The 57,671-nt window shown below is 43.6% G+C and carries 42 protein-coding genes and 1 riboswitch (1 of these 43 cut by a window edge); of the genes, 19 read left to right on the top strand and 23 right to left on the bottom strand.

Going from position 1 to position 57,671, the window contains the following annotated elements; all coding sequences use genetic code 11:
- Positions 1 to 9 precede the first annotated feature (9 nt).
- Positions 10 to 873, top strand: coding sequence for a sugar phosphate isomerase/epimerase family protein (locus tag NST94_RS10860; protein WP_339282141.1), 864 nt, complete (start codon positions 10 to 12; stop codon positions 871 to 873).
- A gap of 63 nt (positions 874 to 936) precedes the next feature.
- Here NST94_RS10860 and NST94_RS10855 read toward each other — a convergent pair whose 3' ends face one another.
- Entirely contained in the window at positions 937 to 1,173 is a 237-nt protein-coding gene (locus NST94_RS10855; RefSeq protein ID WP_339281958.1) for a hypothetical protein, read from the bottom strand.
- Positions 1,174 to 1,315: 142 nt separating this feature from the next.
- Between NST94_RS10855 and NST94_RS10850 the strand changes: the two genes are divergently transcribed.
- On the top strand, positions 1,316 to 2,344 hold the full coding sequence (locus NST94_RS10850; protein ID WP_339281957.1) for a glycosyltransferase family 4 protein: 1,029 nt from the start codon (positions 1,316 to 1,318) through the stop codon (positions 2,342 to 2,344).
- Between the two features lie 157 nt (positions 2,345 to 2,501).
- Positions 2,502 to 3,470 (top strand): family 43 glycosylhydrolase, encoded by a 969-nt coding sequence (locus tag NST94_RS10845; RefSeq protein ID WP_339281956.1) that lies wholly within the window; start codon positions 2,502 to 2,504, stop codon positions 3,468 to 3,470.
- Positions 3,471 to 3,543: 73 nt separating this feature from the next.
- Here the strand turns inward: NST94_RS10845 and NST94_RS10840 are convergent, their stop codons facing one another.
- Positions 3,544 to 4,338: an AraC family transcriptional regulator gene (locus tag NST94_RS10840; protein WP_076130362.1), complete on the bottom strand. Its 795-nt coding sequence runs from the start codon at positions 4,336 to 4,338 to the stop codon at positions 3,544 to 3,546.
- Positions 4,339 to 4,471: 133 nt separating this feature from the next.
- On the opposite strand from NST94_RS10840, the gene NST94_RS10835 reads away from it, so the two are divergent.
- A complete protein-coding gene (locus NST94_RS10835) occupies positions 4,472 to 5,815 on the top strand; it encodes a glycoside hydrolase family 30 protein (RefSeq protein ID WP_076130363.1) in 1,344 nt (447 codons plus the stop codon).
- An 89-nt stretch (positions 5,816 to 5,904) separates the two neighbouring features.
- Here NST94_RS10835 and NST94_RS10830 read toward each other — a convergent pair whose 3' ends face one another.
- The 5 genes from NST94_RS10830 to NST94_RS10810 form a co-directional block, all read right to left on the bottom strand.
- On the bottom strand, positions 5,905 to 8,322 hold the full coding sequence (locus NST94_RS10830) for a TIM-barrel domain-containing protein (protein ID WP_256717237.1): 2,418 nt from the start codon (positions 8,320 to 8,322) through the stop codon (positions 5,905 to 5,907).
- A 22-nt stretch (positions 8,323 to 8,344) separates the two neighbouring features.
- Positions 8,345 to 9,949 (bottom strand): extracellular solute-binding protein, encoded by a 1,605-nt coding sequence (locus NST94_RS10825; protein WP_076303044.1) that lies wholly within the window; start codon positions 9,947 to 9,949, stop codon positions 8,345 to 8,347.
- Between the two features lie 48 nt (positions 9,950 to 9,997).
- Complete coding sequence (locus tag NST94_RS10820) at positions 9,998 to 10,921, bottom strand: carbohydrate ABC transporter permease (RefSeq protein WP_076130365.1); 924 nt, start codon at positions 10,919 to 10,921, stop codon at positions 9,998 to 10,000.
- A 17-nt stretch (positions 10,922 to 10,938) separates the two neighbouring features.
- A complete protein-coding gene (locus NST94_RS10815; protein WP_076130366.1) occupies positions 10,939 to 11,862 on the bottom strand; it encodes an ABC transporter permease subunit in 924 nt (307 codons plus the stop codon).
- An 82-nt stretch (positions 11,863 to 11,944) separates the two neighbouring features.
- Positions 11,945 to 13,549 (bottom strand): extracellular solute-binding protein, encoded by a 1,605-nt coding sequence (locus NST94_RS10810; protein WP_076130367.1) that lies wholly within the window; start codon positions 13,547 to 13,549, stop codon positions 11,945 to 11,947.
- 256 nt (positions 13,550 to 13,805) lie between these two features.
- Between NST94_RS10810 and NST94_RS10805 the strand changes: the two genes are divergently transcribed.
- Entirely contained in the window at positions 13,806 to 15,530 is a 1,725-nt protein-coding gene (locus NST94_RS10805; protein WP_076303045.1) for a sensor histidine kinase, read from the top strand.
- 14 nt (positions 15,531 to 15,544) lie between these two features.
- Positions 15,545 to 17,155 (top strand): helix-turn-helix domain-containing protein, encoded by a 1,611-nt coding sequence (locus NST94_RS10800; protein ID WP_076193819.1) that lies wholly within the window; start codon positions 15,545 to 15,547, stop codon positions 17,153 to 17,155.
- A 1,932-nt stretch (positions 17,156 to 19,087) separates the two neighbouring features.
- Here NST94_RS10800 and NST94_RS10795 read toward each other — a convergent pair.
- On the bottom strand, positions 19,088 to 20,182 hold the full coding sequence (locus NST94_RS10795; protein ID WP_076303046.1) for a glycosyltransferase family 2 protein: 1,095 nt from the start codon (positions 20,180 to 20,182) through the stop codon (positions 19,088 to 19,090).
- A 181-nt stretch (positions 20,183 to 20,363) separates the two neighbouring features.
- Between NST94_RS10795 and NST94_RS10790 the strand changes: the two genes are divergently transcribed.
- Both NST94_RS10790 and thiD read left to right on the top strand, forming a co-directional pair.
- Positions 20,364 to 21,245 carry a DUF4850 domain-containing protein gene (locus NST94_RS10790; protein ID WP_076303047.1) on the top strand — a complete coding sequence of 294 codons (882 nt, stop codon included), beginning with the start codon at positions 20,364 to 20,366 and terminating at the stop codon, positions 21,243 to 21,245.
- 131 nt (positions 21,246 to 21,376) lie between these two features.
- Positions 21,377 to 22,189: a bifunctional hydroxymethylpyrimidine kinase/phosphomethylpyrimidine kinase gene (thiD, locus tag NST94_RS10785; RefSeq protein WP_038570000.1), complete on the top strand. Its 813-nt coding sequence runs from the start codon at positions 21,377 to 21,379 to the stop codon at positions 22,187 to 22,189.
- A 199-nt stretch (positions 22,190 to 22,388) separates the two neighbouring features.
- Here thiD and NST94_RS10780 read toward each other — a convergent pair whose 3' ends face one another.
- The 6 genes from NST94_RS10780 to NST94_RS10755 form a co-directional block, all read right to left on the bottom strand.
- On the bottom strand, positions 22,389 to 23,732 hold the full coding sequence (locus NST94_RS10780; RefSeq protein ID WP_076303048.1) for a glycoside hydrolase family 30 beta sandwich domain-containing protein: 1,344 nt from the start codon (positions 23,730 to 23,732) through the stop codon (positions 22,389 to 22,391).
- 63 nt (positions 23,733 to 23,795) lie between these two features.
- Positions 23,796 to 25,433 carry a sugar ABC transporter substrate-binding protein gene (locus tag NST94_RS10775; protein ID WP_076303049.1) on the bottom strand — a complete coding sequence of 546 codons (1,638 nt, stop codon included), beginning with the start codon at positions 25,431 to 25,433 and terminating at the stop codon, positions 23,796 to 23,798.
- Positions 25,434 to 25,488: 55 nt separating this feature from the next.
- The gene (locus tag NST94_RS10770) at positions 25,489 to 26,376 is read right to left on the bottom strand and encodes a carbohydrate ABC transporter permease (protein WP_036689738.1); all 888 of its coding nucleotides are present in this window, start codon (positions 26,374 to 26,376) and stop codon (positions 25,489 to 25,491) included.
- 14 nt (positions 26,377 to 26,390) lie between these two features.
- Complete coding sequence (locus NST94_RS10765; RefSeq protein ID WP_036689816.1) at positions 26,391 to 27,332, bottom strand: ABC transporter permease subunit; 942 nt, start codon at positions 27,330 to 27,332, stop codon at positions 26,391 to 26,393.
- Positions 27,333 to 27,511: 179 nt separating this feature from the next.
- The gene (locus NST94_RS10760; RefSeq protein WP_036689737.1) at positions 27,512 to 28,519 is read right to left on the bottom strand and encodes a LacI family DNA-binding transcriptional regulator; all 1,008 of its coding nucleotides are present in this window, start codon (positions 28,517 to 28,519) and stop codon (positions 27,512 to 27,514) included.
- 171 nt (positions 28,520 to 28,690) lie between these two features.
- Positions 28,691 to 29,593: an ArsR family transcriptional regulator gene (locus tag NST94_RS10755; protein ID WP_076130581.1), complete on the bottom strand. Its 903-nt coding sequence runs from the start codon at positions 29,591 to 29,593 to the stop codon at positions 28,691 to 28,693.
- A gap of 150 nt (positions 29,594 to 29,743) precedes the next feature.
- Here NST94_RS10755 and NST94_RS10750 point away from each other — a divergent pair, with 150 nt between their 5' ends.
- Positions 29,744 to 31,249: an alpha-N-arabinofuranosidase gene (locus tag NST94_RS10750; RefSeq protein ID WP_076187265.1), complete on the top strand. Its 1,506-nt coding sequence runs from the start codon at positions 29,744 to 29,746 to the stop codon at positions 31,247 to 31,249.
- Positions 31,250 to 31,321: 72 nt separating this feature from the next.
- Here NST94_RS10750 and NST94_RS10745 read toward each other — a convergent pair whose 3' ends face one another.
- Positions 31,322 to 33,703: an alpha-L-arabinofuranosidase C-terminal domain-containing protein gene (locus tag NST94_RS10745; RefSeq protein ID WP_076303050.1), complete on the bottom strand. Its 2,382-nt coding sequence runs from the start codon at positions 33,701 to 33,703 to the stop codon at positions 31,322 to 31,324.
- A 176-nt stretch (positions 33,704 to 33,879) separates the two neighbouring features.
- Positions 33,880 to 36,546, bottom strand: a complete 2,667-nt coding sequence (locus NST94_RS10740; RefSeq protein WP_339281955.1) for a family 78 glycoside hydrolase catalytic domain — start codon at positions 36,544 to 36,546, stop codon at positions 33,880 to 33,882.
- Between the two features lie 136 nt (positions 36,547 to 36,682).
- Here NST94_RS10740 and NST94_RS10735 point away from each other — a divergent pair, with 136 nt between their 5' ends.
- Positions 36,683 to 37,552, top strand: a complete 870-nt coding sequence (locus tag NST94_RS10735; RefSeq protein WP_076130584.1) for an AraC family transcriptional regulator — start codon at positions 36,683 to 36,685, stop codon at positions 37,550 to 37,552.
- A gap of 47 nt (positions 37,553 to 37,599) precedes the next feature.
- Here the strand turns inward: NST94_RS10735 and NST94_RS10730 are convergent, their stop codons facing one another.
- A complete protein-coding gene (locus tag NST94_RS10730) occupies positions 37,600 to 38,505 on the bottom strand; it encodes a hypothetical protein (protein ID WP_076130585.1) in 906 nt (301 codons plus the stop codon).
- Positions 38,506 to 38,672: 167 nt separating this feature from the next.
- Positions 38,673 to 39,497 carry an AraC family transcriptional regulator gene (locus NST94_RS10725; RefSeq protein ID WP_076143215.1) on the bottom strand — a complete coding sequence of 275 codons (825 nt, stop codon included), beginning with the start codon at positions 39,495 to 39,497 and terminating at the stop codon, positions 38,673 to 38,675.
- A 120-nt stretch (positions 39,498 to 39,617) separates the two neighbouring features.
- Here NST94_RS10725 and NST94_RS10720 point away from each other — a divergent pair, with 120 nt between their 5' ends.
- Positions 39,618 to 42,728 (top strand): glycoside hydrolase family 2 TIM barrel-domain containing protein, encoded by a 3,111-nt coding sequence (locus tag NST94_RS10720; protein ID WP_339281954.1) that lies wholly within the window; start codon positions 39,618 to 39,620, stop codon positions 42,726 to 42,728.
- A gap of 66 nt (positions 42,729 to 42,794) precedes the next feature.
- Here the strand turns inward: NST94_RS10720 and NST94_RS10715 are convergent, their stop codons facing one another.
- Positions 42,795 to 43,625: an AraC family transcriptional regulator gene (locus NST94_RS10715; RefSeq protein ID WP_076130588.1), complete on the bottom strand. Its 831-nt coding sequence runs from the start codon at positions 43,623 to 43,625 to the stop codon at positions 42,795 to 42,797.
- 120 nt (positions 43,626 to 43,745) lie between these two features.
- On the opposite strand from NST94_RS10715, the gene NST94_RS10710 reads away from it, so the two are divergent.
- Complete coding sequence (locus NST94_RS10710; RefSeq protein WP_076130589.1) at positions 43,746 to 45,206, top strand: alpha-L-fucosidase; 1,461 nt, start codon at positions 43,746 to 43,748, stop codon at positions 45,204 to 45,206.
- 93 nt (positions 45,207 to 45,299) lie between these two features.
- Here NST94_RS10710 and NST94_RS10705 read toward each other — a convergent pair whose 3' ends face one another.
- The gene (locus tag NST94_RS10705; RefSeq protein WP_339281953.1) at positions 45,300 to 46,505 is read right to left on the bottom strand and encodes a mannitol-1-phosphate 5-dehydrogenase; all 1,206 of its coding nucleotides are present in this window, start codon (positions 46,503 to 46,505) and stop codon (positions 45,300 to 45,302) included.
- Between the two features lie 42 nt (positions 46,506 to 46,547).
- The gene (locus tag NST94_RS10700; RefSeq protein WP_076130591.1) at positions 46,548 to 47,210 is read right to left on the bottom strand and encodes an HAD family hydrolase; all 663 of its coding nucleotides are present in this window, start codon (positions 47,208 to 47,210) and stop codon (positions 46,548 to 46,550) included.
- Positions 47,211 to 47,737: 527 nt separating this feature from the next.
- On the opposite strand from NST94_RS10700, the gene NST94_RS10695 reads away from it, so the two are divergent.
- The 6 genes from NST94_RS10695 to NST94_RS10670 all read left to right on the top strand — a co-directional run bounded on the left by NST94_RS10695 (position 47,738) and on the right by NST94_RS10670 (position 54,349).
- Positions 47,738 to 48,763, top strand: a complete 1,026-nt coding sequence (locus NST94_RS10695) for an ABC transporter substrate-binding protein (protein WP_339281952.1) — start codon at positions 47,738 to 47,740, stop codon at positions 48,761 to 48,763.
- Between the two features lie 139 nt (positions 48,764 to 48,902).
- Positions 48,903 to 50,570 (top strand): AraC family transcriptional regulator, encoded by a 1,668-nt coding sequence (locus tag NST94_RS10690; RefSeq protein ID WP_339281951.1) that lies wholly within the window; start codon positions 48,903 to 48,905, stop codon positions 50,568 to 50,570.
- A 48-nt stretch (positions 50,571 to 50,618) separates the two neighbouring features.
- A riboswitch (cyclic di-AMP (ydaO/yuaA leader) is annotated at positions 50,619 to 50,760 on the top strand.
- A gap of 140 nt (positions 50,761 to 50,900) precedes the next feature.
- Positions 50,901 to 52,070, top strand: a complete 1,170-nt coding sequence (locus NST94_RS10685; protein ID WP_339281950.1) for a KamA family radical SAM protein — start codon at positions 50,901 to 50,903, stop codon at positions 52,068 to 52,070.
- Positions 52,071 to 52,212: 142 nt separating this feature from the next.
- Positions 52,213 to 53,124 carry a YafY family protein gene (locus NST94_RS10680; RefSeq protein WP_076193790.1) on the top strand — a complete coding sequence of 304 codons (912 nt, stop codon included), beginning with the start codon at positions 52,213 to 52,215 and terminating at the stop codon, positions 53,122 to 53,124.
- 83 nt (positions 53,125 to 53,207) lie between these two features.
- The gene (locus tag NST94_RS10675) at positions 53,208 to 53,723 is read left to right on the top strand and encodes a DinB family protein (protein WP_339281949.1); all 516 of its coding nucleotides are present in this window, start codon (positions 53,208 to 53,210) and stop codon (positions 53,721 to 53,723) included.
- A gap of 56 nt (positions 53,724 to 53,779) precedes the next feature.
- A complete protein-coding gene (locus NST94_RS10670) occupies positions 53,780 to 54,349 on the top strand; it encodes a YdeI/OmpD-associated family protein (protein WP_339281948.1) in 570 nt (189 codons plus the stop codon).
- 504 nt (positions 54,350 to 54,853) lie between these two features.
- Here the strand turns inward: NST94_RS10670 and NST94_RS10665 are convergent.
- The gene (locus tag NST94_RS10665; RefSeq protein WP_339281947.1) at positions 54,854 to 55,039 is read right to left on the bottom strand and encodes a hypothetical protein; all 186 of its coding nucleotides are present in this window, start codon (positions 55,037 to 55,039) and stop codon (positions 54,854 to 54,856) included.
- 731 nt (positions 55,040 to 55,770) lie between these two features.
- On the opposite strand from NST94_RS10665, the gene NST94_RS10660 reads away from it, so the two are divergent.
- Positions 55,771 to 56,010: a hypothetical protein gene (locus tag NST94_RS10660; protein WP_339281946.1), complete on the top strand. Its 240-nt coding sequence runs from the start codon at positions 55,771 to 55,773 to the stop codon at positions 56,008 to 56,010.
- A gap of 508 nt (positions 56,011 to 56,518) precedes the next feature.
- Here NST94_RS10660 and uvrA read toward each other — a convergent pair.
- Positions 56,519 to 57,671, bottom strand: the 3' end of a protein-coding gene (gene uvrA, locus NST94_RS10655) for an excinuclease ABC subunit UvrA (RefSeq protein WP_339281945.1). The gene runs 1,352 nt beyond the window's last position; only the last 1,153 of its 2,505 coding nucleotides appear in the window; its start codon lies beyond the right edge, outside the window; the stop codon is at positions 56,519 to 56,521.

The following is a 57,671-nucleotide window of genomic DNA, read 5'->3' as shown; positions in this document are numbered from 1 at the left end:
TTATTACTCATTACTCTATTAAAGGAGAGGTTACTCATCAGATACGGAACTCTAGCCCACACATTTGGCTGCCTGCCGCTCAAGTCGTTAACTGCAACCCTTCAGAATTATGATATCGATTTTGTTCAGCTTGCATTATCCAAAGCCATTCAGGACATCGACACTTCTACCGGTAAACTAAGTCCAGGTCTTGCCAGCTATATTGGCGAACAATTTGACAAAGCAGGAATACGTATCGGTGTTTTGGGCTGTTACATCAACCCTGTTCATCCGGATCCTGTCATCCGGAGAGCTGAGATCAATCGTTTTAAAGAGCATCTTCGTTATGCCCGCCAATTCGGCGCACCTATGGTGGCAACAGAAACAGGTGCGCTGACTACTTTTCAAGCACAAGATCCGATCCATTACGAAGCTATCGGCTGGGATACGTTAAGGGCAACTGTAGAAGAACTTGCAGAGGAAGCCGAAAAATGGGGCGTTTTTCTAGGACTAGAAGGGGTCTGCACACATACACTTTCTACACCAGACAAGATGCGCCGCATCTTAGATGAAGTCCCATCAAGCTGTATAGGTGTTGTATTGGACCCTTGTAATTTTATTGGCACGGCTGCGCATTTGCAGGATCAAATTGTCGATGATTCCTTTAGATTATTCGGCGACCGTATCATTCTGGCGCATTTAAAAGATATCTATCAAGATGGTGAAAAAGCATACCACGGAAAAGCAGGCAGCGGAGTATTCCATACCGAGGCTTTCCTGCGCAAACTCCAAGAATATAAGCCAATGATCGATGTGTCATTAGAAGATATCAAGGATCTGGAGGTTAATGATACCGTTGCTTTACTGAAGAAGCTTGCACCTATAACACAATAAAAATCCATTTCTGAGGATAGGTGTTAGCAGCAGCTGCGCATCTATCCCCAGCTTTATCTATGCTCAAAAATAATGTTTCCAGTTATTGAGCAGATGATCATCCTCTTTCTGCAGCAATTTAGAGGCATATACGATTTGACCTGTATGATAGGAATAATGCTCTGCCGCTCCGATCATAATCTTTTGAATACTCCAAGTATAATTCTCCATTCCAGCCCCCTCAGGGAAACTAATGGTGACCTCCCGTTCTAGATCAGCCTTCGCCAAATTGCCCACCACCGAACGGCTTTCTTCCCTCATACTCCCCCCTCTTCCTTCTCCTTTTGTTTATAAGCTTGATAAATGGTACTTTTCTATAGGAACTGAATAAAATAAGAAATAGAACGATTGAATCATATTGTTTCACTATTATAGCTCTAACTTGGAAGGGACGGGATTATCAATGAGATTCACATTCCCTATTCTGACCTTATCTCATGGCGGAGCACAACGTATGCTAGTAGAGCTCACCAATGGGCTGACAGACTTGGGTCATCAGGTCAATCTCCTTTTGCCTGTGGATGGCGCTATTTCTTATGATGTGCGCGCAAACGTAATCCGCTCCTCACATATGAATATTCACGAGCATGACTTTCCTCCCGGAGACGTCATTGTTTCTAATTATTATACAACTGTCCCCATTGCCCAAGCTGCGAGCGAGCAAGGAAAGGGTATTCATGTACGTTTGTCTTTATGTTATGAGCCACCTTTTTTACCGGATAACGGACGCTCCTTCCCCTCCTATCACATCACTGAGCATCTTATCGTTTTATCACGTTGGCAGCAGGAGCTGATCCGTTTAAATCATGGCATCACCGGCAGTATCGTGCCCATTGGCATTAGCTCCTCTTTTAAAAATATGAATATCCGTCACAGTCTTCAAGAGCCTCTAAACATAACAGCTATATTAAGAAAAACAGAACGCGGTTTCTCCTGGCACCGCGAGCAAGATTACCTTATAGAACAGCTGGATTACGTAAAAAGCCAATATCCCGATGTAAATATTAACTTCATCAGTCCGCCTGACGAGTTCAACACCTCAGAAATTCTCCAAAGAATGAAAGCTACTGGCAAATATCGGTTCTTTACGCCAGCAAATGATGAGGAGCTCTGCTATCACTATAACGGTGCGGATATTTTTGTTAGCTCAAGTATTTTTGATACAGGCTCTTTACCGGGACTTGAGGCCATGCGTTGTGGAGCAGCGTTAGTCTGTGTATATTCGGGTGGGAATATGGAATACGCCCATCACAAAAAAAACTGTTTGCTCTCTTATCGATATGAGAACCAGCTCGGTGAAGATGTCATTCGCTTAATACGTGATCCCAACTTAAGAACTAAATTAGCGGAGCAGGGGGAAAGATATTCGCGCAAATGGACTTGGGAAAATAGTGTCAGATTATTTGAACAAGCGATCACAGATTTATTATAAAAATATAAAAAAGCAAGTCTCCGATGGCTGAGATTTGCTTTTTTATTGATCCAAAAGAATCATTGACTAGAGAAATAATACAAGATATTATGTAAGCGTTATCAATTGCAAAATAATGAAACACTTTAGGAAAATATAAACTAAAAGGAGAAGGAATATGGCGAAAAAAGGTAGGCAAGGTTATCGGTTGTTATTGTTGTCTTTTTTAATGCTTTTTACAACTGTTTTCTCAGCAGGATCGCAAGCTTATGCAGCAACCTGGAATCTGACTGGAGATACCAACGTACACGACCCTTCATATATCAAAGAAGGAAACACACATTGGGTATTCAGCACGGGATCAGGTCTCCAAGTGATGTTTTCAAACGATGGAACGAACTATATTCGCTCCCTTCCGATTTATAACTCGAAACCCTCCTGGTGGAGCTCTTATGTTCCCAATCAAGAAGGGCTAGATGTATGGGCTCCAGAAATTTTCTACTATAACGGTACCTATTACCTCTATTATTCTATCTCCACATTCGGCTCAAGAGTGTCTGCTATTGGTTTAGTAACTACTAAATCGATCTCCGGGGGAAAATGGACGGACCAAGGTGTCGTTATCTCATCAAATGACGCCTCCAATTATAACGCCATTGATCCTAACATTACGGCAGATGCTAACGGAAACCTATGGATGACCTTCGGTTCCTGGAGCAACGGGATTTACATTACCTCCATCAACAAAACAACCATGAAGCCAACGGGCAACTCGTATCGCATTGCCACTAAATCCGGGGGGATTGAAGGTTCCAGCATGGTTTACAATCCAAATACTGGATATTATTATCTATTCGTATCCATTGGCCAATGCTGCTCAGGCGTAAACAGCACCTATAAAATTGCAGTGGGACGCTCAACCAGCGTACTGGGGCCTTTCTATGCAAAGGACGGTACCGATATGAAAAATGGCGGGGCTACGGTCATCGATAGCGGCAACAGTTTTTGGGCGGGTCCTGGTGGACAAGATATATACGGAACCAGCGTTATCGTCCGCCATGCTTACAGTGTCGCTGAGAATGGCGCACCCAAATTGTTAATCAGTGATCTCGAATGGGATTCTGCTGGCTGGCCTTACTATAATTAACGTCTAATCGAGGAGTTGCCCCTAAGCCCTATTCTGTGATTTATGGGGCAGCTTCTTTTTACTGCTAAACCTTCTACTCTCTCTTTCGATAAATACCTGGCGAGACACCATAACGCTCCCGAAACACCCTGTGAAAATAGGTATAACTTCCAAACCCCGTCTCCTCTGCTATACGCTCTAAGGTGTAATTGGTATTGTCCATTAATCTCAGTGCCATCGCAAGCCGGATTTGCCCCGCATATTGCATAATAGAATAACCGAATTGGATTTTGAATACATGCACGGCCCTTGTCACACTAATTCCAGCATGAGCGGCTACGTCCTTTAGTCTGATCTCTGAAGTAGCATGCTCCTCCACATAACTCTTCATCTTAAGTCCGTGTAGAAGTGAAGCCGAAGATGATGCAGGTGCCTCTTCCATAGCCCGATCTAACAGCAAACATAAAGCTTTAAATAGCGCTTCTAGTATTTCAGGGCTACCCCCGTCTAGTCTTCTATTCTCCAGATCAAGCTGTTGCCATATACTTTGCAGCTTACCATCATCCGCAATTCTTACCTTTTTGGGTCGCTCACGCAGGTTCCACCAGTGGTCCACCCATTCCCCTGTACACATTACAAAATAGTCCACACTATGTCCCAGAGGACTTTTCTTTTCACCGATTCTCAGATCATATATATCATAGGGCTTAAATAATAGTAGATCCCCAGGTACTACGGTAGTCATTTCTCCATCAATGAGGACTTCACATTCCCCTTCGGCTTGCAGCCTGATGATATAGGTATCCAACCCACTGCGATATAGTTGCCGAAAAGGCTGAGTATGGCGGATAAATCCACACAAACTAATTTGAACGCTGTTTGTTTCCATAGCATTTGCTCCTCTTTCTATAGTAATCAATGACCAGATTGTTGAGGTTCTTAGCCATATTGTTTCTTCAAAGTGCAGTGAATCTCCTTCTATAATAAAGACAGAATTCATATGTAGGAGGTTATCAACCATTATGAGTAAAACTATTCGCGTCATTCAAACCGCTAAAGAAACCACGGATCGTTTAACAGAAAAGGACCCTCTGATTTTCCTTCCCGATACGTCAGGAGTCGAATCAGAGCTAATCAATATCTATGATGATCTGGAGTATCAAGAAATTGAAGGCTTTGGTGGAGCCCTTACGGAGTCCTCTGCCGTTACTATCGCTAAACTTAGTGAAGCTAAACAAAAAGAAATCATTGACGCTTATTTTCATCCTGAGCACGGCATCGGATACACCCTTTGCCGCTCACACATCCAAAGCTGCGACTTCTCACTGGGCAACTATGCTTATGTAGAGGAAGGCGATGCGGAGCTACGTTCATTCGATATTTCCAGAGATCACGAATCAATTATCCCCCTCATAAAAAATGCTGCCGCAGCAGTAGGTGAAGATTTTCGTCTGTTCTCTTCCCCATGGAGTCCTCCAGCGTTCATGAAGACAAACGGGCAAATGAACGGAGGCGGAGCTCTTAAGCCTGAATATCGTGAGGCTTGGGCTAACATGTTCGTTAAATATATTGAGGCGTACGCTGCAGAAGGGATTGATATCTGGGCTGTCAGTGTTCAGAATGAAGCCAAAGCTGTACAAAGATGGGATTCCTGCCTGTATACCGCTGAAGAAGAAAAGGATTTTGTGCGTGACTACTTGGGACCTGCTCTGGAACAAGCGGGCTTGGGCCATGTAAAAGTTATGATCTGGGATCATAACAAAGAACGGGTATATGACCGTGCTAAGGTTGCTTTTGAAGATCAAGCAGCGTCCAAATACATATGGGGAATCTGCTTCCATTGGTATTCCGGTGATCACTTCGAAGCCCTCTCTGCTGTACATGATCGTTTCCCAGATAAAAAGCTGTTCTTCAGCGAAGGCTGCCAAGAAGGTGGCGTTCATCTCGGCTCATGGAACACCGGTGAACGTTACGGACATGATATCATTGGCAATCTGAACAACTGGATGTCGAGCTGGACAGACTGGAACATTGTCTTGGATGAGCAAGGTGGACCTAATCATGTAGGAAATTACTGTGACGCTCCAATTATCGGAGATACCAAAAACGATGAAATTACTTTTGAGAGCTCTTTCTATTACATCGGGCACTTCAGTAAATATATTCGTCCGGGTGCTAAACGCATTGGTTTCTCCAAATATACAGATAAGCTTGAAACAACAGCTTTCCGCAACCCTGATGGCACTATTGCTGTTATCGTTATGAATCGCACAGAGCAAGAGCTTCCATTCACCCTGCGCTTCCATGACGAACTGGCTGAGAACATGATTCCGGCTCATGCCATTCAAACCCTGCTAATTAAGTAGCAGCGGTTCATTCCTAATAAAAAAAAGGTTCTCTTTATGCCAGCGCACAGAGAGAACCTCCTTTTTTATTAAATTCAATGAAATAGTGCTTAAAGTCTTGCCGACAGTATTTCGCATAACGCTCCATACAGTGTATGTTCAAGATCCAACGAGGCAAGAGAAGCCAGGGCTGCCATCGGCGTTACTGCTGCTTTGACTACATGGTAAATTTGTTCTTTCAATTGGAAAAGAATTTGCGCACGGTTCAGAAGGCTGAACACCTCATCATCTACCGAATTCACCGCAATCCGGGCATCTGTGAACGTTACCTCCAATGAATGCTCTACCGCTTGATCCGAAATCATGATCGTAAGCGTATGTGTAGCCTCATCATAGTCCATGTTTGCTTCGATTTCTGTGCCGCCAGCGAATACCTGTACCTTCGTATCAGCAAAACCAACAAAGGACAGCTTCCACGATCTCCGCTCAGGCACAACCTTTGTATTTCCCTTAGCAGAGAGGATCTTGAAGCTCGCTCTATCCCCCATTTCCAGGATCATTTCTGTATCACACCATTGATCGTCCTGATCCTCCGCAGTATCGCCCTCATCCTCCCAGAGATGAAAATGACCCCTTCCTCCCGCAAATACACGGACCTCCATATGCCTCGGATTATCCACTGAAGAGGTAAATTGCGTCAGATCTGCCATGGGCACAATAGCACCCGCTTTAGCTAATACAGGGATATTCTCAAGATTGCGATAAAGAGAAAGCTTTCTGCCACCGTCGTACACTCTTCCGTTAAAAAAATCTATCCAAATCCCTTCAGGTAACCAAGCCTTAAATTCGGCAACGCCTACCTTTGGGTTGACCGGCTGTGTAATCGGACAGGCAATAAGTTCCGTTCCGAAATAATATTCATTGGGCACTTCATAGGCTTCATTCGACAACGCATGATGATAATACATCGGTCGGATTAACGGAAGACTATCGCGGCTGGCGTAGCGATTCATAGTGTACAGATAGGGAAGTAAACTATGCCGCAAGCGCAGGCAATCCTTCATCACATCTTCCGCAATCTTATTGAATCGCCATGGCTCCTTGCTGTTAAAGGCACTAGCAGAACTATGTAACCGCAGAATAGGTGAAAACACACCGAATTGCACCCAGCGCATTGCCAACTCATCGTCTAAATAACCATTCATATGGCCCCCGATATCATGGCTCCACCAACCATATCCCACGTTGGCGGCGTTGGCTGTGAAGTATGGCTGGAAATCCAGCGACTCCCAAGTGACAATGGTATCTCCAGAGAAGCCCACAGGATAACGATGGCTGCCAAGACCTGCATAACGGGAAAAAGTAATCTGCCGGTTGCCGCGCCGGCCGCTATCCAGATAGTGATAATGGTTCAGCATCCAAAGCGGATCTAGTCCCGGTACTTTAGTCACTCCACCCTGCTGCCAATCAATCCACCAGAAGTCCACACCTTCATCCTCTAGCGGATGATGCAGAAACTTAAAGTATGCCCGCAAAAAATTCGGATCCGTGATATCAAATTCCACAGCATCCCCTTTTTCCGGGTCCATCCCCATCTCTGCAGCAATGGCCAGATAAGGATCTTCAAACGCCCGTACACCGTCTGCTGGATGTACGTTGAGCGTTACTCGAAGGCCTTTTTCATGCAGCCATGCCAAAAATCTTTGAGGCTCCGGAAACAGTTCCCGGTTCCAGGTATAACCCGTCCAGCCACTGCCGTACTGCGGATCAATATCGACGAGATGCCAATCCATATCTATAACAGCGACGGAGAACGGAATTCGCTCGAGCTCAAACCGCTCCATTAACGCTTTGTATTCTTCTTCTGAATATCGGTAATAACGGCTCCACCAGTTGCCAAGGGCATAACGTGGCAATAGGGGCGTACGACCGCAAAGGTGATAGAAATCCTTCAAGCAGTGCAAATAATCATGACCGTATCCAAAAAAATAAACATCGAGGCCAGCCAACGCCCGTAGCTCGACCCGTCCATCCTCTTCCAGTACTAGGGAGGTGCTATCATCAATTAACGTATACCCCGCACGTGAAAGTAGTCCGTGCTCCAGCGAAATGGCACCATCTGCATTATCCAGGGTACGTGCAGTCCCTCCCAAATCTTGGACTGTATCTCCATAATTCCAGACACTCATTAGGTGACCCGCTTCGTTTCTCACCCGAACATTGAGACCATGCCGGGAGAAAGGCTGCTTGTCATAAGTTAAATGCAGGCGCTCCGTAATCAACTCAAGTTTATTCCCCAGATCCATTACGCGGAACTCTGGAACCGGGAAATTGCGATTCACAACGGTCTGCGACGCCCGATCTTCGAAAAAACCTTCCTCACTATATTCCATCCGGATAAGCTCCGGAGTTAAGACAGTGAACCGATAGCACTCCCCCTGAATAATCGCGTCAGCATTACTGCCTGGTTCAGAATGCAGCTTTAATTGGGCCGCCAAAGGGGTTGGCTCTTTCATTATATTTCCCATCAAGTAAAAACCTCATTTCTTGTTATTCAACGCCCATATAACGGCTGAAAGCATCTGTCCGAATTTTCACCATCTTTTCGAGGCCCATCCCCCGTAGCTGCTTCACATAGTCATCCCACTGCTCGTCAATAACACCTGAGATTATAAATTGAGCACGCATTGTATTGACGTAACTATCAATATCGGTGGTCAAGGTCGGCAGCTCCTGAAACTCTTCTGCAGTGTACATTACGTTGGGGAAAGGTGGTGTTGTGTAGTCACTTCCCAGCTTATCGAGTTGTAGCTTCAGTCCATCTCCGGTTTTAGGATTTAGAAAGATGGTCTTTTCAAAAGCTGGGCTTACATATTTCGGCCCAAAATCCCGGAGTGACTGTTCCCAATACCAAGCATCCGCACTGGTGCCGGTTGGAGGGTCCATCAATGTATACGTACCGTTGTCATTTTTCTTAATCACCGTTCCAATGGCACCCCAGAAATTCTGAATGCTGGCTTCATTGGTATAGAACTGATCCGCCCAGCGTGCTGCAATTTCTGGATACTTGCAGGATGTGGTGATCAACAGCTCGTTGCGTTCCAGATTCATCCCATACGGGTTCCCAACGGTGTAGCGCTTCCCGTCTGGTCCAGCAATTGGCGGAATGGTCACATATTGATCACTCCATTTGCCAAACATAGCGTCTGGCGTCCACTGATAAGAGAAGCCTACGATTGGGGCATCCGGATTTAGAAACTTTGCCGATCTCATCGTTTCGTCTTGAGTGAATACTTCTTTATCAAGTAATCCGTCTTTAAACAATTTGCTCTCCCATTTGAGCCCTTCTTTGTATTCCTCTGAAATCGGGTAATAAACCGCATTTCCGTCCTTGACCACCATGAAGTTATTATTCAAATCTGCAATTCCGAAGGGACTGATTAGATCATTACTTAATTCGATAAAAGGAATCTCATCCTGTTTTCCGTTTCCATTCGGATCTTGTTCTTTGAATGCTTTTAGCACGTTATAAAGATCGTCTATCGTATCCGGTACCTTCAAACCCAATTTGTCCAGCCAGGTTTTATTAATCACAGGCTGACGTGAGCTTTTAGGACGTGAGGGTAATCTTGCAGGCAGCGAGTAGATTTTCCCGTCAGGAAAGGTGCTGATTTTTTTCATTTCCGGTGTTTCTTCCATAGCTGCTTTGAGATTAGGCATGTTTTGCTCAATATAATCATCTAACGGCCGAAATAAGCTTAAATTATTGACGATATCCGCATCTCCAAAGGTCTGACTCCCTAAAATGATATCTGGTAGTGTGCCGCTGGCCAGCATAATAGACTTCCGTTCACTCCAATCATTGGAGGACATCACCTGCCACTCGATTTTGACATTCGTGTTCTTCTCCAAATCCTTGAGCCATTGATTCTCGGTAAAAGAATCTCCCATGCTTACCCACCGGACAGTGAGTACTTTCAGCGTCACAGGCTTATCCACTATCGGCAATCCTTCTTTGTTAAATTCGCCCGTCTCAGGTTCAACAGAATTAACCCTATTGCTCCCTTTACAGGCAGTAAGGCTAGCAAGCAACGTTGTCACTAAAAGAATGACGGTGATTGTTCTATATATCCTGTTTTTTTGTTGCTTTTTCATAACGTTCTTGCTCCTTACGAATGAATGTTAGTAGAATAGCCGAATGTACTATTCCTTCACTGCGCCGATCATTACCCCTTGGTTAAAGTATTTTTGTACAAAGGGGTACACACACATGATCGGAACCGTTGCCACGATAATAACAGAATACCGCATCATATTGGCGAGTCGTAGTGCGATTTGCGCAGCTTCCCCGGTTCCCATCCCCGATTGCATCTGATTGGTGATCAGAATATTTCGCAGAATCAGCTGCAAAGGATACATATTAGGATTTTTCAAATAGATCAAGGCATTAAAATATGAATTCCAGTAACCAACGGCGATCCATAGACCCAGCACGGCAATAATCGCCTTCGATAGTGGCAAAACGATCTGTACAAAATATCGAAGATTTCCACAACCATCGATCTGTGCAGCTTCCCATAAATCTCCCGGAATACTCGACTGAAAAAAGGTGCGGGCAACGATAATGTTAAACACCCCAACGGAGAAAGGCAGTACCATCACCAGAAATGTGTCGTACAGATGGAAATCACGGATCGTTAGAAAAGTCGGAATTAACCCCCCATTAAAAAACATCGTAAAGATGAAAAACAGGGAAAGATATTTTCGCCCCACAAGATCCTTTCTGGACAACGCATAGGCCGCAGAAATATTTACAATTAAACCGATTGCGGTCCCTACCACCGTATACATGATGGTATTCCAGTAACCGATCCAAATATTTTCATGACGCAGCAGCTCTTTGTAACCATCGAAGGTGAACCCTTTAGGAAATAACCAAACCTGCCCCCCCGCCACCGCGGAAGGATCACTGAACGAAGCAATGACGATAAAATACAGCGGATAGATTAAGATAACTAGAAAAATTGCTGATATAACATACATCACTATTTCCATTATAGTATCCGAAGAACGATTCTTCTTTATTTTCCCCACATTCCCTTTAGTAACTGTCTCTAAACCTCCCATTTCAATTCTCCTCCCTTCTACCACAAGCTATTTTCGCTTAGTTTTTTAGAAATCTGATTGACCATGATCAATAAAATAAAATTAATAACGGTGTTAAACAGGTTGATCGCCGAGGAAAAGCTGTATTGACTGCTGAGCAAGCCAATTTTGTAGACATAAGTAGAAAGAATTTCGCTTGAAGTGATGTTCAAGTCATTTTGCATTAAGTACACTTTTTCAAACCCAACCCCAAGCAATCCACCGACCCGCAAAATAAGCAAGGTTATCGCTGTTGGCATCAGCATCGGAATATCGATATAACGAATTTTATGCATCCGGCTTGCTCCGTCTACGGTTGCCGCCTCGTACAAGCTAGGATCAACTGCGGAGAGCGCAGCGATAAAGATAATGCTGTCCCAGCCGACATGCTGCCACACATCCGACCAAACATATACACTGCTGAATAATCCAGCGGAGCCAATCAGATCAGGAGCCTCTTTTCCAAAAAGACTATATATATTGCCCAGCAGTCCGGTGCTAGGTGAGAACAAAATCATCATTAAACCCACCATTACTACTGTGGAGATAAAGTGCGGCATATAGGACACCGTCTGGAAAAAACGTCTGAACCGGTTAGGTCTCATCTGGTTAACCATCAGCGCCAGTATAATTGGAATCGGAAAGGTAATCAGACTGTACACACTGATGATCAATGTGTTTTTAATCGTTGATGAAAATTGATAGGAATGAAAAAATTTCTCGAAGTACTTGAATCCAGCCCAAGGGCTGCCTCCAATTCCCAACGCCGGGCTATAATCCTTGAAAGCAATCAGCACCCCGTACATTGGCTTGTACGCGAATAATAACGTCAGAACTACAGCAGGAAAAAGCAATAGATAGAGACCCCAATTTTGTTTGATTTGTCCGAATTTCCGCCCGAAATGAAGTGGACTAGATTTCATGACATCCCCTCCTTATTTAAAATAGAGAATGCTACCCCACAGCTATCCTGCAGGGCAGCACCTTTTTCGAAAGACGAATAGGTTATTTCACGTTCATATAACGGCTGTAAGCATCCGTGCGAATCTTAACTAACTTTTCAAGTCCCATTTTATTAAGCTTGCTCACATAAGCATCCCAGCCCTCGTCAATTCCGCCTTTGCTAATAAATTGCGCCCGCATAGTATTCACATAGCTGTCGATATCCGTAGTCAAGGTTGGCAGCTCCTCGAACTCCTCAGAAGTGTACATTACGTTAGGGAAAGGTGTGGTTACATATTCACTGCCCAGCTTATCCAGCTGCAGCTTCAGTCCATCTCCACTTTCAGGGTTCAGGACAATTTTCGATTCAAAGGATGGGCTCACATATTTCGGTCCAAAATCACGTAGCGATTGATCCCAATACCAAGCATCTGCGCTGGTTCCAGCTGGTGGATCCATCAATGTATAAGTGCTATCATCGTTTTTCTTAATAACCGTTCCAATCGCACCCCAGAAATTCTGAATGCTCGCTTCGTCAGTATAGAACTGATCTGCCCAACGTGCGGCAACCTCAGGATATTTGCAGGACGTGGTGATCAGCAGCTCATTACGGTTAAGATTCATCCCAATCGGATTCCCGATCGTATAACGTTTACCATCTGGTCCGGCAATCGGTGGAATCGTCACATATTGATCGCTCCATTTCCCAAACACGGCGTCTGGAGTCCATTGGTACGTAAAGCCTACGATTGGAGCATCCGGATTCTGGAACTTAGCCGATCTCATCGTATCGTCCTGAGTGAATACCTCTTTATCTAGCAAGCCTTCCGCATACAATTTATTTTCCCATTTGAGACCTTCTTTGAACTCCTCCGAAATAGGGAAATATATCGCTTTTCCGTCCTTGATGATCATATTATTGTTATTTAAATCGGCAATTCCGAAAGGACTAATCAAGTCATTACCAATTTCAATAAAAGGAATCTCATCTTGTTTTCCATTCCCATTCGGATCTTGTTCTTTAAAAGCTTTGAGCACGTTATAAAGCTCATCAATCGTTTCAGGCACCTTCAAGCCCAATTTGTCCAGCCAGGTCTTGTTAATCACAGGCTGACGTGAGCTTTTTGGACGTGCAGGAAGTCTTGTTGGCAGGGAGTAGATTTTCCCGTCAGGAAATGTGCTGATTTTTTTCATTTCTGGGGTTTCTTCCATAGCTGCTTTGAGATTAGGCATATTTTGCTCGATATAATCATCAAGCGGCCGGAAAAAGCTCAGATTATTTACGATATCGGCATCCCCAAAGGTTTGATCTCCCAAAACGATATCCGGAAGCGTGCCACTTGCCAGCATAATCGACTTCTGCTCACCCCAGTCATTGGAGGACATTACTTGCCAATCGATTTTGACATTCGTATTTTTCTCCAGATCCTTCAGCCATTGGTTTTGCGTAAAGGTGTCCCCCATACTCCCCCAACGGACAGTCAGCACTTTAAGTGTCACAGGCTCATTCACAATCGGCAGACCTTCTTTGTTATAGCTGCTCGTTTCATTTGTCGCTGCATTATTCCCGTTGTTACCGCCGCAGCCAGCAATTCCAAATACCATCGCAGCCGCCAGCAGACCCACAGTCCATTTCTTTGCAGTTTTTTTCTTACTGTGTTGACTCATCTCTTAATCCCCCATTTCAATTTATCAAAATGCATCTGAATAGCTTTATAATAACTTCTTATTTTTTCGTATTCCGGACACATTAAGACGGTTATCCAGACCTTTGAATTCGCTTACAAAAAATACAAAAGCTAAATGCTCTACTTGGGGAGATTTAATAACAGTATCCCGACTTCTGTATGTGCTATCCGGACTTTGAGGGAAATCACTAGCGAGTTCTTATGTTTTTTTCACGCAGAGGTTTTATAATGACTTTATGATCAAAAAAACAGCGAAACATAAAACCTACCCCATTCGCCATTATATAAAAGTCATGATGTTGGTTTCATTCACAGTCCTTATTCTGGATTTAGGAATCAGCATCGCTTCCATTTCCATCGTTAAGCAGCAGTCCACTCGGAATTTGCAGGATACTGCGGCGCTTTACATCAATCGTATTAATCATGATTTTGCCTACATTAATCACTATATGGGCTGGACGCTTGGGAACGATGAGAGCTTACTAACGATGAATACTTACGGGGTCAACAGTATCGAGTTCTTAAAGGCAAATGATAATCTGTTCAAACGCTTTACCGAGCTGCAAAAAAACTACGGGCATGAGTATAACTTCTTCTACTATTTGAAAAATGAGACCTATTTTTTGAATTGTGCACCGATCAGCGTAAGCTATACGGATTACAGGGAGCTGAAAAAGAAGATTATTTCTTATATTGATGATAAGGAGATGTATGAGAAGTTTTATTCCAAATGGACGCCTATTCTTGTGAACAACCATTATTATGTAATTAATATCGTGCCCTATTACAATCGTTATTTAATTGGACTGATCTCCGCAGATAATCTGATCCGGCCGCTACGCCAAATTAATCTTGGCGCCAATGGTTATGTTTCTCTAGTAGATGAGAATGAACAGCCTTTAACCAGTCCGATCTCCAATAGCGGAACGTTAATAACGGAAAATGGGGGATTCGCTAATCTTTTGCAATCGCGTACAACCATCAACAGCGCATTCTCAGACACCACCTTCAGCACCAAAATGGTCATTAAATATGGCATATTCGAAAAAATCATGATGGCCCAGCTGCTTATTATGTTATTGTTCTTCATTGTGACCTCCACGTTATGCATTGTTCTGCTCTTTTTCAAAAAAAGAGTGTTAGGTCCGATTCAAAGCTTCTCCGATAACCTTGCTTTCATTAATGAGTCTGGGCAACCCGCAGATTTCAAAAGCAGTGAGATTATAGAGCTGGAACAAGCAAACACTCAGTTTAAAGGCTTGGTTGAACAAATCAAAACCTTTAAAATCGCTATGTACGAGCAGGAACTGGAGAAACAGAGAATACAGCTGGACTATATGAAGCTACAGATTAAACCACACTTTTTCTTAAACTGTCTGACTAGCATCTATAGCATGGCGCAAATTCATATGTATAAAGAAATTGAAAATATGACGTTGTCTACCTCTAAGTATTTCCGTTACATTTTTCAGAATGGCGAGAATTTTGTCCGGTTAGAGGATGAAATCGAGCATGTCCGAACCTACTTGGAGATTCAAAAGCAACGTTATCAGGACGCATTTATTTATTACATCGAACAAGAGGATCAGGCAGGCAGTGTGGAAATTCCACCGTTAGTGCTGCAAACCTTTATCGAAAATTCAATTAAATATGCGATTTCACGCGAACATGAAGCCGAGATCAGACTTACAGTACAACGATTACAGATGGAGCAGGAAGAAGAAATGCTCGTTATCCAGCTCACCGATACCGGTCCCGGTTTTCCACCTCAGGTGTTAGAGAAACTTAATCTTGGAGAGCCCTTAGATCAAAGTAAAGGTACGCAAATCGGCATTATGAATACGCTTAAAAGACTAGAGTACCTATATTTAAAAAGAGCAACCGTCACCTTCTCCAATTTGGAGGGCGGCGGCGCTAGTGTAATCTTATATCTTCCGAAACTTCCTGATAAATCTAAATGAATGGAGAGCAAACTATGAATGTACTGCTTGTTGATGATGACTTTTATGTTATTGCCGCATTGCAAAAGAAAATAGATTGGGAATCACTCCACATTGATACCGTTTATACGGCTAATAATGTCGCTCAAGCACGTGAAATAATAGAAAAGCATTCTGTTCAAATTCTGATTTCAGATATTGAAATGCCGCAGGGCAGCGGACTGGAATTACTGGCATGGATTCGCGAGGGAAATTATAGTATTCAGACTATTCTTCTTACCAATTATGCAGATTTCAACTATGCGCAGAAAGCAATCGAATTGCAGAGCTTTGAATATTTCCTCAAACCCATTGAATTTGACAAGCTGATGTTGATCATCCAAAAGGCGGTCACCCAAGCAAAAGAGCAGCAAAAAAACGAAAAAGCCATTCAGGGCGGTTACTTTTGGCAAAAAAATCAGGCGAAGATTCTTGAGCATTTTTGGCGGAAGCTAGTCAGTGGCAGTACATCATTTCCGATTAAGTTGGCAGACATCACACATGCCATTGAAGAACAAAACCTCTCCTATCAAATGAGCGATACTCTACAGCCTTTGATATTTAACTTATTCCCTTACAATGGCAGCATGGGAAAAGAAGAAAAGGATCTGTTTGATTTTGCCCTGCTAAATGTATTGTACGAATTGTTTCAGCACCCTTGTTTTACCATCGAAAGCATTCTGGAATATAGAGATTATAACTGGATCGCCATTTTAAAATGGAACCAGGCACCAGACACGCAACGGCTTGAAGCATTATGTTCTTCTTTTATTCAAAAGGCGAATCCTTATTTAAAATGTGATGTCTGCTGCAATATTGGCTTATACGATAAACTGAGTAATGTAGGGAATGTTCTAAAACAATCCCTGACTATGGATGAAGAAATTACGAGATGCAGAAATCAGACCTTTTTGGTGGAGGCTTATCTGCAGCAAAATAAACCGGGCTATACACCACCGGATCTTGCCTATTTGGAAGAGCTGCTGAACCAGAATAAATTCACTGCTTTTCTTGAAGAAGTTACACAATATTTAAAGGTCATGCTTAACAATAGAACACTTGAGACCTCTGTCCTTAGCTTGTTCCGTTTAGATGTAGTTCAGCTAGTCTATTCATTTCTCAATCTGAAAGGGATACGATCGCACAAATTATACTCTGGCAAAACTAATGATAAATTATCTATGCACTCTTTGGATTCAATCGAGGATATGGAAGAATATCTTAAATACCTTGTCACTACAGCCATGAAATATCGTGACTTTGCTGCCCAGCCTAAGTCCGTCGCAGAAGAAATCAAACAATACATTCATTCACATTACGGCGATGATCTGACCCGAAATGATTTGGCTGAAATTGTTTATCTCAATCCTGATTACCTGGCGAGGATATTCAAACGAGAAACTGGGGTTTCATTAGGCAGTTACGTCATCCACGTCCGAATCGCTGCTGCGAAACATCTATTAGAAACCACAAATATGTCTGTATATACCGTCGCGAACAAAGTCGGCTATAGCAACTACTCCTATTTCTCCAAGCTTTTCAAACAAGAGGTAGGTCTCCCTCCAAACGATTATAAAAAGGAACAACAATACAATCCAGCTTACTAAAAGAGGGTAACCCAGCATCTAGTTCATGGATGCTGGGTTACCCTCTTTGGGATATCTTCTGAATATTAATTACTGTCTACCTTTACTCCTACGCTGCGGGCGTCATTTACGCCGAACATTACTCTTATATCCAGTAAGCACCCGCCCCACCCTCGCTCCTCTGATGCTTCCGGACCCAGATGACGCTATTTGCCCATTTATCGCCTTTTGAGCACAGTTTCGGACTCCAGTGCAGCTATTCCTGAGATATTGCTCCAAATCGAGTGTGTTTCAGGTCAATAGCGACTATGCAGTCCGTTAGAATTCCAAATGTGCCATATAGCAGCGTTTAAGGTCAGCTGGGTCCGATAGCTACTTCGTACGCGGAAATCTGGAGCCAATTAGCGAAGCTTGCCGGGGGATCAAGGGGACAGCACAACTCCGCCAGTAACTATCCGCTTCACTCTCTCCCCTCTGATGCTTTCGGACCCAGATGACGCTATTTGCCCATTTATCGCCTTTTGAGCACAGTTTCGGACTCCAGTGCAGCTATTCATGAGATATTGCTCCAAATCGAGTGTGTTTCAGGTCAATAGCGACTATGCGGTCCGTTAGAATTCCAAATGTGCCATAAAGCAACGTTTAAGGTCAGCTGGGTCCGATAGCTACTTCCTACGCGGAAATCTGGAGCTAATTAGCGTAGCTTGCCGGGGATCAAGGGGACAGCGCAACTCCGCCAGTAACTATCCGCTTCACTCTTGCACACAGTAATCATCCACCGCACCTTTACTCCTACGCTACCGGGAATCTTACACCTCTTACCTTACTCTTACACCCGGTAATCGTCCGCCACGCCTTTTCTCCTACACTACCGGAGTCATTTACGCCGAGCTTACTCTTACAACCAGTAACCACCCGCCCCACTCTCGCCTCAGGTGCTTCCGGACTCAGATGACGCTATTTGCCCATTTATCGCCTTTTGAGCACAGTTTCGGACTCCAGTGCAGCTATTCCTGAGATATTGCTCCAAATCGAGTGTGTTTATGGTCAATAGCGACTATGCGGTCCGTTAGAATTCCAAATGTGGCATAAAGCAACGTTTAAGGTCAGCTGGGTCCGATAGCTGCTTCCTACGCGGAAATCTGGAGCAAATCCGCGAAGCTTGCCGGGGATCACGGGAAAAGACCAAGACCCCACCAGTAACTATGCGCTTCACTCTTACACCCGGTAATCATCCGCCACGCCTTTTCTCCTACACTACCGGAGTCATTTACGCCGAGCTTACTCTTACAACCAGTAACCACCCGCCCCACTCTCGCCTCAGGTGCTTCCGGACCCAGATGACGCTATTTGCTCATTTATCGCCTTTTGAGCACAGTTTCGGACTCCAGTGCAACTATTCCTGAGATATTGCTCCAAATCGAGTGTGTTTCATGCCAATAGCGACTATGCGGTCCGTTAGAATTCCAAATGTGCCATATAGCAGCGTTTAAGGTCGGCTGAGTCCGATAGCTACTTCGTACGCGGAAATCTGGAGCCAATCAGCGAAGATTGCCGGAGATCAAGGGGACAGCGCAACTCCGCCAGTAACCACCCGCCCCACTCTCGCCTCAGGTGCTTCCGGACTCAGATGACGCTATTTGCCCATTTATCGCCTTTTGAGCACAGTTTCGGACTCCAGTGCAGCTATTCCTGAGATATTGCTCCAAATCGAGTGTGTTTCAGGTCAATAGCGACTATGGAGTCCGTTAGAATTCCAAATGTGGCATAAAGCAACGTTTAAGGTCAGCTGGGTCCGATAGCTGCTTCCTACGCGGAAATCTGGAGCAAATCCGCGAATCTTGCCGGGGATCACGGGAAGGTTCCCCACTGCCAGTAATCTTGCAAGCTCCAAAAACGCATTAATGCCCCAGCAGTCATAATCAGAACGGCTGGGGCATCTCTTTTACTAAATTAAACCTGGAGCGCTACATATTTATCGCCAAGCAGATTTTTGAAATAGGTGCGATTGTATAACATACTAGGATGGGATGGATAAAAACTCAACGCCATTTCATTGTGATGATTCGCCTTCTCGTGTTGGCCGAGACGATCATAACAAAGTGCCAATTGAAGATGCGGCAGCCAGGTATAAAAGATCCCATTCTTCATCCCCATCGAATCGTTATCCCGCGGTAGCTGAATCGCTAGCTCATACCAGTATGCGGCTGGATGCAACTGGCCTTTTTCCAGCAGAAGTGCCCCCAGTCGGCAACAGAACTCTGACCGTGGTTTATCATACTGCAAGGTTTTACATAACGCTTCAAATGCACCGTCTTTATCCCCCAACCGTTCCCGGCATTCGGCAAGCTTTAGGCAAGCCTGGAAATTATCTTCAATCCAGCCCTGCCCACCCGCTAAGAAAATCTCATAGTATTTGCAAGCCTCTTCATTTATAGCATGATCCCTTAATTCATTCGCATAATAATACTGGTCTCTCGGCGAAAATACTTCACCCTGTGCAACTCGTTTTTGATAAATCCGCAAATTACGATCTGTGTATTCCTTATCTTTCTCATGTGTGATGCAGACATCACTACTAAAAGAAGGACCACTTACCTCTAAATACTCATGAACAGGCCCAATCCATTGAAAGTTGCAGCTGCGCCGAACCAGCCTGTTGCGGCGTAAACTAGCTGTGACATTTCCCGCTTCGTCAAAAGCCAGATTATATTGCATGTTCACACTGTGAATATGTCCGGGCAGGATTTCTTTTAGTTTTTTAAAAAGAATCTGATCCTCTTCCTTTATATAATCATCCGCATCAAGCCACAAAATGTACTCCTGAGTAGCTTTGCTAAAGGCAAAATTACGTGCGGCACTAAAATTATCAATCCATTCAAAATCATAAATTACAGCTCCGAAGGACAACGCAATCTCTTTTGTTTTATCCGTCGAGCCTGTATCCACGATAACAATTTCATCTACGAGACTTGCAATGGTAGACAAACATCGGTGCAAGCTTTTTTCTTCATTTCGCACTATCATACATAAACTAATCGTAACCATACTCGCCCTCCTACACGCTTTGTTTGAAATTCTTTCTATATTGATATGCAGGGTTTAAGAAACGGACTCCCACTCTATCCCGCCCGATCATGAAGAACTTCAGAAATATAAAGGTTATTTAAGAAACTTTCCACTCCATTCTTAGGTCTATATAAGTAAGATCAAAGGAGGTACAACATATATGAAATCCAAACGAAGAGGAGTTAGAAACGGCTGGATCTTAACTTCAATATTGTGCGTCGTAATTGTACTAGTGCTGCTGATTGGATATAAAGGGCTCGACTGGGGTACACCTACCACACCACCCACATCCACCAACGCACAAACTAATAATGAAGCAGATAACAAACCCAGCTCCACTCAAGAAATGCTCGAATTTCCTAGCAGTGATCCCGATAATGGGCAGGTCATCATTCCACTGCACACTACGCTCGCGCAGCTAAATATTGATAGTGGTGACGAATATGTAAATACAGAAATCCCCCCCATACCTGAAATGACCTTTGCTTTATCTCAAGACATGAAAAACCAAGTAGAAGCAACGCTGGTCTACCGTCCTGATATCGGTGGAGGTTATCTTCTACTCGCTCCTGCCGGATGGCAGGCTACCGCGGTTGTCGGCGCTAACGGTTCTTATGGAGTTACCTTTCAGGATCCGAACCATCCGGAACAAAACATGAACTATTCAGATACGGCTTGGACTTGTATAGGCTGTGCCATTACTGCAATCGGAGCTTATTTCCCGGAAAAAGCCGAATGGGCTGACGCGCTGGGATTTACCATTAATAATCCGCTTAAGTTTAGCGAGCAGCATATTTTAGGTACTGCAGGAGCTGAAGCAAGAACGGTCAGATATACGCTTCAAGCAGACGCGAATGGCTATCAGGATGAGGGTGCTGCCTATTACGATAAGGGAGAATGGGGTTATTTATTCCGCAGTATCGGAATACATCAAGCTCAGACATCCCCACAGCAGGAAGTAGTGGAGACCCTCATGAAATTCTTTACAGATAATCATGGACCGCTCTTCATTGCTGACCCAAACGCAGAGAAGCTGGACTAAGGGTGGGAATTTTTAGAGGAAGGTATTTTCAACCTTGCTCTTGCTTTTAGAAAGACGTAGGTGCTATTTTTTGTTATAATCAATGCAATGCGTTGTTTATGAATTCAGACATATATAAAGGGGACGTAACCATGACTCAAATTATTAAAACTCTAACTATTGCAGGCAGCGACTCCAGTGGTGGCGCAGGCATCCAAGCGGATCTAAAAACATTTGAAGAGTATGGTACCTACGGCTTTAGTGCCTTGACCACTATCGTTACTATGGACCCGGACAACGGCTGGCACCATAATGTTTATCCAATTGATGCCTCCATTGTTGCTGAGCAGTTAAAAACTATTTTCGCTGGTGGCCCGGTTAATGCCATGAAGACAGGTATGCTTGGAAGTGTTGAAATTGTGCGCGTTGCAGAGCAAGCGATCAAAGAAAATCTTCAGACTAATGTAGTTATTGATCCAGTTATGGTGTGCAAGGGTGAAGATGAAGTCTTGAACCCTGACAGCGCTGAGGCTATTCGTGACTTATTGCTACCACTAGCAACTGTGGTCACCCCAAACTTGTTTGAAGCAGGTGTTCTTTCAGGTCTTGGCAAACTTACTACCCTTGAGGAAATGAAAGAAGCTGCCCGTCTGATTCATAAGCTCGGTGCACGTAATGTCGTGGTTAAAGGCGGCAAAGCACTCGGCGGCGATCAAGCGATTGATATCTTCTTCGACGGTTCTGAGTACACTGTATTCCAAACAGCCAAAATCGAACCCGCTCACAATCATGGAGCTGGATGTACTTTTGCCGCAGCAATTACAGGCGGTCTAGCTAATGGCTTAACGGTTCATGAAGCTGTTGCAAAAGCTAAAGATTTTGTCTCCGCAGCCATTCGTAATGGATTTGCGTTTAATGAATATGTGGGTCCTGTATTTCACGGTGGTTACCGTTTAGAACGTTAGAACTCGCAATCCAATTACACAAAAAATAAATGGCAGTCCAGACGCTGAACTTCAGCTCTGGACTGCCATTTTTATTTACTATTATTGAAAATCCGTAAATTCAAAACTTTGCTTACCGAACATTGATTTTTTATACGATTATTTTCATAAAAAAAGCACCCGAATCAAGATTCGAGTGCTTCTGAGCTACGTCCTCTAATTATTTTATCAAAATGGATAAAGCACTTTTTGACGCCAAACGGAAAGATAATTCATCCGCTCCCGGCAAGTTCAAAGCCACATTCTCAGCCTTTTCACTATCGTTGAACAGAACAACTGCAATAGAGTTATCTGTATTCTTAAAAGCTACGGAACGAATCACTTCTTGATTGGTGGAGGCGTCAATACGCACAGCCTTCGGACGAATAAATTTACTGAAATGGGCCAGCGCATAATAGTCGAGCGTATACGTAAGCTCCTTGGTCTCTTGGTTGACTGTCACAACACCACGACAAGTACTTTTGCCAAAACCCGGTACGGTTGGGCCGTTCTTTTCATCTAAGGCCATATTCCATAACACAAAGGATTTACTATGATTTCTAAGAATATCAATCCCTGTTCTCATTACATTGGAGAAGGCTTGTTCAAACGGAGGAATCCATTCTCCACCAGAACCTTCTGTAAAATGCACTTCTTTATCGGCAAAAGCTTTCAGAACCTCTGATTGCGCTGACGCATTGCCACCATACCAGTGCCAAGCTACACCATCCACTTCATCTTTTGCATAATCGAGCACGGTTAACGGATAATCTGGACGATCCCAGTTGTGGTCGTAGCAGAGAATTTTTGTAGCGATGTTATGCTTAACAAAGCTCGGCTTCAGGTAGTTTTTAATGAAATCTTTTTGCGCCTCAGGCAACATTAACATACTAGGGTAGTGTTTGGGTTCAAATAAAGGCTCGTTCTGTGGTGTTACAGCATAAGTTGGCAATCCGTGCCCTTCAAAAGCTTGAATATATCGAACAAAATAATCGGCATAAGCCTGATAATATTCTTGTTTAAGTTCTCCAGCAATCATCGATCCGCTAGTCTTCATCCAACCTGGTGCACTCCATGGAGAAGCCATCAGTTTGATCTCAGGGTTAATTGCCAGAGCTTGTTGCAACAAAGGGATAATGTCTGCTTCATCATGTGCGATAGAGAAGTGGGTTAATTCCGTATCCGTTTCCTGTGCAGGTCTATCGTCATAGCTATAAATATCTCTAGCATAATCCGATGCCCCCATTGGATTTCTTAATACGGACAAACCAATTCCATCTTGTGCGTCAAAAAGCTTGCTCATGACTTCCTTTTTCTGTTCGTTGTCCAGGACTTGATTAATCAAATAAGCGGATGAATCCGTAAAGGATGCTCCAAAGCCATCCATTTCCTGAAAGGTTTGATTCTCGTCAATAGTTACAGTAGTGGTCGCCTCTGCGTCAGCAATTGGAGTTAATTGTTGCAGACTTTGCTCTACAAACAATGTATTCTCCCCGGTGGATTGATAAATTTTAAGCTCTGGCATGTTGTTTCCCTCCATCTTTCTATGAAGAGGCCCCAGTGAAGGGGCCACATTCTATTATCTAACTTATTTAAGGCCTAATTTTTCTTTGTTGTTTTTCATTTTTTCAGAACGAACTTCTACAATCTTATCCCAGTTGTTATCATTCAAAAATGTTTTGTAAGCAGCCAAGGTGCTGTCGAATGTAGCATCGTCTTTAGCACGGATCATACTTACAAGCGTAGTGTTCCAAGTAGTATCAATTGCAGTAAGACTGCGAGCTTCAGGCGTTCCTTGAGCCGGGTTAATGTTTTCAAGAATAAAGTGTGGTTTTAGCTTTCCTTTGCCCCACTCTTGCATTTGTTTAATGGAATCTGCGAACGCGTCATTACTCAGCGCTTTATCACGGTCATGTCCAAAGAACATAAATTCGCCCATCCGGTAATCTTTTTTGAATTTATCGGCATTATTTAATTGCAGGTCTTTGATTTCAGGCAAGAATTCAATTTTACCGCTGTCGTTAACTTTATAGGTCTCTCCTTCAATACCGTAGTTCATGAGCTTTTGTCCTTCGTCGCTGAGTAAATAAGTGTAAATTTGAATCGCTTTTGCAGGATCCTTAGCCTTTTTAGTAACATAGCTAATCATCCAACCTGTAATTCCGGATTGATTCAACGTTGGTTCATGTCCAACAGTACTTTGTGGGCCATCAATAGCGATATATTCCTTGCCTGGATTTTCTGTCATGAAGATTTGCAGGTTACCACTTTGTTGAGGGGTTCCATCCAAAAGTATTGTTGCATATTTACCGGATTTCACTTTTTCTTCAAAGGCAGTACCGTCATCAGCAAAACTGTCATCACTGATATCACCATTTCTGTAGACTTCATTTAACGTTTTCAACCAAGTCAAGTAATCCTCATCCAGGTTACGGTTGTAGAATTCGCCATTTTCAGTTTCCATCGGCACTCCGATGAAGTCCTCCAATACATCTCCCAAAGAACCAGTGCCTGAACCAATGGAGTTAAAACCAAAAGGAATCATGTCCGGGAATTGTTTTTTGATTTGTTGCATAACGCTCTTGAATTCCTCAGGAGTTCCAAAGCTTGGTTTTCCAATGGCTTCGTAAACATCCTTGCGGATGACAAAGGCTGTTTTAGCAGGGATGTTACCGCTATCATAATCGTTTTGCGTATTGGAATAGTTAGGGTATCCATAGGTCTTGCCATCTGCTAACTGGAACCAGTTCATCGTATCTTTTTCTGCAACTTTATTGAAATACGGATCATATTTATCTGCCAGATCATTTAAAGGCAATGCCCATGTAGCAGCTTTTTGTACGACTGGAGAGTTGGAATCAAAAATAGTCAACAGATCTGGCATTTCACCGCCGGCAAAAATCGTATTCAGCTTAGTGTCATCGCCTGTAATGAATTTAATGTTGATGTTTAAATCCTCTTTAATTTTCTTGGTGACAAGGTCTTTTCCGAAATCAGTATTCCACCAGTCTGCATTCACGTACCAAGTCAGATCTGTTGTCTCTTTTTTTGTATCCAGCTTCCATGCCGGTTTTTCCGGATCTATAGTATAACGGCCTTCAATGGAGCTTAACTCTTTACTGGAGCTGTCAGAATTACCTTTCGATCCACAACCTGTAAATACTAATACAACAGCCATAAGTGCCGTACAAAGTTTGAGTCCTTTTTTCCCAAATGCTTTGTTCATCTTTTATTTCCCCCTAAAATGTTTTGTAAGCATTCACTACTTGGAGATTTACTTACTATTCCTTCACCGCCCCCATCATCATGCCTGAGATAAAGTACCTCTGTAATATTGGATACATCACAACAATCGGCAAAGTTGTAATGACAATTGTTGCTAGTTGAACCCCTTTAGTCGTAGTTTCGATAATCGCAGATCCACCAACATTTTGCATGGATTGTGTTTGCGACTGAACAATGATTTCATAGAGCTTCATCTGCAGCGGGTAGAGCGATTGATCGGTAATATATAACTTGGTAGTCATAAAGTCGTTCCACTGCCCAACCCCGTTAAATAACGCAATGGTGGCCATAGCCGGCATGGAAAGAGGGATAAAGATTTTTAGGAAAATGCGCCAGTCACCTGCACCATCAATTTTGGCTGACTCTTCAAGTGAATCCGGTACATTTCTGAAGAAGTTCATTAGAATAACTACATCATAATAACTGAACAAGGCCGGGATAATATAAACCCAGAAGCTGTTTAAGAGGCCTAATGATTTAATCAATAAATACGTAGGGATCATTCCACCAGAGAAAAACATAGTGATTACACCCATGGCAACATACAGCTTACGTCCACGTATGTATTTCTTACTCAAGCCATAACCGATCATGGCACAAAAGAATACGTGGGTAATGACACCAATGAATGTTTTGGCAAGCGATACTACGAATGCTAAACCAATGGTCTCATCTTGAAATACAGCACGATAATTTTCCAAAGAGAACTCTGGAGACCAAAATATGAATCCGCCTTCCGCAAGCGCCTTGCCCGAACTTAAAGAGGATATGACTACATTCCATAAAGGAACGACAATAATGATTGTACAAATACAGAGCAGGATAATATTTAAGGTATTAAAGATTCGACTATCGAGATCTTCTTTAGCCACCGTACGATTCACAGAAATGCCTCCTTCTACAGAACTGATTGATTATCATTTAATTTACTGGATACTTTGTTGGCGCTAATCAGTAGGATGACTGAAACGATGGAGACACCTAAACCAACAGCAGTAGCATAAGAGAAGTCACCTTGCGTCATACCCATACGATACACATAAGAATTAATGACCTCCGCCTTAACGCGGTTCTGAGAATTCATCAATACCAGGGTTTGGTCCAGATTTGATCCTAATAAACCGCTTACAGTGAGAATCAGATTTAAACTGATAATCGGTTTCATGTTAGGAAGCGTGATATTCCAAATTTGTCTCATACGGCTTGCGCCATCTATTTTGGCAGCCTCATAATAAGTAGGATCAATTTTCGACATAATGGCTAAGTAGAGAATCGTTCCCCAACCAGCCTCTTTCCAAATATCGGATAACGTTGCAATCCACCAGTATTTATTCGCATCAAGCAAAATATTTACCGGTTTCGAAATCAGTCCCAAACTGAGCATAATCTCATTAAACATACCGGATGAGGAAAACCAGGCAATCAGCATCCCGCCGAGAACGATCCAGGACAAAAAGTGTGGTAAATAAGAGATGGTTTGCACTATCTTTTTAAAACGTCCACCACTTAATTCGTAAATCATAACGGATAAAATAATAGGAATAACAAACCCTATGGCTAATTTCAGAAAGCTGATCCCTAATGTATTGACTACAGCGTCCCAAAAATATTTATCAGATAAAATAATTCTGAAATTATCGAGCCCTACCCAAGGTGCAGAATCGAGCGTATCAATTACGGTGTAGCTTTTAAAAGCAATCGTCAATCCGTAAATCGGAATAAAACAAAAGATAATCATAAAAATAATTCCCGGGATGACCATGGATTGAATTTCCCATTGTCTCTTATAATCAATTACAAATTCTTTGACCCTCTGCCCCATAGGCTTTTTCCCGCTCATTGGATTCTTTCCGTTTGTTGGCACTACGGCTAATTTATCCACTTTTTCTTCTCCCCTCCAAATCATGATCCCCAAACAATAAAAACGTTTTTATTTTTTCGAAAAAAAAACCCTCCCAAAACAACAAAATTTTAAAAAATGATCGGGTGAAACCTTGAACCCATTACATATATGTGTTCTTACCGACCAATCTTTACTTGACTAGAACCTCTTACAACTAATTCACCCGCCAATTTCATCATCTCGCCCTGTTCCTTCTTCTGAATCATACGAACGAGGTGATTAATGGCCAAAATACCTTGTCTAGCAATTTGATTTCTTACAGTAGTTAAAGGCGGTGAGAAATATTGCGCAATATCAATATCATCAAACCCCATAACACTAACATCTAGCGGAACTTCGTATCCATGCGATTTCAAAGCTTGAATACATCCAATTGCACTCAAGTCGTTCCCTGCTAAGAAGGCATCAGGTATTTTATCAGGACTATAGTGAAGAAAAGATTTTATAGCGTTGTAAGTGCTTTCTTCTTCAAAATATCCTTGTATAATATACTCTTCATGCGTGGGTAGCTGATACTGACGCAAAGCAGCTAAGTATCCTTCTCTCCGCTGAACACTGTCGTACATCTCATCCACACCAGATATGTAAGCAATCTTTTTATGCCCTAGACTGATTAAATATTTGGTCGCTTCAAACCCCGCTTCAAAGGAATCAAATATCACGCTTCCCATCGTGTCGTTCTTAAGCGGCCGATCCAGAAATACAGCCTTGATCTTGTCTTTCACCATTGCAGCAATTTCTTCTTCGTCTATTCTCAGCTCTTCGTAGATAATGACACCATCCACTCGCCGGCCTAGAATATTGCTCATAATCACTTGTTTATCCTTGGTAACAAATACATTCAGCCCGTAACCTAGCCGATCACATTCACGCGACATGGACTCAACCAGCTTATAGAAGTATGGACCCGACACACTTGTTGTGAAAAAACCCAGCATTTTGGTTTTCCCATTCCTAAGGAGCTTACCGTTCAGGTTAGGAACATAATTTAATCGCTTCGCAACCTTAAGAACATGTGATTTCGTCTCCGGGTTCAATACATCTACGTCATTTAGCGCGTTGGAAACCGTAGAAATGGAGACTCCAGCCTCTCTGGCAACATCTTTGATCGTTACCTTTTCCATAATGATTCAATCTTCCTTTACGAATAAAAACGTTTTTATAGATTTAAATTAACATAAAAACGTTTTCATTACAATATATTTTTTATTTTTATTTTATCAGAGGTAATAATTGGTACACAAGCTTAAATTTTCTACAGAATCTTATAAAACACCTCTTCTGCAAACTCGAAATCATTCATAATACACTCTAAACATAATGTCTTGCTCGTAATTCCCAAACCCACGGCCATATATGGTTAGTCCCCCTCTTCTCCGTCCGCTATTCTCTGCCGTTAAACGAAAGGTCCACTGATCCTGCTCTACTCGTACATCCTCCAAGGTAATATCTGAGATTTGCTGGCCATCTACAAAGGTTCCACCTGTATTAATCCGCAGAACCTTCAGCAAACCATATTGGTTAACATCCGAACGCCACCAAATGGGATTTAATCGTCCTCTAGTGAGGCCAAAGTCGCCCGGACTGGTCCATTTTCCTAAATCCTGACCATTCATCATAAAGCCAATATCCGACGGCCACTTCTCATTTACATGTGGAGCTTCGGAACCTATTTCTAGCGAAATCTCAATTTCCTGCACCACTTGATCTTGAAATAGATAATTTGGAATCTTGTACTCGATAGAACCTTTCGCAAACCATACAATGCCGGCATTCACCCGTTCCGGGTCCAGAAAATAACGTGGATCATCATAATAGCCGATCAGCTTCTCAGTAGTAGCAATCCCGCAGGTAGGTAAAGCCTGAATATCGGTATATTGCCCTACAGGGATAGACACCTCAACCACCTTTCTGGCAACTCCACGGGAGCCCGATAATTTAATCTGCAGGTAATTCGCAGACAAAGAACAATATTTATAGGTCCCTCCATTTACTCGTCTCATTTTAGAACTGATCAGGCCTGCTTTTTGCAGCTTTGCTACATGAGTACTGACAATTGCACTACTAAGGTAGAGCTCCGCTGCCAGCTCTTTGATGTGCATCTCTCTGCGGTCCAGAAGTTCAATAATTCGCAGCCTAACTTCACTTGCCAGCGCTTCATACACCTGCAAGGATTCAGAATCTGTGGTTAAGTACATTTCAACGTCTCCAATGCTTATTGAATTAGTATTTTAACGAATCCTAAATTAATTCATTGCTTATTATAAGCTAAAATCAGTATCATGTAATCATAAAACAATTACTTAATTAGTGAAATCATTAATTCAACTAGAGGGAGCTGTACACTCATGCCGATTAAATCGACAATGATTATTGACAAAGATTTCAGACTAGCTGAAGTAGACCCGCGGATTTACGGCTCATTTATCGAACATTTAGGAAGAGCAGTTTACGGTGGCATTTATGACCCGGGTCACCCTACTGCGGATCAGAATGGTTTTCGGAACGATGCCATCGAAGCTATTCGTGCCTTAAACGTTCCTATCATCCGTTATCCTGGAGGCAACTTTGTATCCGGTTACAATTGGGAAGATGGGGTTGGACCCAAGCACGAACGCAAGCAATCTCTTGAATTAGCTTGGTGGACCACGGAAACCAATCAAGTGGGTACCAACGAATTTGCAGATTGGGCTAAGCTCGTAGGCAGCGAAGTCATGATGGCAGTTAACCTTGGAACACGCGGCATCGATGCAGCTAGAAATCTAGTAGAGTACTGCAATCATCCTTCCGGCTCCTACTACAGTGACCTGCGGATCTCTCATGGGTATAAAGAGCCTCACGCTTTTAAGACCTGGTGCCTCGGAAATGAAATGGATGGTCCGTGGCAGATTGGAGCTAAAACCGCGGTCGAATATGGACGGTTAGCGAACGAAACTGCAAAAGCTATGCGCTGGGTCGATCCAACGCTTGAGCTTGTGGCTTGTGGCAGCTCCGGCAGCGGCATGGACACTTTTGCCGAGTGGGAAGCTACCGTGCTTGATCTTTCTTATGATAATGTGGACTATTTATCACTGCATACGTACTACAATAACAACAATGACGACACGCCTAACTTCCTAGCCCGCTCTATGGATTTGGATCATTTCATCAGCAGTGTGGCTGCCACCTGTGATTATGTTCAAGCGAAGAAAAAGAGCAAAAAGAAAATTAATCTGTCGCTCGATGAATGGAATGTATGGAAATCACAAGGCAGCAGCCGTGCCGAACAACATTGGCAGATCGCACCGCCAGAATTCGAAGATGTGTACACACTTGAAGATGCACTTGTTGTGGGCTGCTGTCTTATTTCATTGTTGAAGCATGCTGATCGTGTGAAAATGGCCTGCTTAGCGCAGCTGATCAATGTAATCGCCCCAATTATGACTGAAAATGGCGGACCGCTTTGGCTGCAGACTACTTATTATCCGTACCTGCATGCTTCCCTTTATGGTCGTGGAACCGTACTTCACCCGCTGATTTCCAGCCCTAAATACGATTCCAAAGATTTCACTGATGTGCCTTACTTGGAAGCCATTAGTGTATACAACGAAGAGCTGAATGAAGTAACCGTCTTCGCTGTAAACCGCCATTTATCCGAAGGACTAGAGCTCGACGTGGATCTGCGCAGCTTCAGTTCCGTAAACATTATTGAACATATTGTACTGGAACATGAAGATATAAAAGCTGTAAATACCAAATCCAATCCTCATAACGTGATGCCTAGCCAAGGCAAAGCCGTTGTTGAGAGTGGACATGTAAAAGCCCTTCTCGCAAAAGCTTCCTGGAATGTGATTCGTCTGCGGGTGAACGGCTAAGCTAACTTGTAATAGTCATAGAAATGCCCCCATGAATCTTTAATAAGCCATCGATTCATGGGGGCGTCTTCGTTATTTTATTCTGAAAATTGTCACGGATTGCTTCGGAAACTCATAACTAAAGCTGCTTCCTTCTGTCTTAAAGCTGGTTTGTTTCGGAGAGACCTGCTGCTTATTCTCGAAGTTATTTTCGTCCTCAAGCGGGTATCCCGACATTTCATAGACTTCGATGGTCAGTGCTTCTTTTGCCAAAGATTCCAGTACAACCTCAGCAGAAACGCTGTTCTCTTGTACGTTTACAGTCTTGAGGATAATATCCCCCGTTAAATCTTCCACACTTGCCGTGTAATACAGCGGTTCGATGACCGGAAGTTTATCTTCTGTCTCATTCACCAGTTCTCCGTTAATAAAAGTACGGATCTGTCTGCCCACTACTTCTAGCTTAAGATCGTATTCTACATCTGTTTCAACCGTAAACATAGCATGCGTCAGAACAGAATTTCTTTCGTTGATAATTGAGGCCACAATCGAATCCTGATTCTGCCAGCCACCCAGCTCCCAGTACAAATGATTCTGATCATCCGCTTTACCAAAATAAAAGATAAACCCTTTATTTCCTGCAGTTCGTGTAGCCTTAAAATGCAAAGTATAGTTTTCCCACTCTGTCTCACCAAGCTCTAGTGTCCGTTTAGCCGTTCTGTTCTGAGCAGGGTCAGGCAGATTTGAAACTTCCTCTGATAAGTCAGAATACGTTTTCACTTCTCCCGTAATATTGTTGACTAAGGTGATCTCGGAGAAACGAGCAGCAGAGGCATCCACACCGAAACTGACGGCTCCAGTGATCGCTTCCTTTCTGCTTTCCTTCGGTGCCGTGAAGCCATCTGCTTCCATCTTCAGCAAATGATCTCCCTGATGGTTCATGAATAGCTTTTGCACATAATAGTTTGCCGTTCCGTACACTTCATGATTATTGAACCAGATCATATCCGGCTTCCAGTTAATATAATCCACATTACAGAGCATTGGAGCATAACAAGCTAAGCCAACGGCATGGGCATTATTTTGCAGACCTGTCATAAATGCTGCTTCCACCAATGCATTGTAATAGGTATTGCCCCATGAGGCATATTCACCGAGGAATACCTTTGGCTCATCGGCTTTGAAATCATCATAACGATGATGATTAGCCAGGAACCATTCAGGTGTACAGTAATAATGCTCGTCTACGAGGTCAGACTTGTTCTCTTTTGCCGACGTCCAGCCCCGTTCATATTCCTGGCCGGCAGAGAACGGGCCACTAGAATTAATGACCTTGATTTCCGGATATTTTGCTTTGATGGCTTGATGAAAGTAAGGATATCTCTCGAAAAAGGGTGCACCTACCTCTTCATTCCCAATGCCGACATACTCCAGCCCAAAAGGCTCAGGGTGACCCAGTTCTGCACGAATGCCTCCCCACTTCGTGGAAGAATCCCCCTTGGCGAATTCAATTAAATCCAAAGCATCCTCAATCCAAGGCGTTAATTCATCCAGCGGTACCATCCGTTTATGATGCGGGTCGTAGCCGCCCGGAAGAACGGGGATCGGCTTAGCTCCAATATCCTCACAGAACTGAAAATATTCATAATAACCTAACCCAAGCGTTTGATTATATGACCAGTTATTGCGTCTTGCCGGTCTTTGTGCAACATCCCCAATCGTATTCTTCCATCTGTACATGGAGTCTCTGTCATCTGGATCCAAGGAACCGTCATGCACCAGACATCCTCCTGGGAACCGCATAAATTTAGGTTTTAAATCAGCGAGCAGCAGCGAAATATCTTCACGCATGCCTCCGGGTCTATTCTTAAAGGTCTTCTCAGGAAACAGGGAAACCATATCCAGATATACCTTCCCGTTACCTTTGGTAACGATTACAAGACGACTGCTTGTGTCCGTGCTATTAGCTGTAATAACGGCTTCATATCGGGTCCATTCAGAGCTGCTTACGGCGATCTCCACTTCACCAAGAATGGTGCCGTCTGTGCTTTCGATGTTTACGGTAAGCGGCACATCAAAGCTTGTCTCCCGGCGGGCATACACCGAGAAGTTATAATTCTCGCCTTCTTTTACCGGAATACCACTGTTAAAGCCTAGATTCATCAGGCCAACGCCGTCACCTTCAGCCACAATATCGATGGCAACATAATGTTGGTTACGATCATTTAAGGGCTTGCTGTCTTCTACAGAGATATTTACCTTTCCATCTCCACGTTCTACAGGCTCCCAAGCCATCAGCGCATGATAATCTGCCCGGTCAATCGGGTCGAATTCAAAAGATCGGTTCTGAACTAGTTCAGCGTAAAGCCCACCATCGGCCGCATGATTCAAATCCTCGAAGAAAATACCGAATAGATCGCCTAACTCCGCCCCCCGCTGCTGCGTATGTATCGTCAATTTTCCTTCTGTCTTCATTCTTTTGTCTTCCTCCTTGTGAATTCCAATTTGATTTATATTTATATTACTTAGTTCATATCAATATAAATCATTATAATAACTCCTCTCTATATTCGTCAATTCAAAAACGAAAAACTGACACCGAATACCCCTCGCTCGATGTCAGTTCACACTAGGAATCCCCCTAGTATAGGTTATAAAGAATACGTAAATTGATAGCTGCCCGAACCTAATTGAAGTCTCACTCCGTTATCGACCAAGCTGATGCTGTGCACGCCTCTGGACTGCTCCACAGGAACTTCATTTTCTAATAACCCTAGTTGATTGGCTCCAGGCAGAACGACAATACCGTTGGTATTGGCAGGAATCGTAACGTGAATCATCATTCCATCATCCTCTGATCGCCGCCACGCTGACTCTACTTTTCCGTACATGGTTTCAAGACTAGCTTCTGCGTAATCCAGACCGGGGCCAGGCTGTGGCTTGATATGAACGATTTTGAAACCAGGCTCCAACTCATCAGTTCCGATTCCTGCAACGTAACGATACAACCATTCACCTATTGCGCCATAGGCGTAATGATTGAAGGAATTCATATCTGCACTCCAGAAGCTGCCGTCCTCCTTGATCCCATCCCAATGCTCCCAAATCGTAGTCGCACCTTTCGTCACCTGATACAGCCAGGATGGATAATCCTTTTGAAAAAGAAGCTTATACGCGAGTTCATTATTTCCAATCTCGCTGAGCACAGGATTCAGATATGGTGTGCCCACGAATCCAGTAGTCAGATGATCCTTAGCTTCAGCAATCAGCTCAGTTAGCTTCTGAATTGCACGTTCTTTGGCGACCCCTTCTATAAGATCGAAACGTAGGGCTAATATCTGTGCAGTCTGGGTAGAGACGGACAACCTTCCCGCAGGTGTTATGAACTCATTACTGAATGCTTTTATAATTTTGGCGTGCAGCTCACTATAATAGTCCACGTCCTCCGATTTTTCTAAGGCTATTGCCGCTTTTAAAGTAAGAGAAACGGAATAGGCATAAAAAGCGGTGGCGACATAATCCCGATCTGTAGCTCCCACATAGCTGTCTGGCTTGGAATCAAGCGCTAGCCAATCGCCGAAATGAAAGCCAGTATTCCACAGATAAGGGTTACTTCCCTGTGCATAGATATATGAAATCCATTGCTTCATGCTCTCGTATTGCTCTGCAAGCAGCCTTTTGTCGCCGTACATTTCATAGATTGTCCATGGACAGATCGTAGCTGCATCCCCCCAGGCTGCAGAAGAATGGTTAGTATCTCCGTCGCCAGGAGGCGCTGCTCTCAGCTCTGGAATAAAAAACGGAATGCCGCCCTCAGGGGTTTGGTCTGCCTTCAAATCCCGTAACCATTTCGTAAAGAAAGGTGCCGTATTCATCAAATAGGAGGCTGTTCGGACAAACATCTGAGCATCCCCCGTCCAGCCGAGCCGCTCATCACGCTGTGGACAATCAGTGGGCACATCGAGGAAATTCCCTTTTTGCCCCCACAGGATATTGTGATGCAGTTGATTCACAAGTGGATCTGAGCACTGAAAATCACCCGTACGTTCCATATTAGAGTGCATCACAATTCCTGTGAAATCCTCTAGTTGAAGATCTGCTGAGAACCCACTAAGCTTCACATACCGAAAGCCTTGGAAGGTGAAATGCGGTTCATACGTCTCTTGCTCCCCACCTTTCAGAGTATAGCGGATGCACTGTTTCGCTTTACGCATATTCTCCGTGTAGAAATTTCCGTCCCGGTCTAATATTTCAGCATGCTGAAGTTCTACCATCTGACCAGATTGACCTTTTACATTAAATTTTAACCACCCTACTATGTTCTGGCCCATGTCCAGCACTCTATCTCCCTGCGGGGTAGTCAGCAGTGCAATCGGCTTCAAGGTTTCAACTTGTGTCACTGGCACATTTTCCTGGGCAACGATGATCGCTTTGGAATAATTAATAATCTCCACTGGATGCCAACCTTCTGATGAAGGATCGGTGATATCCAGCTCCAGCCGAGCATCATAGGTTTCACCATTATAAATTTCAGACATCATAATTGCGCTTTTTGCAGCCTGCCAATTCTGATCTGAGCTAATAAGCTCATTTGAACCGTCTGCATACCGGATATGAAGCTCCAGTAGAAGTGAAGTCTTTGATCCATAAATCTCCTTTTGATTATCCCAGCCCAAATACCCTCTGTACCAACCATTGCCCAACAGTGCGCCTAACGCATTCGCACCTTCATGCAGAAGCTTTGTGACATCATAAGTTTGATATTGCAGCCTCTTACTGTAACTGGTCCAGCCTGGAGTAAAATAATGATCTCCCACCCGACTTCCGTTCAGCTGCAGTTCATACAAGCCCAAAGCAGTAGCATAAATCCTTGCACTTTCCACTGGACCTTTTACATCCACGAATGTACGAAGCTGTGGGCAAATCTCAGAATCTTGTGAAAAAGAGGCTGTAGGAGCGCTGATCCACTCCGCCTGCCAATTCCCTGCATCTAATAGTCCGGTTTCAAAAAATGCAACCTCAGACCAACCCGAGTCTATTGCATTCTGATTCCATGCCCGAACCCGATAATAATAACGCGTGCGAGCTTCCAGCAGCAGACCTTCAAGCTCAACATGGATCGATTGAGAAGACTTTACTTCCTCTGTATCCCATAGCTTGCCTTGAAAAAGCATATTCTCCGCCACTTGAATTTGATAAGCAGACTGCATGCAGTCCCTGTCATCTGAAACTAACTGCCAACTGATTCTGGGTCTGATCACATCAATTCCTAGCGGATTTTCTTTGTACTCACAACGAAGCTTAGTGATTGCGAACATATAGATAAAACCTCCTTCTATAGCGACAAATTAGTCTTTGCCCTATAATTATAGCTGGGTTACCGCTTTCATCACCCGGTAAAAAGGACATCATATCCCTGCAATCATGCCATGAATCTGGAAGGGGCAATTCAATATGCAACGAACCACCGAGTTGTTCAAAAATGAAATCTTTTTTCAAAACGATCTGCATCTGCTCGTTAACCGCTATTCAGAGAACTTCCACGCCCCTTTTCATGCTCATGAATTTATTGAGTATTGCTATGTAGCTGAAGGAAGAGGTTTTCATCACCTTGAAAATGAGATCTTTCCCGTTAGAAAAGGAATGCTGTTCGTGATTCCTGTAGGTGCCCCCCATGTGTTCCGTCCAGCATCTTCTGATACTTTAGGGAATCGCCTGATCGTCTATAACTGCCTTTTTGATATGCAAATGGTGGAGCAATTAAATATCGTCCTTCAAGAGCCATCTATCCGGGAGCACCTAGCCACTCTTGGGAGTAGCAGCTCATCTTACTTTTCCGTCTCAGATAGAGATGGCTCTATTGAGCGCTTAATGCTGAATTTATATCATGAAATGTCGGTATCCGGTATGGGCTCCAAAACAATGCTTTACACCCTCTTAAGTCAATTAATCATAGCAGTGTACAGGCAAAAATACGGAGAAGATGACAAATCTACGATGGATATGGCAGACTTCACGCAAGTCATTCAATACCTAGAGCATAATCTGTCGGAAAAGATTACACTTGCCGAATTAGCCCGTATTTCACAGTGGAGCAGCAGGCATCTTCAGCGCATGTTCCACAAGCATACTGGCCAGTCCTTTGGGACCTACTTGAAGAATCTGCGAATGCATAAAAGCTGTGAATTGCTGCGTACTTCTGGACATAAAATTAATATGATTGCCGAGCTAGTTGGTTACCGTGACATCGACTCCTTTAACGCTGTATTCAAAAAAATAGTCGGCCAGACACCCATCGCGTACCGCAAGCTCTACAGATCATAAAAAGGCCGATGTCGTATGAACATCCATACAACATCGGCCCTATTAATTTATTGATTAGTGATCTGTTTAAGTAAAAACTCAACAAAATCAGTTGATTTAGTCTTACTGTCATCTTGTCCTAACGTTCCGACGATCATCTGATTTGAATGGATAGGGAGTTCTGTAGCAAAATCCGTATCTGTGATATCTATGCCAGTAATCAGCTCTTGACCACTCTCCGGGTTAGTCATACGTTTCAGACGGTTATCATCAAGAGGAAGTCCTGCGGATTTAATAAACGACTCCAGATTTTGCAGTCCCGACTGCTGGCCAATCCATTCAAAAGTAGCATCATCCATAATCAGGATATCCGGATGATCGGCTGCCAGCATCGCCATAGCCCGCTGCATATAGCTCATATCCAAGGCTCCACCGTCCGTCCCACCTGTTGAGGGTAGATAAACGATTTCTGCCTCCACTCTCTTCCAAGCCGGGTAACGTTTGATGATTTCTTGTTTTAGCTCTTCATTCTTACCTGACGAGTCCTGAGATTCATAGTTGCCTAGGAACATGATTCGAACATCTACCGGTGGGAGCGTAGCTTCATATTTTCTTTCCTGCCATTGATCATAGAGCGCTTTCCCTCCAAAGATAACTACCAGCAGCACGATAATAGAAATAATAGTGTGCGTTTTGTAGAGGCGAAAGAAATTCTCCGATTTACGTGCTACGCCGGACATGGCTCCCCACTTCTCCAGCCGCTTGTCCTCTGCTTCCTGAATCTCCTTCTGATCCAAGCCATCTAGGATGGTTTTGTAAGCGCGGAATTCCTCTTCATAAGCTGCAACCTCATCTTCAGTCGAATTCGATCGACGGCGTTTCAAATGCATATCTAACCTTTTGTTCAATTCCTCCCGGGTAACGTCTTCAGGCAAGTTCAAACGCTCATAGGCTTGCTTTAGCTTCTCATTCAAAATGATGTCTCCTTCCTGATGCTTTTCGTCATTTCAGATCGTTAATTTGGTTCTATGTATTGAATTCTTGTGGCAGTAAAAGTATGGGCTAAGCCGCAAAAAAAACATCGCAGGAACTCAAGTAAACTATATCATGTTGTGCTAGACGGTAACAAGTAAGCGTTTATCTAATCCAAACCATGCAGCTGCTTAAATTGCTCAGGACTCATCCCTGTCAATCTTTTAAACACCAAACAAAAGTAACTAGCATTATCAAAACCCACTAGCTGGGCAATTTCATACATTTTTTTATCGCGTCCATTAAACATAAGCTGTTTACTCAAATTGATACGTTGCTTATTGATATAGGTTACAGGTCGATCATGAATTGTTTTTTGAAAAAGCCTGCATAAATACTGTGGCGATACAGAAATAATCTCCGCCAGCTCCTTTAAAGGAAGCGTCCTATGCAGATTGCTCTCAATATAACGCAGCACCGGCTTAATTCGCTCCAATTCATGTGCCTCATTCAGAGGCGATACTAGCTTTCTTTTTAAATCCAGAAGCAATGCATAAAGATGTTTAGATCGTGCCAAATTAGTCTCCAGCTCATTGCTATCTGGCAGCATAAGGATTTGCTTTAGAGGATTGAGCCATTGATCTTCTTTTAATCTAGCAGGACCAGACTCGCGGATGCCCGCATAGAGCAGCATTTGACCAACCTCTCTGCCATTGAACGAGACCCATGATACCTTCCATTCCTTCCCACTGATAGGGGCATACGAATGAGGAATATCCGGGAACAAAAAGAACACATCACCTGGACCCACGAGATATCGGTTCTCATGAATGATAAGCTCTCCCTTACCTTCGTGAATCTGATGTATTTGATAGTCTGGAAAGCCTGCAGGACGTATAGTTTCTGGCTGATGCTCCCAAAATCCAAGGGTTGTAGCATAAAGCGGCAGCATGATTACATCTTCTGTTTGGCAAAAAATAATTTTGCTCTCCATAAAAAGTCCTCGTTTCATATTTTGTTATCTGGGACTAAAATTCTTTTATTTATCCTAACATTACTTCAACTTATAATATGAATATAATAACATTACAATGATTATAAAGGAGATCAACTCATGCGAGCAAAGTTTGTCTACCAGCCACCTGCTAACGGTTATCCGGAATGGAATAACAACCCAGAGACTTTTGAATTGAATCGATTGGATGCACATGCCTCCATGATCCCTTACCGTAGCTTATCCCAAGCGCTAACTAACGATAAAGAAACCTCACCTTTCTACCAAACCCTCAATGGGCTTTGGAAATTCGCTTTTTCCGAAACACCGGATCAACGAATTGTGGATTTCTATAAAACCGATTTTGATTGCAGTACTTGGGATACAATTCCTGTACCGTCCCACTGGCAGTTCCAAGGTTACGACTACCCACAATATACAAATCTCCGGTATCCTTGGGCGGAATCCGAGCCAGAGCTTAAAGCCCCCTTTGCCCCAACAAAATATAATCCAGTAGGCTCTTATCTACGAACCTTTACTGTACCTGAGTCTTGGAACGGTCAACCGGTATACCTAAGCTTTCAGGGTGTTGAATCCGCTTTCTACGTCTGGGTAAACGGTGAACTTGTCGGGTACTGTGAAGATACATTTACTCCATCAGAATTCGATATCACCCCATATTTAGTGGCAGGGGACAACAAACTAGCTGTCGAGGTTTATCGTTGGTGTGATGCCAGCTGGCTAGAGGATCAGGATTTCTGGCGCCTGAGCGGTATTTTTCGGGAAGTCTATCTTTATTCTGCTCCTTCCGTTCATATTGCTGATTATTTCGTCCACACAGATCTGGATGAAAACTTCGTACATGCGGATTTAAATGTAGATATCAAGGTGGAAAATTATTTTAACGAGCAAAGCCCATATACACTGCAAATGCAGCTTTACAATAAAGAGGGCCAGCCTGTTTGGGAGACTCCTATCTCCGCTACGGGTTCCTTTGAGCAAGAAGGCGTTCAACAACTCAAGCTTTCTGCCCCGGTTGAGCAGCCTTTTAAATGGAGTGCTGAAACCCCTTATCTTTATACCTTAGTTCTGTCTATAAATGACAGCAACGGGCATACACAAGAAACGGTCAGCTGTAAGGTTGGATTCCGCAAGTTCGAGATTAAAGACGGACTTATGAAGATCAATGGCAAAAGAATCGTACTCAAAGGTGTCAATCGCCACGAATTCTCTTGCGACACAGGTCGTGCTTTAGCCAAAGAAGATATGCTGCGCGACATCCAATTAATGAAAACACATAATATTAATGCTGTTCGAACCTCCCATTACCCGAATCAGTCTGTCTGGTACGAGTTATGTGATGAATACGGATTATATGTGATTGACGAAACTAATCTGGAAACTCACGGCACCTGGGCATACAGCCAAGAAGGGTTGAATGACGGGAATGTCCCTGGAAGCAAACCGGAATGGCGGGCCAATGTCATTGACCGCTGCAACTCCATGATGCAAAGGGATAAAAACCACCCTTCAGTCATCATTTGGTCTCTCGGCAATGAATCTTTCGGAGGCGACAATTTTATCGCTATGCACGACTACCTGAGAGAAATCGATCCTTCGCGGCCGGTTCATTATGAGGGAATCTTCCACTGTAGAGAATCGGAAGCAGCAAGTGACATAGAATCTACTATGTACATTAAACCGCAGGATGTTGAAAAATATGCGCTTAATAATCCGAAAAAGCCTTATATCCTCTGCGAATACAGTCATGCCATGGGCAATTCATGCGGTGGGCTGCACTTATACTGTGACTTGTTCGACAAATATGATATTGTTCAAGGTGCATTCATTTGGGATTGGGTAGATCAAGCCATTCGGACCCACACCTCCGAGGGAATTGAATATCTCGCTTATGGCGGGGACTTTGGTGAATCGCCTCATGATGGCAACTTTAGTGGCAACGGATTGCTTTTTGCTGATCGTACGGTTACTCCTAAGCTCTTTGAGGTCAAAAAATGTTATCAAAATATTAAAGTAACGGCTGAAAATATCCTAGAAGGACTCTTCCAGATTCGCAATTCCTTCTTATTTACCAACTTAAAGGAATACGATCTCAAATGGGAAGTTCGTTTAGACGGAGTAACTGCACAAGAAGGCTTGCTGAAGATCTCATGTGCACCAGGTGAGAACATTTCATGCAAAGTTCCTTACGAGCTGGATTCACTGCGTGGCAATCATGAAGCAGTTCTGAATCTTTCCTTTATTCAGCCTTCAGCAACTATATGGGCAGAAGCTAATCACGAAATCGCTTGGGAACAGTTCATTCTGTCACCCCGTTTTGTAACCAATACCTCAAAGACAATCGCAGAACCACTGCGTGTCAGCGAGCTTGAGAATGTTTTGAATGTACAAGGTGATAATTTCGAACTGAGCTTTAGTACCACTACGGGTGATCTGAACTCTTATCGTTCCTCAGGCAAAGAACGTCTGCTTGAACCTGTAAGAGCTAACTTCTGGAGAGCAGTCACTGATAATGATTGTGGTAATAAATTGCCACAGCGGTGTGCAGTATGGAAGCAGGCATCGCATAAACAACACTTAATCAGCTTTACATTTAGAACCGAAGGCTCTCTCTGTTTCGTCTCTGCCAGCTACCTTCTGGCTACAAGTCCGGATTCCACGCTTCGGGTCCAGTACGTGATTCGTGCTGACGGGACTTTAGAGATCACGCAAGAATTGAGTCCGGGCAGCAGCGTTCTGCCAGAAATCCCAGAGTTCGGAATGATGTTCGTTCTAGATGGAAGTCTTGATACCCTGTCATGGTACGGCCGCGGACCTCATGAGAATTATTGGGATAGACAAACCGGAGCCCCACTTGGACGTTACACTGGTAAGGTCAGTGATCAATTCACACCTTATCTCAAACCTCAAGAGTGCGGCAACAAGACTGATGTCAGATTCGCTTCAATTACAGAGGGCAACGATGGAACAGGATTCTATTTTGAAAGTGCAACGCCTATCGAAGTTAATGCCCTGCCTTGGAAGCCTGAAGAACTGGAAGCCCATGACCACGTCTATAAATTGCCAGTTTCGAACAAAAGCGTACTAAGAGTTAACTACAAGCAAATGGGTGTTGGCGGGGACGACAGCTGGGGCGCACCAACTCACGAAGAGTTCACTCTGCCGGCTAATCGCCCGTACATCTTCCGTTTCACTGTCTCACTGCTCTAATCTCTTCCACTTATAAAAAAGGCCGTCTCTGGTTGGTTTCTACCACACAGGACGGCCTTCTTCTATTTATTTCACAGCTACTGTTCCTTGTCTGAATTCCGAAGGGCTTAAACCTACATTTTTTTTGAACTGTTTGGAGAAATAATAAAGATCGCTAAAACCAAGATCATGGGCAATCTCACCGACAGAACTTTGCGTCCCCCTCAATAGCTCCTTGGCCTTAGTTATCTTTTTTCTGGTGATATACTGAATGGGTGGAACTCCGATTTGCTGTTTAAATAGCCTGATAAAATAGTTGGGATGCATGTACGCAATCTCGGCAAGCTCGTGTATGGTGATATTTCGCTCGATATGAGCGTCTATGTACGTTAATACTTTCGTTAATTTTTCGATCGAGCTCAGATTCTTAAAGGTGATTTCGTCTACATCTATGTTCATAATAAAATAAGAAAATAACTCCATTAACTTACTTTTGGCTAATAAATGAGCATACACCGCATCAGATTTCATATGACTCGTTAGGCTGCTGAATATCTCTTGGATTACATGAGGATCTACTTCTCTGCATACATGACTTAGCTCTAACATTTTGAATAGATTGATGTCTCCGACTTTTGCGCTGAAATGGCACCAATACTTCTCAAAGGGTTGATCACTTATGCAAGAATAAGATTGCTTAACTCCCTCAGGCATCAAAAAAAGCTGACCAGGCTTCGGATAATATTCTCGATCGCCAATCTTTAACCAACCCTCCCCATCGCAAATAAAATAAAATTTACTATAGTCAGGTGTGTAGTCAAGATCTTTCCAGTCACGGCCACAAAGATTGTAATCAGCCATAAATAAATCAACCTTTAAATTGGATAAATAATTTGTAAGCAAAACATGGTTATCCATCCCTTACTCCGCCTTATCAGGTTAGTTTTGTACATCTAAAAGTTAATGTCCTACATTTTGATTTCCACCTCTAATCACTACAATGAAGAAGAAATAAACGTTTGAAAGGATGATTGCAAAATGGTGGATAAAAGCAAATATTTAAAAGTAATCGAAGATACGATCGCAACTGGAAGATTCAAAGCCAATTGGGATTCACTAAGTCAATTTCAAGTGCCTACGTGGTATGAGAACGCTAAGTTTGGTATTTTCATTCATTGGGGTCTTTATTCTATTCCGGCTTTCGCCAATGAGTGGTATCCCCGAAATATGTATATCCAGGGTTCGCGGGAATATGAACATCATCTTGCTACTTATGGTGAGCATAAAACTTTTGGTTATAAAGACTTCATCCCCTTGTTCAAGGCTGAGCATTTCAATGCTGAGGAATGGGCCAGTCTCTTCAAATTATCTGGTGCCAAATACGTGATGCCTGTTGCAGAGCACCATGACGGCTTTCAAATGTATAAGAGCGCTTACTCCCACTATAACACATATGAGATGGGTCCTAAGCGGGATTTAGTCGGGGAAATGAAAGACGCTTTTGAGCAGCAGGGATTAGAGTTTTGTGTATCTTCCCATAGAGCTGAGCACTGGTTCTTCCTGTCTCATGGCAAGGAATTTGATTCCGATATCCATGAACCGCTTGTATGTGGAGATTTCTATTGGCCATCTATGCCCGAACCCGATCATCACGATTTATTCGGCTCCCCACCTAATCAAGAATTTCTGGAGGATTGGTTGATTCGCTGCTGCGAGCTGGTAGACAATTATCAGCCGAAAATCTTTTACTTTGACTGGTGGATTCATACAGCTGCCTTCAAACCCTATCTCAAAAAGTTCGCCGCTTACTATTACAATAAGGGAGAGGAATGGGGAACTCCGGTTGCAATCAATTATAAGCATGATGCCTTCATGTTTGGCTCAGCAATCCCAGATATTGAGAGAGGTCATTTCTCCGGGCTTAAACCTTATTTCTGGCAAACGGATACAGCAGTTGCTAAAAATTCATGGTGTTATACTCCGGAAAATGATTATAAATCTGCCGTAGAAATTATCAGAGATCTAATAGATATCGTAAGCAAAAACGGCAACTTGCTGCTGAATATAGGTCCTAAAGCGGACGGCAGCATTCCAGCTCAGGATCAGGAGATTCTGCTTGGCATCGGAGAATGGCTAAAGGTGAATGGTGAAGCAATCTATGATACGACCTACTGGCGCACCTTCGGGGAAGGCCCTACGGAGATTGTTGAAGGTCAGTTTACAGATGGGATCACAAAAATTTTCACCAATGAAGATATTCGCTTTACGGTAAAAGGCAGTTATCTTTACGCTACTGTTCTTGTCTATCCAAACAACGGAATAGTGCAAATCAAATCCCTTAAAGAAAACTCTGCGCACTTCCATGGGATGATTAAACAGATCAAAATCTTAGGTTTTGAGGAACAACCTGCATGGGAAAGAACCGATGAAGCCTTGGTTATAAAAACGACCTCGGTTCGAAGTGAGACTCCGGTTGTTCTGCGGATTGAATTGGATTAGGGACACTTACAGAACTTCGCAACCTATAAAAAGAGTGTTCTTGCCCATCCAGCAGAGAACACTCTTTTATAGTTTTATAACCATCGTTTTATATTAAAAGTAGGGTACCCTGACGCTTATTGTCTTCATTCTAGTCCTATGAGGATATCTCGCGCGTAATTTGTTGGACTCCAAAATAATGCGACCATGAAGCGGATGCTCCGTGGGGATTTTTAGTTGTGCAGCAATGACTTCACTTAGCCCGTGGTTTCGGATGTCCGCTTGAAGCTGTAAGGCTTCTGGATCTTTTTCATGATCAAAATAAAGTGCAGAAGCAATAGCTGAGACTAAATGTGAAGTCTCAAAACCAAGTTCATGAGCAAGCATTGCCGGTTTTACGAGTCGATCATTAGGTGAAAGCTTGCGAAGCGGGGAGCGGGCGACACGTGTAATTTTATCGTTAAAGTTGGGGTTAGTGAATCGTTCCATCATCTTTTCTATATACCGGTCATGTTCTATGGGCTTGAAGCCATATAAATGCACCAATAAGGCCCCTGTTTCCTTAAGCACCCCGTGAACACGAACTCTGATTTCGGGATCAGACATCGCTTCTTGAATGCTAGTATAACCTTCCAGGTATCCAAAATAGGCTGCACTGCAATGACCTGTATTCACAGTATATAGCTTCCGTTCGAGGTATGGCGCCAGCGAATCCACATAATGGACGCCTTTAATTTCATTGTAATTACCAATCATTCCACTGCGGGGAATAACCCACTCACTGAAGGGTTCAACGAGGATTTCAAGTGAATCTGTATTTTTCTGCATAGGTACAATCCGGTCCACCATCGCATTGGGAAAAGCGACATTGCGGTCAGCAAGTTCCTTGAAGGATTGCTTCATATGCCGATAAACTGATTTTTTCAACTTCTGACTGCTTCCAATCCCATTCTCACAGGCAATGATATGAAGAGGGTTGAGATTTCTGCTATTTTCAAGCCTTCGTTCGATGCCCTGCGCAATGGTCTCAGCAATATCTTTTAAAGCGGATATTCCGACGGCAGTTGTCACAATTTCAGCTTCTGCTATAGCTCTAGTAACGTCCTCAGTATCATTCAGATTGATTGCAGTAACATTATCAACAATAAAGCTGTCCCGGTTCTTGTTAGCTAGGGTGACAGGATATTGCCCACGTTTTTGCAATTGGGCAATTTTACTCTTATTTCTTCCGACGAAACAAACATTATAACCGGAGTCCGACAACATAGGCCCAATAAAACCTCTGCCAATATTACCTGCTCCAAAATGTACGGCTCTCAATTTGGTATCCCCCTTTAATTTGAACTTAGTTTCTCGGTTTCTCTATACGAAGCAACGTTGAGTAACTACATGATCAAATTCAAGAAGACTTAGATTATCAATTTTATGGTGCTGCTTATCGAATTCAAGAAAATTAGTAATTTCGTTAGGCGTCACAATGCAACGGATGCCAGCTGCTGCCGCTGCCTTAGATCCATTCGGTGAATCCTCGATAGCAACCGCCTCATCAGCTGTGATTCCAAGACAAGCTAACGTTTGGTTATATAGCTCGGGATCTGGTTTCACTTTTGCCACATGGTCGGCAGTCCGAACACATTCGAAATACTCGCGAATACCCAATTGATTCAGATATTTTTCCACCCATTCCAGGGAAGAACTTGAGGCCAGCCCTACGCGCAGTCCAGCTGCTTTGGCGGAATCAAGATAATGCTGAATGCCTGGTCGTATTGTTTCAAGCTCCATAAGTTTACTGTGTCTCTGTTTAACAGCCTTACTGAACTCTTCTTTGTCAATCGCTAGCTTAAGATCAGTCATTAAATATTCATAAGGATTAAAACTGTTCAAGCTCGTGCCGATGCAGGTGGAATATTGTTCAAGCGTCAGATCCACTCCATATTCTGCATAAGCCTCGTTAAATGCGGTGTACCAAGCAGTCTCCGTGTCGATAATCGTTCCGTCAAAATCAAAAATAATTCCTTTGATCACAATCAACCATCTCCCTCGTATTATGTTTGGTTAGAATATCTTACGCAAAACCTTCTGCATATTCTACAAAAAGCTATTTCGGCTTGCGTTTGACTATAAAAACCATAACAAAGCCCTTCTACTGACGTCAAGGACGGTAGATAACATGCCACGTAATGATAACGATTACAATCGATGTGGACAAACCTGGATTTTTGCATCACCTGAACATCTAAATACATAACAGTAATCAGATTCAAAAAAACACCACAATCCTATGTGCTTCAAGGGATTCCTTCTGCCAAGTTTGTTATCAAGACAAGCTCCCTCTCTTTCTCTCGATTGCTGTTATTTAGAGTATTTTTCCAAGCAGCTAAAAATAATTCAAAATAATTTTAAACACATCCTTTTTACTTGATTGTACAAATCAAATTACGGGGTTATTTTTTGTCCATTGAGTAAAAAGAGGCTTTAATTTATGATATATTTTAATCGAGAATGATTATCATTATTGGTGGTCGTTACATATAATAGGGAGGCAATAAGATATGAACAAGGTACGACAGTCCTTCGCTGTGGTATGTGTACTATTTTTGCTGAGTACATTGCTACTGGCGTGCGGAAACTCAAAGGAACAATCCTCTGCCAATAGTACGGTGAACAAAACCGGGAACTCTTCCGCTGCAACCGCGGTACCTTCAGCAGAACCCTCAGATAGCAGTACAGATGAAGCAGCAGCGACTACCCGCTCCTATACAGATTACATAGGGCATACTGTAGAGATTCCGGTGAATCCGCAGCGAATTATCTATTCTGGAGAAACTTATGGCGATTTGCTCGCACTTGGTGTGCAGGCGGTAGGTTATCCTCTTTCTATGGGTGAAGGCCAGGTTTTTGAAGATCAATTACAAGGTGTGGAGGATGTAGGCTTCCCTATCAATCTGGAAAAAACATTGGAGCTTCAGCCTGACCTGATCATCTATGCGGGCACAGATGAAGCTGATTTCGAACAGCTCTCCAAAATTGCACCCACTATAATATTTGATACCTTTGCCCCACTCCAGGAACGTATGCTGGACATTGGTGGAATTGTTGGGAAAACGACTGAAGCAGAAGCATGGCTTGCGCAGTATAAAACCGCTGAAGAGAACATGTGGAAGCAATTGAAATCCGCAGGCATGAAAGAGGGCGAAACGGCTGCGGTCTTCACTTATTATCCAGGAGACAGACTGTTTATAATGGCAGCAACCGGACTTTCACAGGTACTCTATGGGGAGAATGGCTTCAAGGCAACTCCAGCTATTCAGAAGATCCTTGATGAAGGTAAAGGGTTCCAGGAAGTATCCATGGAAGTCCTGAAAGAATATGCCGGAGACCGGATATTCCTCTTGACTCCAGTGGCAGAAGAAGCAAAACAATCCACAGAGAATCTATTAAAGAGCCCTATCTGGAAGAGCCTTCCTGCCGTCAAGAACGGATATGTCTATACACAAGACATCATGAAGACTTCAAGTGATGCGACAACAAGAGAATGGCTGCTTGGCGAAATTCCACAGCTATTAAATATGAAATAACCTTCTGTGATGAAGAGTTTAACACAAGGCTGATAAAAAACTGCAAGAAGCATGTCAACAGCTGTTGATATGCTTCTTTTTTTTATATACAATGAATTCATTGATAATCATTCTCACCAAATGAACGGAGGCTGAACCCATGCTGCATACATCATCGTCCTGCCCCCCACTCCACTCTCTGCTATTTCAGCTAAACGAGGCCGAACTGATGATTCAAGCTGCCGATTCAAGCTCTATAACGCGTACAACCCAGGACTATACCCTTCTCATATTTACTGGAGGGAACGGACAATTGAACCTCGATGATCAAAGCGTGATACTAAGTATGGATAAATGTTATCTACTATCTCCTGGAATCTCCTATAGTACGAACAACCAGGAGCTGACGTTGTATTATTACCTCATCACCTTTACAGCAATCTATACAACCGAGCATCCTAAACGATATTCTGGAGAGCTACTTTCCGGCAGACGGGAGTTAATTGTGCACCCGTTCACCAAGGTAATCCGACTAGTCGAAGACCTGCTCATGAACAGGAATAACACCGATGATGTACAACAATTCAAGCGACAATTAAAATTCCAAGAATTGCTGCTGCTACTTTTTGAGCATAATTACCCTTCCAAACACCTGCCAAGTCCTACGGAATCCGTAGAAAAGACCATAACATTCATTCAGGAGCATTATACAGAGAGTATCACCGTGAAGCAGTTAGCTGAACTGGCGGGAATATCAATCTGGCAATATACACCGATCTTTCAGCAGCTTACGGGTAAAAAGCCGCTTGAATACCTGACGGATCTGCGTATTAATCATTCCAAACGATTCCTGCAGGAATCGACTGAACCACTGCGGGAAATCGCCAGACTGGTCGGCTTCTCGGACGAATACTATTTCAGCCGCCGCTTTCGGCAAAAAACCGGAGTTACACCCGGACAATATGCACATCAGCAAAGTCGTAAGCTTACCGTCAAGGATTGGACGGGTCATGAGGTGGAGATTCCAGAGCGAGCGAAACGTATTGTCTATCATGGCGAAACACTTGGCGACCTTCTCGCGTTAGGCGTAAAGCCTATCGGTGGAGATGAAGCGTTCGCCCGGAACAGCGTCTATAAACATCGGCTTAAGAAGCTCGCCAACGTCGGGTTTCCACTGGACCCGCAGTTGACCGCTTCCCTAAACCCAGATTTGATCATTTTGGCAAATAGTGATGAAAGAGCCTACAGAGCAGTTTCTGGTATCGCTCCGACACTCACCTTTGATTCATTTGCGCCTCTCGACAACCGAATGCGGACATTAGGCAGTTGGCTAGGTAAACAGCGCGAAGCCGAAGCATGGCTGGAGTCATTCACAATCAAAAACGCTGCCATGTGGCAGCAGCTTTACACGACAACCCTTCAAGTTGGAGAAACCGCCTCTGCTTTGGTCTATGATCATGGAGATCGTCTATATGCTATGGGAATGTCCGGATTCTCCACTGCGCTTTATGCCCCATGTGGTTTACAACCGACCGAAGAGATCCAGGCCATATTGGACGAAGAGTTAGGGTTCGCCGAAGTTGATCCAACGCGACTGCCTGCCTACGCCGGAGATCATATCTTCATGCTCATTCCGGAACGCAAAGACTCGCGAGCTGCGATGGAACGATTACTAGACAGTTCACTTTGGAACAATCTCCCGGCAGTACGTCAGGGACATGTTTATCTGCTCGACGGAAGCAAATGGAACTCTAGTGATGCGTTAACCCGGGAGAAGCTGCTAACGCTGTTGCCTAAACTACTCGGCGGAAGTAGCGCTAGCAATTAAAGGTGAATCTAGGATTCTCTTTTGACTTTTCAAAACTTCATAGGGTATACTTTATCTACGCTTAATTTTCAACTTTTACAGTTGAAAAGCGGGGGAACCAGTTAATTGGGGCGAATCATTGAGCATTAGAATGTAGGGTACCATCTTACCCGAGTCCGTCAGCTAACCTCGTCAGCAGTGGATGGGTCTGCTTTTCATGTTATTTACATAACCAGAGACCCTTGCTAAGGGTCTCTTTTTGTGCTTTTTTTGGACCCTGCTGGCAGTAGATTGGCCTTTGACACTAAGGCTCCCTCATTTCTCACACTACGAGACAAAGGAGAGATGTACGTGCAAAAGGTAAAGTACTTCACGGATATTAACAAAATAGCTATGTTGTCTGAGCTGGAAAAAGAGAATCTGAAAGAAATTACGGACAAGTTTGTTTTTCGTGTAAATGACTACTATCTGTCTTTAATTAACTGGGATGATCCAAATGATCCCATCCGTAAGCTGGTTATTCCTAACGAAGGTGAACTGCTGGAGTATGGGCGCTGGGACGCCTCCGATGAGGACACGAATTATGTGGTACCTGGTTGTCAGCACAAGTATAGAACAACTGCACTACTGATTGTATCCGAGGTCTGCGGGGCTTATTGCCGCTACTGTTTCCGTAAGCGTCTGTTCCGAAATGACGTGAAAGAGGCGATGGCTGATGTCTCTCCGGGCTTGGAGTATATCGCAAATAATCCGGAGATTAACAACGTACTTCTTACGGGCGGGGACAGTTTAATTCTCTCCACACCGAAGCTAAGATCCATTATTGAAAATCTAAGAAGCATTGAGCATGTTAAGATCATTAGACTGGGTTCCAAAATTCCCGTATTTAATCCGATGCGGATCTCTGAAGACGAAGAGCTGCTGGAGCTGATTCGTACTTACTCTACCGAAGACAAACGAATCTATGTTATGGCGCACATCAATCATCCTCGTGAAATCACACCTGAAGCCAAAAAAGCATTTAAAGCTCTCCACAACGCAGGGGTAATTGTCGTAAATCAGACCCCCATCCTCAAAGGCATCAACGATGATCCCGTTATTTTAGGGGAACTACTGGACCGGCTTTCATGGGCTGGCGTTACACCCTACTACTTCTTTGTGAACCGGCCCGTAGCCGGAAACCGAGATTTCGTATTACCGCTCGAGCAAGTCTATCAAATTGTAGAAGAAGCCAAAGCCAGAACCTCAGGACTTGGCAAAAGAGTACGCTTATCCATGAGCCACACCTCAGGAAAGATAGAAATTCTCGCCATTGATAACGGGAAAGCCTATCTCAAATACCATCAATCCAGAGATCAGGAATACGGAAAATTTATGATTCTAGATTGTCCAAAGGACGCCGAATGGTTCGATGACCTGCCTGGGAATGAGCAATATTGGACCCCACCTGTGAAAAAAAACGATGCTATTATTTCTGTTAATGATTTATCAGGCGAGCCTGCGGATTTAATCTGTAAATAGATTAATCAGCTCTGTCAGACTCTGTCATAGGATATTTCTTCATCACCAACAACAAAACTCCTCCCGCCCAAAATTAGCCCGAAAAAATCTATGATATAATCACGCTGTAACACGAAATGGACTAATGGGTGGGAATGCACACATGAAATTGGAACGATTGATTTCTATGATCTATAAACTATTGAACCACGAAGTTTTATCTGCCTCCAAGCTGGCTGAAGAGTTTCAGGTTTCCCAGCGAACAATCTATAGGGATATCGATGTGATTTGTGCCGCTGGCATCCCGGTCGTATCGTATCAGGGTACTAAAGGTGGATATGGCATCATGGACGGATATAAAATGGATAAAAGCCTGCTCCGTTCGTATGATGTCACTTCTCTGATTACTGTACTTAACAGTCTTTCTTCCGTGTTTGAAGATGAGCATACGCAAGGAACCATTGAACGGCTGCAAACGATTGGAACGGAGCCACAGACCTCTAGTCTCGCGGTGGATCTTGAAACCCGGCGTACGGATCCTGACGCACTTCCTCTTTTACGTGCGGCTATTGCGGAACGAAATGTTGTCCGTTTTGATTACATCAGTGTAAAAAATGAACGTACAACCCGTGAAATGGAACCAGTAAAGCTTCATTTTAAATATAGCAACTGGTACATCTATGGTTATTGCCGGGCTCGGCAGGACTATCGGGAGTTCCGACTTTCCCGGATGCTGAATTTGTTCCTGACGCAGGATACCTTTCATTCGCAACATGAGGTACCCAAAGAGGCCGGCTGTTCAAACAGGGCAGATCAGGTGGAGGAAATAGTGATCCGGGTAGGCCCTGAGGCTTTGGCAGAAGCTTTGGATCAGTTTCATCAAGTCGACAAGGAATTTCATTCCGATAAAAGCATGACGATGCGAATTCCTGTGTATAAGCCATTGGAAGCACGTTGGCTTTGGTCCATTCTGCTGAGTTTTGGCAGCGGCGCCGAAGTCCTCGAACCCCCTGCATTGCGAGGTATTTTAAAAGAGCAGCTTCAAAACACACTCAAACTTTATGAAGAAGTATGACAGTCTGATGTCATACTTCTTCTTTTATATTAACTACAGTAACAAAAAACAAATCCATGACCATTCAAAAGGAGAATGTACGAATGACAAATTATCCAGTAGAAATGTTTAAATACCACACTTGGGCAAACCAAACTATCCTGGGAAGAATCAAGGAACTCCCGCCTTCTGTGCTAAGTCAAGAAGTGAACAGCTCATTTCCCACCATCGCTCATGCCCTTAGCCATATCTATGCGGTTGATACGATGTGGTATCTTGTATTAACAGGCACTGCCATGCCAGAGGCTTTTCAACAAAGTATCCCGCTAAATTTGAGCATTCTAGATTCTGTAGATGAATACGTAAATATCTTTGCCCAGCTATCGGAACAATACAAAGCATGGTTACACAACCAATCCGATTTGGAGCAAACTATTGTGCTTGACAATCCATTCGCCGGAATCCGCCAAACACGCCAATCAGAAATTGTGTTGCAAGTCGCCAATCACGGGACTTATCATAGAGGCAATGTATCTACTATGTTACGGCAGTTAGGCCATGCTTCCACCATGAATGACTATGCTCTTTTTTGGTATCAGGTTCCTGCGGAAGCAAATTAATCTCGGATGGGCAAGACGCTCCACTCCATACCTAGAAAGGAAATTGTATTTTAATTATGGAGATTAAAAATCTAATTACAGTGAAAACGAGAGAAGATTTAAGAGTTTGGCTGCAGGAGAATTGTAAGACTGAACAATCTTGTTGGGTACTCGTTAGTATGACGCCAAACCCAGAAACGTTGCTATATTTGGACGTAGTTGAGGAATGTTTGTGTTTTGGATGGATCGATGGAGTGAAAAAGAAAATTTCGGAAACGGAGCTGGCGCAAAGACTCTCTCCCCGAAGCAACAAAAGCTCTTGGACTGAATTGAATAAAGAGCGTGTTCGCCGCCTCGAAAAGCTGGGGTTAATGAGTGCTGAAGGAAAACGGATACTTCCTGATATGAACCCTGATTCTTTTATAGTAGATAAGATTATAGAGCAACGGCTAAAAGAGGACAGGCAAGTATATGAGAATTTCACGGCCTTTCCAGCCCTTTATAAAAGAGTTCGGATCGACACGATCCAAAGCAATAAACATCAGCCAGATTTATTTAAGAGTAAATTAGACAAATTCATAGCAAACACTAAAGAAAATAAAATGTACGGGCAATGGCATGATAATGGACGTCTGCTAGATTATTAAGCTGCGCTAGATGCATGATCTCCTGCTGTGGCTTTCGGACCCCAATGACGCTATTTACTAATTAATCGCCTTTTCAGCAACTTATCGGACCCCAGTGCAGCTATTCCTTAGAAACAGGCTCTTATACGGTGATTTTTCCGCCAATAGGAGCTATGCGGTCCGATAATACTCCAAATGGCGGATTTTCCTGCATTTAAGGTGTGCTGGGTCCGATACCGCTGAAGTATGGTCATTCGCTGGACTCCTGAGTCCGATACCGCCAAGTATGATCATTCGCTGATCTGCTGAGTCCGATACCGCCAAGTATGATCATTCGCTGGACTCCTGAGTCCGATACCGCCAAGTATGATCATTTGCTCGGTCTATTGCTACTGCTACTGCTACTGCTACTGCTACCATGATCTCCTGCTGAGGCTTTCGGACTCCAATGACGCTATTTACTAATTAATCGCCTTTTCAGCAACTTATCGGACCCCAGTGCAGCTATTCCTTAGAAACAGGCTCTTATACGGTGATTTTTCCGCCATTAGGAGCTATGTGGTCCGATAATACTCCAAATGACGGATTTTCCTGCATATAAGGTCTGCTGAGTCCGATACGCCGAAGAATGATCATTCGCTGGACTCCTGAGTCCGACACCGCCGAAGTATGATCATTCGCCGGGTCTACTGCTACTGCTACTGCTACCATGATCTCCTGCTGAGGCTTTCGGACTCCAATGACGCTATTTACTAATTTATCGCCTTTTCAGCAACTCATCGGACTCCAGCGCAGCTATTTCTTAGAATCAGGCTCTTATACGGTGATTTATCCGCCATTAGGAGCTATGCGGTCCGATAATACTCCAAATGGCGGATTTTCCTGCTTACAACGTCTGCTGAGTCCGATACGCCGAAGAATGATCATTCGCTGGGTCTACCGCTACCGCTACTACTGCTACTGCTACTGCTACCGATACCATGATCTTCTGCTGAGGCTTTCGGACTCCAATGACGCTATTTACTAATTAATCGCCTTTTCAGCAACTTATCGGACCCCAGTGCAGCTACTCCTTAGAAATGGGCTCTTATACAGTGATTTTTCCGCCAATAAGAGCTATGCGGTCCGATAATACTCCAAATGGCGGATTTTCCTGCATTTAAGGTCCGCTGGGTCCGATACCGCTGAAGCATAGTCTTTCGCTGGGTCTACCGCTACTGCTACTGCTACCATGATCTCCTACTGAGGCTTTCGGACTCCAATGACGCTATTTACTAATTTATCGCCTTTTCTGCAACTCATCGGACTCCAGTGCAGCTATTCCTTAGAAACTGGCTCTTATAAGGCGTTTTTTTCGCCAATAGGAGCTATGCGGTCCGATAATACTCCAAATGGCGGATTTTCCTGCATTTAAGGTGTGCTGGGTCCGATACCGCTGAAGTATGATCATTCGCTGGACTCCTGAGTCCGATACCGCCAAGTATAATCATTCGCTGGGTCTACTGCTACTGCTACTGCTACTGATACTGCTGCTACTACTGCTACTGCTACTGCTACTGCTACTGCTGCTGCTACTGCTGCTGCTGCTGCTACTACTACTACTACTACTACTACTACTACTACTACTACTACTACTGCTACTGCTACTGCTACTGCTACTGCTACTGCTACTGATACTATGATCTCCTGCTGAGGCTTTCGGACTCCAATGACGCTATTTACTAATTTATCGCCTTTTCAGCAACTCATCGGACTCCAGCGCAGCTATTTCTTAGAATCAGGCTCTTATAGGGTGATTTTTTCGCCATTAGGAGCTATGCGGTCCGATAATACTCCAAATGGCGGATTTTCCTGCTTATAAGGTCTGCTGAGTCCGATACGCCGAAGAATGATCATTCGCTGGACTCCTGAGTCCGATACGCCGAAGAATGATCATTCGCTGGTCTGCTGAGTCCCATACCGCCGAAGCATAGTCTTTCGCTGTCTGATGCTACCGTATCCTAATCATCTGCGGATCAAACACCATTGACTCATGATCATCTGTTATACCCAAAGTGCTAAGTACGCGCGAATGAGATTGGTTCAGACGTTCAGGCAAAGTTTAGAGTTGAGAGCAGAGGTTTGGTTTAAGTTCAAAAAAAGAGAGGTGCCCCAGCCATTTTCATGGCTTTGGGCACCTCTTTTATTAAGTTACAGCCCTTCAGCCAGAATCCGTTTCAGGAACATCCCTGTGTAGGATTCCTGTACTTCAGCAACCTGCTCCGGTGTACCTTCAGCTACAAGCTTACCGCCCACAACGCCACCTTCAGGGCCAATATCAATCACCCAGTCGGACTCCCGAATCAGCTCTAAGCTGTGCTCCACAACTACGACAGTATTTCCCGTATCAACCAATTTGCTCAATAAGGTATGGAGCTGCTTGATGTCTGACGGATGAAGGCCTGTTGTTGGTTCGTCAAGCAGATAGAGCGTATGGTTTTTGGAAGGTTTGCTCAGCTCTTTAGCCAGTCTAATCCGTTGCCCTTCACCACCGGATAAGGTTTTGACAGATTGTCCCCATTTAAGGTAACCGAGACCCACCTCACACAATGTCTCGATAATCCCCGCCATTTTGGCTTCTGATTTGAGAATCGGCAAGCTTTCCTGTACGGACATGTCCAGCAGATCCGAGATGGAATATCCATCATATTTCACCTGGAGAACCTCATCCGTAAATCTTCTCCCCTTGCATGCGTGGCATTTAACCTCCAGATCGGGTAAGAAATTCATGTCTACAGTCAGCACCCCAAGACCCTGACAGGTTTCGCAGCGTCCACCCGGTGTGTTAAAGGAAAAATGCTTGGAGGTCAGTTTTCTTTTTTTCGCCTCCGGCAAAGCAGCAAACAGCTGGCGCAGATGTGTGAATACATCTGTATACGTCGCTACATTAGAACGCAGCATTCTACCCATGGGCGATTGGTCAAAGATCACTATATTTCCAACCTGATCTAAGCCCGCAATCTCCGCACAGCCTATTTGCTCATGTCCTTTCGTACTGCCTTGCGCAAGAATATCAAAGACTAGGGTCGACTTGCCTGAACCCGAAACTCCAGTTACAGAGACCAGACAACCTAGAGGTAAAGAAACTTCCGGGATATCAATATTCCGGTACTGTGCCTGTCGGATGGTGATTTGTTTTCCGTCACCTTTCCGGCGAACGTATGCAGCAGTCTTATTACGCTCTTCTCTAAGATAGGCTCCCGTAACAGAAGTCTCGCTTGCCATCAAATCCTCAATGCTGCCCTCGCCAACAACTTGCCCTCCGTCCAGACCAGCACCCGGACCCATATCAATAATATGATCG

Origin of the sequence: Paenibacillus sp. FSL H8-0282 (genome assembly GCF_037963825.1) — a bacterium.
Lineage (GTDB): Bacteria > Bacillota > Bacilli > Paenibacillales > Paenibacillaceae > Paenibacillus_AQ > Paenibacillus_AQ odorifer.
Note: the sequence above shows the minus strand (reverse complement) of the source record. Positions and strands in the feature narration are given on the sequence as shown.

What these genes read in the sequence shown, in the direction of transcription:
- NST94_RS10855 (WP_339281958.1), bottom strand. Translation starts at nt 1,173, where the DNA reads ATGAGGGAAGAAAGCCGTTCGGTGGTGGGCAATTTGGCGAAGGCTGAT.
- NST94_RS10850 (WP_339281957.1), top strand. Translation starts at nt 1,316, where the DNA reads ATGAGATTCACATTCCCTATTCTGACCTTATCTCATGGCGGAGCACAA.
- NST94_RS10845 (WP_339281956.1), top strand. Translation starts at nt 2,502, where the DNA reads ATGGCGAAAAAAGGTAGGCAAGGTTATCGGTTGTTATTGTTGTCTTTT.
- NST94_RS10840 (WP_076130362.1), bottom strand. Translation starts at nt 4,338, where the DNA reads ATGGAAACAAACAGCGTTCAAATTAGTTTGTGTGGATTTATCCGCCAT.
- NST94_RS10835 (WP_076130363.1), top strand. Translation starts at nt 4,472, where the DNA reads ATGAGTAAAACTATTCGCGTCATTCAAACCGCTAAAGAAACCACGGAT.
- NST94_RS10830 (WP_256717237.1), bottom strand. Translation starts at nt 8,322, where the DNA reads ATGGGAAATATAATGAAAGAGCCAACCCCTTTGGCGGCCCAATTAAAG.
- NST94_RS10825 (WP_076303044.1), bottom strand. Translation starts at nt 9,949, where the DNA reads ATGAAAAAGCAACAAAAAAACAGGATATATAGAACAATCACCGTCATT.
- NST94_RS10820 (WP_076130365.1), bottom strand. Translation starts at nt 10,921, where the DNA reads ATGGGAGGTTTAGAGACAGTTACTAAAGGGAATGTGGGGAAAATAAAG.
- NST94_RS10815 (WP_076130366.1), bottom strand. Translation starts at nt 11,862, where the DNA reads ATGAAATCTAGTCCACTTCATTTCGGGCGGAAATTCGGACAAATCAAA.
- NST94_RS10810 (WP_076130367.1), bottom strand. Translation starts at nt 13,549, where the DNA reads ATGAGTCAACACAGTAAGAAAAAAACTGCAAAGAAATGGACTGTGGGT.
- NST94_RS10805 (WP_076303045.1), top strand. Translation starts at nt 13,806, where the DNA reads ATGATCAAAAAAACAGCGAAACATAAAACCTACCCCATTCGCCATTAT.
- NST94_RS10800 (WP_076193819.1), top strand. Translation starts at nt 15,545, where the DNA reads ATGAATGTACTGCTTGTTGATGATGACTTTTATGTTATTGCCGCATTG.
- NST94_RS10795 (WP_076303046.1), bottom strand. Translation starts at nt 20,182, where the DNA reads ATGGTTACGATTAGTTTATGTATGATAGTGCGAAATGAAGAAAAAAGC.
- NST94_RS10790 (WP_076303047.1), top strand. Translation starts at nt 20,364, where the DNA reads ATGAAATCCAAACGAAGAGGAGTTAGAAACGGCTGGATCTTAACTTCA.
- thiD (WP_038570000.1), top strand. Translation starts at nt 21,377, where the DNA reads ATGACTCAAATTATTAAAACTCTAACTATTGCAGGCAGCGACTCCAGT.
- NST94_RS10780 (WP_076303048.1), bottom strand. Translation starts at nt 23,732, where the DNA reads ATGCCAGAGCTTAAAATTTATCAATCCACCGGGGAGAATACATTGTTT.
- NST94_RS10775 (WP_076303049.1), bottom strand. Translation starts at nt 25,433, where the DNA reads ATGAACAAAGCATTTGGGAAAAAAGGACTCAAACTTTGTACGGCACTT.
- NST94_RS10765 (WP_036689816.1), bottom strand. Translation starts at nt 27,332, where the DNA reads ATGAGCGGGAAAAAGCCTATGGGGCAGAGGGTCAAAGAATTTGTAATT.
- NST94_RS10760 (WP_036689737.1), bottom strand. Translation starts at nt 28,519, where the DNA reads ATGGAAAAGGTAACGATCAAAGATGTTGCCAGAGAGGCTGGAGTCTCC.
- NST94_RS10755 (WP_076130581.1), bottom strand. Translation starts at nt 29,593, where the DNA reads ATGTACTTAACCACAGATTCTGAATCCTTGCAGGTGTATGAAGCGCTG.
- NST94_RS10750 (WP_076187265.1), top strand. Translation starts at nt 29,744, where the DNA reads ATGCCGATTAAATCGACAATGATTATTGACAAAGATTTCAGACTAGCT.
- NST94_RS10745 (WP_076303050.1), bottom strand. Translation starts at nt 33,703, where the DNA reads ATGAAGACAGAAGGAAAATTGACGATACATACGCAGCAGCGGGGGGCG.
- NST94_RS10740 (WP_339281955.1), bottom strand. Translation starts at nt 36,546, where the DNA reads ATGTTCGCAATCACTAAGCTTCGTTGTGAGTACAAAGAAAATCCGCTA.
- NST94_RS10735 (WP_076130584.1), top strand. Translation starts at nt 36,683, where the DNA reads ATGCAACGAACCACCGAGTTGTTCAAAAATGAAATCTTTTTTCAAAAC.
- NST94_RS10725 (WP_076143215.1), bottom strand. Translation starts at nt 39,497, where the DNA reads ATGGAGAGCAAAATTATTTTTTGCCAAACAGAAGATGTAATCATGCTG.
- NST94_RS10720 (WP_339281954.1), top strand. Translation starts at nt 39,618, where the DNA reads ATGCGAGCAAAGTTTGTCTACCAGCCACCTGCTAACGGTTATCCGGAA.
- NST94_RS10715 (WP_076130588.1), bottom strand. Translation starts at nt 43,625, where the DNA reads ATGGATAACCATGTTTTGCTTACAAATTATTTATCCAATTTAAAGGTT.
- NST94_RS10710 (WP_076130589.1), top strand. Translation starts at nt 43,746, where the DNA reads ATGGTGGATAAAAGCAAATATTTAAAAGTAATCGAAGATACGATCGCA.
- NST94_RS10695 (WP_339281952.1), top strand. Translation starts at nt 47,738, where the DNA reads ATGAACAAGGTACGACAGTCCTTCGCTGTGGTATGTGTACTATTTTTG.
- NST94_RS10690 (WP_339281951.1), top strand. Translation starts at nt 48,903, where the DNA reads ATGCTGCATACATCATCGTCCTGCCCCCCACTCCACTCTCTGCTATTT.
- NST94_RS10680 (WP_076193790.1), top strand. Translation starts at nt 52,213, where the DNA reads ATGAAATTGGAACGATTGATTTCTATGATCTATAAACTATTGAACCAC.
- NST94_RS10675 (WP_339281949.1), top strand. Translation starts at nt 53,208, where the DNA reads ATGACAAATTATCCAGTAGAAATGTTTAAATACCACACTTGGGCAAAC.
- NST94_RS10670 (WP_339281948.1), top strand. Translation starts at nt 53,780, where the DNA reads ATGGAGATTAAAAATCTAATTACAGTGAAAACGAGAGAAGATTTAAGA.
- NST94_RS10665 (WP_339281947.1), bottom strand. Translation starts at nt 55,039, where the DNA reads ATGGTAGCAGTAGCAGTAGCAGTAGACCCGGCGAATGATCATACTTCG.
- NST94_RS10660 (WP_339281946.1), top strand. Translation starts at nt 55,771, where the DNA reads ATGATCATTCGCTGGACTCCTGAGTCCGATACCGCCAAGTATAATCAT.